A 44831-nucleotide genomic window follows, 5' to 3' on the forward strand; every position below is an offset into this window, starting at 1 on the left:
ATAAATAGGCAACGGATCACGATCGAGGTTGTCAGCCAGCTCCCTCAGATTGGCATACCTGGCAAACGTAGCGGCGTCCATTAGTTGGTAAGCATTGGTGTTGACGGCCGCGTACGTGTAGCTGCTTGAAAAGCTCACATCAGGTGCAACCGTTTTTCCTCGTTTTGTAGTAACCAAGATGACACCGTTAGCTCCTTCTGAGCCATAAATCGCCGTTGCAGCGGGCCCTTTCAGCACTTCCATCGATTCGATATCCGAGGGATTCAAATCGCCGAGGTTTCCCCGTTGCAGTCCGTCCACCACAACCAATGCTTCGTTACTGCCCAGCAACGACGTGGCGCCCCTGATCCGGATAATCGGATTGCCCCCCGGCGTCCCTTCGTTGTTCTGTACACTGAGTCCACCCACCTGTCCCTCCAGCATGTTACCCGCATTTGCCGTAGAAGAAGACCGCAATTCCCCGCCATCAACGGTACTGCTGGCCGTCGTTTGATCCTGCCGGCGCTGCGTCCCGTATCCGACTACCACCACTTCCGCCAGGTCACTGACCGCTTCGGTTAACACGGTATTAATTACCGATGCCGAACCAAGCGGGATTTCCCTGGACTCGTATCCAACAATGGTAAATACGAGCGATGCTCCGTCCTGCGGACGCGTTATGCGGTAATTCCCCATTTTGTCAGTTGTCGTCGCAGCCGCGGCCCCTTTTACGGATACCGTCACTCCTTCCAACGGGTTTCCCCGCTCATCTTTCACATTTCCGGTAATATCCCGTTGGATCTCAATATCGGCTCCCCTTATGGGATTTGACAGCCGCTCCTGCCTGATCAGGATGTTATTATTGATAATCCGATAGGAAAAGGGAAGTCCAGCCAGGCAATCCGCCAATACCTCCTCCACAGTACCGTGTGTAACGGCAAGATCAATTTTCACATCCTTAAGGCTTTCGCTGTTATAGACAAACACATAGCCGGTCTGTGCCTTGATTTCCTGAAATATTTTTTCCATCGGCGCGTTCCGCATCCGGATGGTTATATACTGTGCAACGCTGGTTGCACTCACCTGGACAAAAGCGACCGACAGAATGCCGACAATTAAGTAGAACCGCATAATAACCTTCCGTTTATCAACAAGTAAATCGGTTAGTTTTTTCCATTTTACATACGACAGAAATCGCAACGCCAGCACATTGAGTATAGCGCCTGTTGCACACCAATTAAATTTCATTACCTTTGTGATGTTTGAGTTAATAATGAATTCACTTACAAGAATTTATCCTTTCGGAATAGACTTAAACATTTTACGTCTTCTGATGGCCGTCAGGAGACGTTTTTAATTAGCTATCTTCCGATCAGTTCCGGCTTAGGGAATTTTTCCGCTTTTCATTCTTTGTCTTCTCATTGGTTAATAATTAGTTGGTTTACATTACGTGTAGATAATAATTTTCCGCTTGCCGCTATTGTTCGTTTCTATCCGGTATTTTAAATCAAAATAGGCCAGCATATCCAACACCTGTGAGGCGCTGGCATTCCGGTATGCCTCACCCCAAAGTTTAATATCCGGCTTGCTGCCTTCGAATTCCACTTCCACATCGTACCACCTGGCGAACTGCCGCATGATGGCTTCAATGTCTGAGTTTTCAAAGCGGAATAGCCCATTTTTCCAGGCCACGGCATCGTTAATATCAATCTGTCGTACGGATAACTGGCTTTCCTTGTTGAGCGATGCCTGCTGGCCCGGACGCAACATCACCGCCTCGTCAGTCGCATGTCCCACAATCTTCACCGATCCCTCAAGCAGCGTAGTTTTCACAGCCGGTTCATCCGGATAACTGTTCACGTTAAAATGTGTTCCCATTACTTCAACGGTCTGCCGTGGCGTAATCACGCGAAATGGCCTTCCGTTGGACTTTGCAACTTCAAAATAAGCTTCCCCTTTCAACTGCACAACCCGTTCTCCGCTGTTGTCAATGGCTGCGTAGGTCAACGACGAAGCTGCATTTATCCACACTTGGGTACCATCAGGCAATGTAACACGGTACTGCCCGCCGCGCGGTGTGGTAATTGTATTCAGCGGAATAGCCCGTTTATTTCCGGTTTGTGTTCCTTCGGAAAGATAGGTCAGCTGGCCGGCTTCATTTTTAAATACGATGCTGTCCCGCTGTGTCCCTGCATTTCCGGCCGAAATATCATCCAGCACGATGTGCCGGCCATCGGCCAGCGTAAGCGTGGCTTTATTACCACCTGGCATAATATCGGCTGCTGTTATTGGATGGTGGGTGCTGTCGGATAATCCGTTCCGCTGAACCATCAGCAAATAAGCGACCAGCGTGGCAGCTATCAGTGTGGCTGCCGCCACATACCGGGTCTTAAAAAACCATCGTTGTCTTCGGGCGGCGGGCAGTTGTTCACCGACAGTAAGCAGGTCCTGCTCAATTTCATCATATGGTATGTCAGCTGGATCGGTAGCCCGGTGTATTTGATACCACTGTTCAACCAAAGCACGTTCGGACTCATTGCATTTACCTGCGAGGTATCGTTGCAAAAGGGATTTTATTTTTTGCTCTCCGTTCATGTTATTTTTCCTTTTCCGTCCGCTTACTGGTATAGTCAAACAACTCCGGTGCTGGGCGTAGAAAAAAAATAAACTAATCAAATTGAATCCGTAACTGGACGGTCAGCTCCGAACGCTGATTCCCTGTACTAGCATTTAATCCGGTTCCTACCTCATCCACTCCCCGGTAGATAAATGTGGCGTAACGTAACCAAAGGTCTATCTTCCGTTGCAACCGACACCTTACATTGACATAGGCGCGTATACCACGGTTATGGTATACGGGGAACGAATACGCGTACAGTACATTGTTTTCAAAAGCATAGATTCTGGACTGATAGCTTGGCGTACCGAACATGGCCACCCGTACATTGCCACTGAATCTCGAGCTCATCGGTTTATAAATCACATCGTGGTACCACAGCCAGCCAATTTCCGTTGGGGTTCCCTCCTTCCGGTAATGTGAAAATTCCACCCGGCTGCGCATACGCCAGCGGTCGTCGAGTGTATATTGCCCGTCGATCCGCAACTGTTGCCGGTTGACGTCCACCACCCGGTTTTCAGGCAGGTCCAACGCAGCATTTTCAGCCTTGCGGCGATACCGATAACGAATGCTTGCCTTTGCCCGCTTGTACCATTCGTAGGTAAACTGCGTCAGCATGTCCATCCCGCCTGACGGCGCATTTACCCGGTAACGAAGCCAGGGAAAACGAAATACATCCACATAGCCCACCCATTGCACGCGCCTGCCAAGCTGATAAGCTAAACCCGAATAAAACCCCCGTTCATTAACTGCCGCGCTCCCTGCGGCAAATGCCTGGTTATAAAAAGAATGATACTCCCGGTGAAAATCCCGATGGAGCAAGACCAGTGAAAGGCGGTGATGCAGGTTCAGCATCGCGCCATTAAGGAAAGCGAAGCCACGGCCGATGCGATGAGCCGCCTCACCGAAAAAATACACGTTGCGAACCGTGCCGCTGTAATACAAACTGGCATTCCATAGCGAACGGCCCCGGAATGCATACCGTGTATACAGCCGCGGACGTGGCTTGATCGAAGCATCGAATTCCGTGCGGAACGCCGTTGCACCAAGCGTAAACCGGCGGCGTGCATACTGGATATTGAGCCCGTATACCCATTGTTGGAGCGCATTCCGGTTTGCGGCTTCCGAGGGCGTTCGGTGCAGGCCGGTCTGACCGAGGGAACCAACGAGCTGTGTACTGTCAGCAGCGTGCTCCATGGAGCCATCCAGTTTACGCCACGACACAAAAGGGGTAACCGACAGGTTGGGCTTCAGGGCGATGGTTGCTGCGGCCCCACGCAAAAACAGCACCTCGTTGGATGATGTATACGGGCGAAGCCCGGTGCCCTGCTTGGCTACCTGCTGCAGCGTAGCCCCTTTCCCGAATCCGAGTCCCGACCACATGGCCAGTCCCTGGCCGAACTGCAGCGCATAATCGCCAATAACCAGGTCCCGGACATGCCCCTGGTTACGCATATATACACTTCCGGAATAAAAGTCAAACCCCTGGCGCTGTGCGCCGGAAAAAAAACGTTCCCCGGCGTCCTTTTTCATATTTACCGCTACCCGCAGGTCCCGGTTAAAATGATAGCGGTACCGGACAAACATGCGATCCGGCGAACCCAGGTAGCGCGAGCGCGCGGTATCGCGGATGGCATAACCCCGCTGCCTTTGCAGCATACGTCCATACCTGACCATCAGGTCATGCGCACCTTCCGATAGCAGCTCCCGGGCACGAACTTCGGATAGCGAACCGGGGGTATTTACTTCCACAAAGGGAATAAGCATCCGCAGCAGCTCCAGGTCCATCCCTTCAATCGCCTGTAACTCGTACACGGAAACCAGTCTGCCCGATGCATGCCGGTGGGCCAGCAGGTTACCGATGAACAACTCAGGTACAAACAATAGCTCGCGAAGTTCCGATCCGTCGGTCCGGTTCAGGTCGATCGGATGCTGCCGGTAAAATTCCAGCCGTTCGGCTAATTCCGTAAAATCAAAGTTTTCATCCCTGTCTTCGGCATAAAATTCACCCAGGTGTTCGATGAGCGCCGCATTGTCCGTTTGCCCGTATAACGAACAAGTCAGCAGCAGGCTGCCCAGCACCGTGCAGCTATAACTCCTAAAACGCATAACTGATACCCATTTGTGGAGAAATCCCTAAGCGGGGATGAAACGTAGTGGCAACATCTACGACCATGTGATCCCAGGCAAGGCCAAATCCCGCATATTGTTGCAGGGGGTATAATGAAAACCCTCCCCTGAGCCATAATGCCGCTGTCAGCGCATACTCCAGGCCCGCGCGGCCATCCAGGGTCCGCGTCAGATCATACACAGCGTCCGAAGTGAGTATCACTTTACCCAGCTGATAACCCACCCCGATACGCAGTGTTGATGGAACGACACCGTATACCCGTTCGTAGCCCATGTTACCTATGTTCTGATAGTGTATCCCTACGACCAGGTCTTCACGTATATGGTATTGCAGACCGGCGTCAGCCGAAAAGGATCGGTCAACGCGATACGCGGGAATACGTAACTGATGGAAATTAACGGATATCGCCAACGCTAATTTCGGACCAAGTGGCTTGGCATAAACAACACCTCCATGCAGCGCCTCATAGGCATCCTGTAAGCCATACCGGTGGATCCTAACCCCCATGTTGCCCAACCGGGTCGGGATACCCAAAAGCGCCGTCTGACCTGTAATTTCAGTAGAAAGAAAATGCTGCCGGTATGCGACATGCACGACGACCTGATCCAACCGGGTCAATCCGGCCGGATTTGCCGTAAGGCTGTATATCTCCTGAAGGGCAGTGCCCGTGCCTCCCATTGCTTGATGACGTGTTCCGGTGTAGGTTTGGGTATAGGCTTTGGTGGAGATCAGCAGGAGTATGAGCCACCTTCCAATCATGAAGGTGAAGGTACTAAGAAAAAATTATTTTTTCATAAAAAGATTCAACAGCTAAACTGCATTATAGCCACAGCTAAAGCCGGATGCGTGTATGTGCAATGCGTAACTTGTGATTATGCAGCATTTTTTCGGAATTTTCTATTTAGCAAATTTCCTGGTGCCTGCCACACATAGAATGACCCCAAGCGTTACGGCAATCATACCTATACTTACTTTTTCATGAAGCAATAAACCGGCTAATGCAAGACCAAAAAACGGTTGCAATAACTGTAATTGTCCAACGGTTGCAATGCCCCCCTGTGCCAACCCCCTGTACCAAAAAATGAAACCGATGAACATACTGAACAGCGATACATAAGCCAGACCCGCCCAGGCCTCCGTACTAATGTCTCCAAACGACACAGGCATATAGCAACACATAAGCGGCAGCATTACGGGCAAAGAAAGCACCAACGCCCAGGAAATAACCTGCCAGCCACCCAGCGCGTGGGTGAGTTTTGCTCCCTCCGCATAACCCAGTCCACAAAGCACAATAGCGCCAAGCATGAGCAGATCACCCTTCGGTGAAGCCGTAAGCCCCTGTGCTACCGCATAGCCCGTCACCAACAGGCTGCCAATGACAGAAAAAATCCAAAACACAGGTTTGGGGCGTTCACCGCCACGGATAATACCGAATACAGCCGTTGCCATGGGCAGTATGCCCAGAAAAACAATCGAATGAGCCGACGTAATATATTGCAGCGCCAGCGCACTTAATAATGGAAAACCGGCCACCACACCAAGAGCTACAATAACCAATGGAAAAATCTGTTTTCGTTCCGGGCGTTTTTGCTTAAATACCAACAGGGCGATAAGCGCAAGTATTCCGGCGATGGAAGCCCTGGCAACGGTTAGAAACACGGGGTTAAATTCCAATACGGCCACCCTGGTGGCTGGCAATGACCCGCTGAACAATACCACACCGACAAAGCCATTTAACCACCCTTGTGAGGTGTTTTCTTTTATTTTTACCGTATTCAACGCTGACATCGCATCTATTTTGATGCAAAAATCAACAAAGGAAACAAATAAAAACAGTCACAATTTTTACTATTTCAACGTATACAGTTTATTTCGCATGATCATGTGTTGCAGGGTGGATCTTTAGCTGCGCGGTAAGGCGGCCACCACGCCATGGTAAAAGCCCACAGATTCCGCTAATCCGGGCAGGGGATCTTTCATGTCCTTTTCAAACTCGAGGCTGCACTGTCCTGTATACTTTATTTTGCGGAGCATGGCCACAAACGCGGGAATATCAATGACACCACGGCCCAATTCGCAGGTTTTACCGTCCCGTGTTGCCGCCGTTACGTTCTTGAAATGAATATCAAAAATCCGGCTGTGATAACGTTCCAGATCGGTCACCGGATCCTGTCCATCGCGCGTGTCGTGTCCCATGTCAAAACACAGTCCCATCCGGTTATCCAGGTTGCGGATGAGGTCATAAACGCTTTTTGCATTTGGGTACAGCTTGTCTTCCGGACCGTGGTTATGTATGGCATAGCGGATATCATATGCTTTTGTTTTCTCCGAAATATATTCCAGGTCCTCTTTATTCGGCACGCCGATAATCAGCTTCACGCCTACCCGTCTGGCGTATTCGAAACCAGCATCAATTTCAGTACGCGACTTGGTCATGTAAATCGGTCCCACGGCATAGCCCGTCACGTCAAACGCTTTCAGTTTCTGATGAAAAGCAGTAATGGCTTCCGGTGTGCTGTCCAGCGGCAGATGAAAATCTTTAATACTCAGGTAATGCACATCCATCCGCTTCATCATGGCCAGTGAAGCATCCAGATCGAAATGCAAAAAGCTGTACCCTGCAATTCCCAGGTTGAAGCTTTCGCCTGGGCGGGCTTCCGGATGCATGTCGACCGGTTCGGTCCATCCTGAAGATAACCCCGGAAGGGTAGCCACTGAGATACCCAGCACACTTTTTTGTATGAATTGCCTTCTTGTATTCATAAGGAAGTATTTATAATGGCGTATACGAAGATTTAAAGATAAAGGAAAACCCCGGAATACCGACAACTTATTGCTTTTCTTATGCCGGATATGCCGGCGGATAGTCCCGGATCACTATTCTTTCCCAAAATGGCGATACAGTTCTTCTTGTGTGAAAGGCGCTGTCCGGTTATGAAACCTCGACCGCATCATGCTGAGCTCTTCCGGTAGTACAGCAACCGTAGCCTGGTTTCCCCAAGCCACGCGTATATAAGAAAGCAGCTCGGCCAGTGCAGCATCCTCCATGGTGGGATGATGGGCAATCCCGGGCATTTCGCCGCTTACTTCAGGTGTCGCGTAGGTATGGCCGGCAACGTCCACCGGCCCGGTAAGTCCGTACAATACCAATGCCATCAGCCGGTCTTTATTACCCGTCACCCAGGCAGAACCCGCCAATGGAGGTGCAATGGCTGGAACCCCCTGGCCATCCGCACCATGACAGGGCTGGCAGGTCGTCTTAAATAAGGCGCTGCCTGTCGGAAAATGTTCCGCCAATCTGGCCTGATTAGCTTCCGTTGCCCGTTTGCCCCGTTCCTCCACCACGGTTGCGAGATGCCGGTAAAGCACCGTAGCTGTATCGCGCATCGACCGCATAACGAAGGGTTCGCGACCGGCCATGCCGCTGATCAGGGCATCGGACACTTCGGGATTCGTTTCGAAGGCGGTTGCCCGCTGCATTATTTTTCCCACGCTTCCGGCCGGAAGGGCGGGTATCAGGGCGGCGGCGGCAAGTGCAGCATACGGGGCAATCAAGGTATCCCTACGCCCCAGTGTTTCATCGAGTATAGCGATCAGACGCGTCGGGGCAACCGACGGTGCCAGCGATGGCATCGCAGCCAGTGCCTGTGCCCGTACCTGCCATAGGGGGTGTTCCAGTAATACCTGCACATCATCCAGTGTCAACTGGTTTAACCCTTCGAGTGTCCACAATGCGTGAACCCGGTGAATCGGCATGTATTGATCGCTGCGCAATACGGTACGCAACGCGGAAGCCGCGTCAACGGCCTGCCGGTCTACCAGCAGCTGTTGGGCTTTATCCCGTACCCACCCGTTTTTGTCTCCCAATGCAGAAACCAGTCCCGCCGTATGCTGCGGCATTTTTACCGGCTGTGGGCTGGCCGTTTTCGGAAATACCCGGTAAATACGGCCCATACCCAGCGGCAATTCCAGGCCCCGGGTGGCAATCTCCTTTTTCAAATATGGCGTAAGGTAGGTGCTGTGCTGGATAATCCCGCGGTACATATCCAAAATGTAAATCGATCCGTCAGGGCCATTATACAGGTTGACCGGCCGGAAGCGCTCGTCGCGACTGGCCAAAAACTCCTTATCCGCATAAACCTGCTCTCCTGTTGTCCGGTAACCTGCTGTATCCAGGATATTCCACTTGATCAGGTTAGCAGCCGGTTCGGCCACAAATACATTCATCCCGGTCATCAGTCCGCCGCGGTAGAACAATGGACCGCAGGCAGCGGTAAAATTTGTCAGGTGCCCCGCGCTGTCCAATATGCCGTCCATGTAGCCCCGGTTTACCCCCGGGGTCGGGTGTATGGGGTAGACCCGTTTATCGCGGACAATAGCTTCGCCATATCCCGCAACCCGACGCTGGTCCGGATTGCCGGCACCCTGTCCCGGTGGAAAATAGTCGCCCGAAACATTGCTCGAGTTATCGTTGTAATATAACCTCCCCCAGTCGTCCTGACTGATGCCCCATTGTCCGCGAAAATGTGTTTTGTCCTGCTGCCAGGTGCCATCCGGAAGCCGGCGATACCGCCTGTCGGATTTGGCGCTGTATACCCAGTTATCCAACGCACGGAACAGTCCGTTCGGCTGGTGTTCCACATTTCCACCTTCGGCATAAGCCGAGTCTACCAGTGTCCTGGCCCCCGGACGGTCATTTTCAATTTCATAAAACCACAGGTTCGGCGGTTCGGCCACCAGCAGCCCGCCGCCGATCAGGCAGAGTGCACGGGGCATGACCAGCGAATCGAGGAAAACAGTCCGCTTGTCGGCCTGCCCGTCTCCGTCCGTATCGGTAAGCTGCACAATGCGCCCCACCGGCTGATCTTCACCGGTACCCAGCGTATCCGGCATGAAACCATCCATTTCCGTCACCCACATTCGCCCGTATTCATCAAATATCATGACGACCGGTGCCATGACCAGCGGTTCCGCGGCAACAAGTTCGATGTCAAAATCCGGATCAAGCACCATCGCATTAAGTGCAGCCTTCGGATCAAGCGCGTCGCCAGCTGCATGCCTACTGCACCCGACGAAAAAAAAGGAAAGGCCCAACAGAAGGAATAACCCGGTATAGCCGCGCACCGGCATCATAAATGCCCGCGGGTAACCTGCCATCATACTGTAGTTCGTTTTCACGCCGGAATATTTTGGGAAGCCAGGAAAAATCAGGGAATATGAATGCTATAAAGCGAGGAACGCGCTGTAATAAATAGTGTCTTATTATCCTTCCCGCCAAAAATCAGCGTAGCCGGCCGTTCGGGCACATCGATAGTCCGTATCCGTTTGCCGGCCGGATTATACACGTGGATCTGCCCGTCAGCCACATACACATTACCCGCGTCGTCTGTCACCGTACTGAATTCTCCCCGGTTAATCACATAAGAAACATCGCTAAAGGTTCCATCTGCCCCAACAGCTACCCTGGCCACTTTTTTATAGTACTCATCCGTGGAGTAATAAGCTTTTCCGGGAAATGCTTCCACCACACCCGTTGCCCGGGCCAGATCATAAAACTCGGGAATATAGGTTACACCATCCGGCGCGGCAAACGCATATTCGGGTGTAAAAACAGATACCTCTTCAAAGTTCATCCGCCAACGGTTTGCCGGCAGCAATAATTTGTGTATATTTTTCATGGCCCCATACCGGACTTTCGGCAATAGCCGGATGCTTTCATCCGGGTTGTCCGGGTCAATGGAATATACCCAGCTTGCGAATCCGGAATTCCCCCAGCCACTGAACGATGTGCCCGCAGCGTCCGGCAGTGCCGGTACGGCTTCCTGTTCGCCATTTACCAGGTACCCGGGCTGGGGATCATACCGAAAGACAACAAGCAGGTTGTCTTTGGTGTCCATGCCCAGTGAAAGCGGTTTCCACGGAAAATCAGCCACCAGCGACACCGATTCGGTAGCCACCGACCATTTATAAATCCGTCGAAGCCGGTGATCGCTGAAATAGACATTTCCCCTGCTGTCCCGGGTGATGCCCTCAGCAAATTCAAACCCCGTAGCTACCTGCCGGATACCTTCCGGTGCAGGGCCGGTGGGTTGCTGATGCCTGTTGCCTTTGATATGCAACATGGAAAATTCCCAGGGACGCACGTCCATACCCGTATTTACATCGTATATCGGCACGTTGGTTGTATACTTAATCTGGGAGTAATTATGCACGTTATAAAATGTCAGGTTCTCGCAATTCCAGGTCCGCGCCGAATACGGTGCCGGTTTCACCATCCGGATAACCCGGAAAAAATAAAGGTGGGCAAACATCAGGTCGCGGCAATTGACCAGTTCCAGGGGAAGCACGTCATGCCCCTCCCGGCTCTCTTCCTCAAATTGGAAAGCATACATTTTCCAGTTCGCAACGTTATTGAAGCGGGCTTCGTTGCGTACATGGTGCTCCAGCGACATGGCATAGATCTTACCCGGAGTTTCCGTGTTGCTTACGTATAAACCGCTGGCATTATAGGTGGATGCCGTCCAGATATCTTTAAATATCCCGCCACCCCCGTTGGTCACCCAAAGGCTCCAGTATTGATTATCCCACGCCGCGTCCATGCCGGGTAATACTACCGGTTGTGCGGGTGAGCTGATCCGCGCGCCTCCGTTGGCATATGCCTGCTGGGGTGCGTTGCCTTTGGGCATGGTGCCGTGGCCACCGACGAATTTAACATCGTTTACGTATGAATCCGCACCGGCCATCCATTTCAGGCCCACGGCCCGATAATTATATGCGCCGGTATTCAGGCCGATCCCATTGAGCATATTCTGGCCGCCGGACGCCGATTCCAGCAGCGCCACCGGGCCGCCAAAACCGCTGAATGCCGACGTGCTTTCCTTCAGCATCAGCTGCGTTGCAAAAGGGTGCAGGCCGATTAACTTCGTTGACTCGTCCATTTTCAAGGGCTCACTAATGACATACCATCCCTGGGGCACGTAAATGGTCCGGTGCGTGGCCAGTGCCTTTTTGAACACCTCGGTATCGTCGGTCACGCCATCACCGACGGCGCCAAGCGCCTTGATATTAACCCATTCAGACATGGGGGGCAGGTCCGGGATTTCCTTAACAAGCCGTTCCGGGAACCGAATCAGTGATTCCGTTTCAAAAACGGTCTGATACTGTGCATCGGCACCCAGGTCGGCTATGTGCAAACCGTAAACGAACCGATTTACCTGGTACATATCGCCCGAACGTGTAATCGTGCTGTCGATGCCTTTTACCGTGGCAAACACCGGTACATTGCGACAGGCGACCTGAAGGGCACTGATCTGATTTTTCGCATTGTATTCATTAAAGACCAATGCCGATCTGCTGATGTTTTCAAACCGGCAGTTTTCGAGAAAAATCTTGTCGGGAAATGCATGGGTGGCCTCAATGACTACCGGTGTGTTTTTGGCTTCCATGTTGACGATGGTAAGTCCCACGTCACCGATTGCCATGGTTGCAATGGCTGCTTTCCGCTGCCCTTCAAAATACGTATCCACCATCATCATTGGCCATCCCGGTGACGTCTTGGTCGTATAAATTCCATAATCACCACCGTAGAAACGTACATTTTCCATTTCATTTCCTACATCATACAACCCGGCCTTTCCCGTACCGACATGGATATCAACATGGCTGATAAAGCTATGCTGCGCGAAATGCGTGCGCAGGGCTACCGCTGCCGGATTACCATCCGCGATGCGTAGGTTCACATTGGAAAGGGCGCTGTAAAAAGTTCCCGCCCCGGCATCCCGGATATCCTCATCATCCCCCTCGTACCGGTCGACAAACCAGAACAGGTAATTTGCCGCTCCCTTATCACCTGCGCGGGGTTGCTGAAAACCAGGGGAATTGGCGGCCAGGATGAATTCCGGACGGGTACGACCGTATCCAATGAGCCGGATGGCTTTGGGAACATAGATCGTTTTCGTGAGCTTGTAGGTTCCTTCCGGTATAAAGAGAATACCGAAATTCCGCGTATTCTTTAAATCGATGATGGCCTTTTGCAGGATATCGGAAACATCCATGCTACCGTCGTTACGGATACCGAATTGTTCCCCGGTAAAAAAAACAGCTTCGTTATCATCCGGCTTTTCAGTGTATACCGAAACACCCTGTGCCTGTAACGTATACGATAACAATAAGAAGAAGGAGATTGCCCAAATTGTTTTAAGGTTCATCATTGCTACTTTGTTGTGAATATGTTAATTGGTTAGTTGCGAATCGGCAAAACGTTCCAGTTAATGGCGTTCCAGCACCGGTCGCAACGGATCAAATATAACGCATCGCAAAGACTTTGCACGACGTTAGGCGGATTTCATCGCCATATCACGAATAAATTACTTAGCCTTCATCCCATATACACCATCGCCCCCTGGTCTATTTTACGACCGGACTGCTTCGGGGTGAGTCCACCATAAGTCCACGGTGAGTCCACGTTAAGTCCACCTTTTTACGGGTTGGCCGTAGACCTACCGCGGTGCCATCCTGCTGTTACCGTAGGTTCATTCCGATGCCTTCCGGTAGTAGGGATTAACCTCCTCCCTACCAGCCGGAAAACATGATTATTTAATCTTTACACGGAATAACTTGGACCGGGTAGTGATAAACAGGGTATTCCCGTCTTTTCCACCAAACTGAATGGTAGATGGGCGTTCCGGCACTTCGATCATCCGCACTTCTTTGCCCGTTTTGTCAAACACATAAATCTGTCCGTCGGCAACATAGAGGTTCCCCTCATCATCCACCGCCGAGCCGAATTCGCCCCATTCCACAAAATAATTTAAGTTAGCGAGTGTGCCATCTGGTGCTACATCCATGCGGACCATCCGCCGGTCATACTCGTCCGATGCATAAAACGGTTTACCGGGATAAGCTTCCAGCACGGATGAACTACGGGCCAGGTCATACTGATCCGGAATGATGGTCTTGCCGTCCGGAGCCAGAAAACAGAACTCGGGTTTAAACATAACCACCGTATTGAAATCGTGGAAATCGCGCCAGCGGTTCGATGGGTAGAGCGCTTTGTGAACGGGATTGACGGAGCCCATGGGTACTTTTGGTAATGCGGTTATGGTTTCCTCCGGATTGTCCGGATCGATGGAATACACCCGCGTCTCAAACGATGCGTTGCCATAACCGGCAAACGACGTTCCCTTTGTATCCGGGTACTGCACCGGCCGTTCCTGCTCGCCGTTAACCAAGTGCCCCGGTTGTGGTTTATATCGAAAGACTACCAGTAAATTATCCGCTGAATCAAAGGCCAGGGACATGGGTTCCCAGGGAAAATCGGCCACCAGCGATAATGTGTTGGTTTCAACGGACCATTTGTAAATACGGCGGAACCGCTGCTCACTGAAATAGATGTTTCCTTTGCTGTCGCGGGTAATTCCTTCGGCAAATTCAAAGCCTGATGCCAGCTGTTCCACTTTACCGGCCGCGTGGGTCAACGGTTGCCGGCGCGGCTCACGTCCGGTAATCGTCAGCTGCTGGAATTCCCACGGACGAACTTCGATATCCTTGTTAATGTCGTATACGGGAATGTCCGTGGTGTATTTAATCTGTGAATAATTATGCACGTTATATAACGTAATATTTTCACTGTTCCATACCCGGATGGAGTTGTGATACGGTTCATTGATGCGAATGACCCGGAACATGTAGAGATTGGCAAAAGTAAGGTCCCTGCAATTATCGATCTCGATGGGCTGGGCTTCCGTACCTTCCCGGCTTTCTTCTTCCAGCTGGAACGCATATATTTTCCAGTTGGCCACGTTTTTGAACCGCGCCTCATTACGTACATGGTGCTCCAGCGACATGGCATAAATTCGTCCGGGTGTACGGGTGTTGTTTACGTAAAGGCCGCTGGTCGCATAAGTAGACGCCGTCCACACATCCTTGATCGTGCCGCCGCCGCCGTTGGTCACCCAAAAACTCCAATACTGATTATCCCACGCCAAATCCATTCCGGGAGCAGACACCGGATTTTCAGGCGAACTGATCCGGGGTTCACTCGGCCACCACTCCCGGCCACCGCCGGGTTTACCTGTCAGTGCAGGCTTGGACAATCCGCCATGACCACCAACGAATTTGACATCGTTGACATACGAGTCGGCACCGGCCATCCACTTCAGTCCCACCGCCCGGTAATTGTATGCCCCGGTGTTCATGCCGATTCCATTCAATACATTGGCTCCGCCCGCTGAAGATTCCAGCAGCGCCTTGGGGCTACCAAAACCGCTAAATGCAGGCGTACTTTCGGCAAGCTGGAACTGTGTACCGAAGGGATGCAGGCCGATCAGACGGGTACTGGGCTTCATCTTGATTGTTTCGGATACCAGGTACCAGCCCTGCGGCACGTAAATGTTGTCGTATTGGTTAATCGCATCCTGGATGGCTCTCGTATCGTCCGTTATACCATCGCCCTTGACTCCCAGGTCGAGGAGATTGACCCACGTTTCCATGGCCGGCAATGCGGGAATGTCTCGTTTTACGGCTTCCGGCAACCGCTGTAACGGTACAATATCAGTAACCGTCCGGTAAGCCGGCTTGGCTACCATATCAGCGAGCTGCAGGCCATGACTGAAATCCTGAATGCGGTATGTGGCATACTTCACTGGAATGATTTCTCCGCTCATCCGGAACTTGGCCAATACAGGTGCATTGCTGCAAACGACGTTGCGAAAAGTGATTTGGTTGTTGCTGTTGTTTTGATTGCTGATCAGCACGATCGGACCGCTGACGTTTTCAAATCGGCTGTTCTCTACATACAGGCGATCTGCATAGTTTGAATCGATGTCAAACACCATCGGTACATCTTTCACCTGGAGATTAACCATAGACAGACCGGATTCCTGAACACGGAGTGCCGCCTTGCGCTGTCCCTCGAAATAGGCGTCGACCATCATTACCTGCCATCCCGGTGAAGCTTTGGTTGTATAGATACCATATTCGCCGCCGTAAAAAGCTACGTTCTCCAACTCATTGCCAATATCGAATAACCCTGCCTTCCCGCCACCAATGTACACATTGACATGGCTGATGAAACTGTGCTGTGCAAAATGGGTACGCAACGCCACTGCATGTGGGTTGCCGTCTTCGATACGCAGGTTAATGTTGGACATCGCGCTGTAAAACGTGCTGGCCCCGGCATCACGTGGTGCCTGGCCGGGCTCAACCAACCCGCTTGTAAACCAGAACATATACCGGGCCCTGCCTTTATCGTTCGGTATCTCTTCCTGAAATCCGGGCGCATTTTTCGCCAGGATGAATTCAGGTCGATTCTTTCCGTAACCGATCAATCGAATGGCCGTTGGGATATAGATGGTTTTGCTGATCAGGTATTTTCCTTCCGGGATGAACAGGATTCCAAAATTCTTCTCACGTTTCACCTGGTCTATTGCCGACTGCAGGGCATCCGAAACGTCCGTCTTCCCATCGCTTTTGATCGGGTAGTTCTCCGGCGTAAAATAAAAGGCTTCCGGATCATCCGGACGTTGGGTGTAAATGGATTTCGTATCAGTGGCATACAGCTGCACACCAAACAGGCAACATAACAATCCCAGTAAAATTTTCTTAAAATTATCCATCATTTTCCGGTTCAAAAAAACAGTAATCGTATAACTTTAGGTGTTACGAATCGAGGTCAGTAATATACGTGGAAGCACAACGGACACCGTAAATTCGCGCACAAGTCTAAGCATATTTACTTCAACTTTGTCTTATATAATAGGCTTATTACAATCCGCAGGTTACTATTGGACCACCCGGCGCACGGTTATATGGATTCTTGTGTTCTCAGCGCCGGCCAGCGCAAGCGGTTATCGCACCGGAGCAAAAAGGCTCCGGGTGTAACAGGACAGCCGGATCATCTGCTCACTGCTGATCATCGACCGGCACAAAAAGCATGGCATTGGCTGCAACTGCCCCCTCAGCACCCGCTGTACTGATTTCCACAAAAGCAGGCGCTTCACCCCCGGTAACGGAATAACGCCCGAGCGGCACCCACGTACTGGAAGTTTGTCCCTTTATTTCAACGCCTGACAGGTCCAGCTGCTTTTTGACCGTGGCTTTTCCATTGTAAACGGTGTAGGCGAACCGAGGGGCGCTTTCCGCCGTCCGCGGAAAATAGGTATAGATATCGTAATTCCCCGCAGGTAACGATGCTGCGACAAATTTAGCGGTACTTACGCCTGTTTTGCTGTTCGCCTCCAGGTAGGAATGACCATATCCCCCATTATTCTCCTTTTCCCAGTTGCCGGTAAGTTGTACCGCATGGCTATCCGTGGTACTGATCAGTACGTCTGGCTGCCGATGGTCAGCCTTTGGGTTTTCTCCCAGTATTTCCTGAAGTTCGGAAACCGCGACCTCCTGTACATCAATATCCTGATCGATGGCCAGGCAAGCGGCAATGGCGGCAGACTGTCCCAGCACCATAAATACAGGTTCCATCCGGATGGAACCGAAAGCGATGTGACTGGCTGAAAGGCAAACAGGGACCAATAGGTTGGTCACTTCATTTCGCTTCGGTACAATGGCCCGGTAAGAAATCGGAAACGGCGGGAAGCCCCCGACCTCGACATTGCCTTCGTTTTTTACCATTCCGTTTACCACCAATCGGTCGCAGTTATGCGAGTCCATCGTGTAGGCGGCATAACCCACGGCATCCGTCACCACTTCGCGGCCCTGACAATGGTGCTGGGTCATCACCAGCTCACCGACCATGCGCCGGGCTTCGCGGATGTACAGTTGGGGACTCCAGTGATTATGGTTTACATATTCATCCTTTGGGTAACCCCATTGCCGCATTTCATCGCGGATAACCTGGGGTACCGAAGGATCATTTCCCACGAAATAAAGCAGTCCTTTCGTGTAATCCTCATGCGCTTTGATGATCTCCTGCCGACGCGTATAATCCGCCTCCGGGTACTCCCAGTTCATGCCGATCATATCCGTGGAGAATCCGTTTCGGTTGTTGATATCGGTTTTGCCGTTGGGCATGTGGCTCCAGATGAACACATCGCGTAGTGCCTTCCAGGGTTGCCGCTCCTTCTGTCGCCTAAGCAGTTCATAACGGTCAGGATCGTAATGATCCGGTTTGGCTATAGCGATCCTGTTTTCCGGCACGTTCGTAAGTGTTATCCGGTAATTATAGGCCTGTATTTTTTTATCGCCTGTACCCTTCGGCAGCAACTCGCTTTCCTGTATTCCCCACAGCAGCCCGCTGGCCGGATCGCCCCGTACCACATACGGGTCAATGGAATCGGGAAGCTGATGGCCTTCCAGGAGCTGCACACCATTCAGCGTTTCCCCATATACGTTATTGTCTTCCCGGCCGACGTGATACGATACACCTGCTTTCGCCATCAGGTCCCCTTCGTAGGAACAGTCCATAAAGACGCTCGCACGGATGGTCATCGAAGGTTCACCGAGTTTTTCTGTCGACTGCAGCTGAATTTCCCGTATCGCCGTCCCGGCCTTCGACACATTCAGCAGTACCTGGCCGTAGTAGACATCGGCATCACATTGTTCCATGTACTGGTTAAAAATGGCCGCTGCCACCTTAGGCTCGAATATCCACTGCTCAAATGTCCCATAGTGTTTTCCGATCTTCCGGTAAAAATCCAGCGCAAGGCCACGCACCACATATTTATTGCCGATGTCGGTCTGTCCCAGACCACCAGAACTCATTCCGCCAAGCAATTGACCCGGTTCGATGAGTACCACTGATTTCCCGGCTTTCGCCGCGGTATAAGCGGCGGCCACCCCCGCCGACGTTCCACCGTAGATACAAATGTCGTACACTTGTTCTTTTTCATCCGCCAGACAGGGTACCTGAATCAGGATCATTAAAAGCGCGTATAGTCCGATTTTTTTCATCATATGCTGGTTAAAACAGGTGTTATTCCGGTACGGCTTCGAATCCGGTAAACGTGAGCCCATACGTGTGGGCCGCTTCGGGATTGTATACCCGTTTACGCGTTTTCACAAGATCAACCTTCAGATCCGCTGCAGATCCGCTTTTCAGGTAGGTGGCGGCCTGCGCACCGCTTTGGTATCCCCATTGGTAAATGTCGGCACCATATGCGGCAACGGCACCCCGGGCCACCAGCCCCGCTTCGCTGGTGAACACCGGCACCCCCTTATCGCTGCAGTTTTTGAGGATTACCTCAAATGCCGCGAATACGGTATTATCCGGGTTGGCAAAAAAAGCGTCGATGTTATTGGACAGCAGCGAGCGGATCACCAGCTGGGCCTCAGCCGAGGAATTAAGGGGTAATGCCACCAGCCGGACGCCCAGTTGACCGGCCAGTTTGCCGAGGCGTTCATAGGCATCCACGGACTGCGGTTCGGATTGATTGTAGATCATTCCGACCGTCAGCTGATTTCCCGCCGGCTTTATGGTTTCGGTAATAACGGCAAAAGACGTATCAATGTAGTTCAGGTTCTCACCTGTGCCGAACAGGTTAGCGGGCGGTAGGCCATCCGTTCCCTGCAGTCCCAAAATATCGGGCATGGCAGTCACCGTCTGAAATACAGGGACATCATGAATCCGCTGTATGGCGGCTACGGTTGCCAATGTGGTACTTGTGCCGACCAGGTCCAATGCCTGGCTATTAAAATAACTGATGATCTGGTTTAAGGTCGACGCATCGCCCTGGGCATTGCGGTGGATCAGCTCCAGTGTGCCGGCATCCTCGCTGTAGCCGCTATCGCGCAGTGCAGCAACAAAACCCCGGTAAGCCTGGGAAATGGTGGCATCTTCAAATGCCTCGACAAATCCCACCGTTGGTGTTTCCGGTCTTTTTCCGGATTGGCAGGTGAAAAATAACAGGCTTACAGATAAGGTAATCAGGGAGTAGTACATTTTCATCATATAACAAAACTACACGTTTCTATCGAACAAGCCAACGCCGGCGTAGAAAAGCCTGCATCAATTACAAATCTCACAACGATACCTGCCCGGCGTTATAAAAAACGCAAGCAGCGTCAATTATTTTTTTCTTTTTTCTTGATAATTAAAAAATGTTGGCGTACATTTGGCACATCAAAAGAGAAGATGATACCACGTAATAATGCATATTGGTTTTTTGGTTTCTTTTACTTTAGCAGTAAGAGCCGGGATTGATATGCATTGATAGCGTTAAAGATATAAATGTAGAAAGTCCCGGCGAGAAAGGCCGGGACTTTTTTTATTGCCTATTTAGTTGATATATGAGTTTAAAAGTAGCCATACAAGGTATAAAGGGATGCTTCCATGAAGAAGCCGCTTACAAATATTTCGGAGAGGATATCGAGACGGTGGAGTGTGAGTCATTCAAAAAGACTTGCGAGCTGCTGAAGCAGGGCAAGGTAGACAACGTGGTAATGGCCATCGAGAATTCGATTGCCGGCGGCTTGCTGCCCAACCACAGCCTGCTTCGTGATTACCGTTTCCCCATCATCGGCGAGGTATACCTGCACATCAAACTGCATCTGATGGCGTTGCCGGGAGTGGCTATCCAGGACATCCGGTTTGTCGAGTCGCACCCCATCGCGTTACAGCAGTGCAGCGATTACCTGGAGGAAAACCCGCAGTTCAAAGTAACCGAAGGAGAAGATACCGCGGGCAGCGCCAAAAAAGTGAGTGAGCTTCAGCTAAAGGATACGGCTGCCGTTGCCAACCAGCTTTCGGCAAAGTTATATGGGCTGGATATCCTGGAACGGCGGATCGAGACCAACAAGAAGAATTATACCCGGTTTCTCATTCTTGCCAACAAGGCGGATGAAAAGGTGAATGTCAATAAGGCTACCCTATCGTTCCAGACCGGCAATGGTGTCGGTGCACTTTCCAAGGTTTTACTCTGCTTCGCGGAGCAACACATTAACCTCACCCGGATACAGTCTATGCCGGTATTGGGTAAACGCAACGAGTATGACTTTTATGTGGATGTAGAGTGGACCAATCAGTCGGATTATGAGGCCGCCATCCGGCGTATCCTGAAACATACGAATAATTTCAGCATCATGGGCGAATACATGAAGAACGACAAGGTGTAATGCTGAGATAAAAGCAACGTAATTGAAAACGAAAATTAAAAAGAACCGAAAATAAAAAACAATGAAACAGACATTAGACATCGTACCCTTAAAATCATGGTTTGATACCGGGGACGCGCCATTGATCATCGCTGGTCCATGCAGCGCGGAAACAGAAGAGCAAGTGCTTGCTACCGCACATCTTTTGGCTAATACTGGCAAAATCAATGTACTGCGTGCAGGTATCTGGAAACCCCGTACCCGTCCAGGCGAGTTCGAAGGCATCGGCAGCGTCGGACTGCAGTGGCTGCGGAAAGCCAAAGAAGAAACCGGTCTTCCCATTACCACTGAAGTGGCTACCGCCAAGCACGTGGAAGAGGCGCTGGCGGCCGGCGTGGATATTCTCTGGGTGGGCGCGCGCTCTACGGCGAACCCGTTTACGGTACAGGAAATTGCCGACGCACTGCAGGGTGTTGATGTGCCGGTACTGGTTAAAAACCCGGTCAATCCCGACCTTTCGCTCTGGCTCGGTGCCTTGGAGCGCATAAACCGTGCGGGCATAAAAAAACTGGCGGCCATTCACCGGGGATTCTCTTCTTACGAAAAAACGGCTTTCCGGAACGAGCCCATGTGGGATCTCGCCATCCAGCTGAAAACCCTGGTACCTGAACTTCCGGTAATCAACGACCCGAGTCACATTTGCGGAAACCGGGAACTGATCCCTTATATTGCGCAAAAGGCTTTTGATATGGACATGCAGGGACTCATCGTGGAGTCACATATCGATCCTTCGGTAGCATGGACCGACGCCAAACAACAAGTGACCCCCCAGGCCCTGTCCGACATACTCGGTAATCTTGTGTTCCGGCAGGCGAAATCGGACGACCCTGTTTTTGAAGATAAGCTGGCGGAGCTTCGGAAAGACATTGATAAACTGGATGATCAAATCATCAAGATCCTGAGTGACCGGATGAAAATTGTGGAAAAAATCGGCGAATATAAACGCGATAACAACGTGACGATTCTCCAGGTAAACCGTTGGGACGAGATCATCCATAAGCGCAGCAACGTGGCCCAGGCGCTGAAACTGGATAAAGATTTTGTAGTGAAAATGCTTGAACTGATCCATAACGAGTCGATCCGGAAGCAGAATGAGATCATGAACGAAAAACCGATTGCCGAAGCGTAATGGATAAAGAAGCCATCAACGTCGCACATCCTACGAAAACGCTGACCGGCACAGTAGCGCTAACGGGTTCAAAAAGTGAAAGCAACCGCGCACTGATTATTCAGGCACTGAGCGGGGGAAGCGTCGAGATCAACAACTTGTCTTCCGCGGCCGACACGGTGACACTGCAGCAGGCATTGGCTGCCGCTGCGGTGGCCGGAAAAAAGAGCGGCAACGGCGAAACCGAGATTGATGTGGGCCCCGCCGGAACGGCCATGCGGTTCCTGACAGCCTACCTGACCAGGGTTAACGGTAATTTTTTACTGACGGGCAGCGCCCGGATGAAACAGCGACCCATAGGCATCCTGGTGGACGCCCTGAACACGCTGGGTGCAACGATCCGGTATGCCGGCGAAACGGGTTTTCCGCCGCTGTCCATTACCGGTGGGTCAGCCCAGCAAACGGCGGAAGTTGCCGTACAGGGTGATGTCAGCAGCCAATACCTATCGGCACTGTTGCTGATTGCCTCCGCAATGCCGAACGGATTGAAGCTCCGGATCGCAGGCGAGCTTACCTCACGCCCCTACCTGACAATGACATTGCAGATGCTGGCCGAAGTGGGTATTCAGCACCATTGGGAAGACAATATGATCTCCATTGCCCCGCAGCAGGCCAAAAGCGCAACGTTGACCATTGAACCCGACTGGAGTGCGGCTTCTTACTGGTATGCGATGGTGGCACTGGCCGGTGAAGCCAACCTGTTTCTGCCCAACCTGAAAAGCAATAGCCTTCAGGGCGACAGTGCAATCGTGGAAATTATGTCGCATTTTGGTGTAGCTTCGTCCTTTGAGAACGGCGGTTTACGCATCCAAAAAACAAGCAGCCATTCGAGCAAGTCGTTATTTGACTTCAAAGAATGCCCCGATCTTGCCCAGACCGTAATCGTCTGTGCGGCGGCACTGCAACACGACCTTTCTTTTACCGGCCTGCATACGCTTCGGATCAAGGAAACCGATCGTATTGCCGCATTGCAGCGGGAACTGGGGAAATTCGGAGTGGAGCTTATTGAAGATGGCACCGTATATCACCTGAAAACCGGGGGATTAAACCGAAACGCTAATCCGGTTATCGACACCTATGAGGATCACCGGATGGCCATGGCCTTTGCCCCGCTGGGACTTGTATTTAACCAGATGCGGATCAACGAGCCGGAAGTCGTGGAAAAATCCTATCCGGATTTCTGGAAACATTTGAAACAACAGGGATTTGTCCTATCTTAGCCCGCAATAAATCAGCAGCAGCAACTATAATGGCAGGAAATTCATTCGGAGATGCATTTCGTATCACAACGTTCGGTGAATCACATGGAGAAGCAGTGGGTGTCATCATCGATGGATGTCCTCCGAATATCGCAGTCGATGAATTGTTTATCCAATCTGAATTGGACAAACGCCGCCCGGGGCAGTCAAAAATTACCACCCAGCGGAAAGAAAGCGATACGGTAAAAATCCTTTCGGGTGTCTTTGAGGGCCGTACTACCGGTACGCCGTTGACCCTGGTTATTCCCAATGAAGATCAGCGTTCCAAGGACTATTCGCATATCCAGGATAAATACCGTCCGTCGCACGCCGATTATACTTATCAAATGAAGTACGGCATCCGCGATTACCGCGGAGGCGGACGCTCATCCGCACGCGAAACGGCTGCGCGCGTTGCTGCCGGCGCGATTGCCAAAAGCTATTTAGCGCAGTATGGCATCCGGATTTTCGCGCACGTTTCGGGCGTGGGGAAAATCGAGGCGCCAAACCTGGATACGCAGGATATCGATGTACTGACCACCCTGCGGGAAAGTAATATTGTACGTTGTGCCGATCCGGCAACCGCCAATGAAATGATCACGTTTATTGACGCCATACGCAAGGCCGGTGATACGGTCGGCGGGCGGATAAGCACGATCATACAGCATGTTCCCGTTGGCCTTGGCGAACCCGTGTTTGACAAGCTGCACGCTGATCTTGCCAAGGCAATGATGAGCATCAACGCCGTACACGGTTTTGAATATGGCTCCGGGTTTGCCGGCTCGGAAATGCAAGGATCCGAACATAACGATCAATTTACCAATCCGGATAACGATCCCCGGAAGCTGAAAACCCACACCAATTTCTCGGGAGGCATCCAGGGCGGGATTTCCAACGGCATGGAAATTACGTTCCGAACGGCATTTAAGCCCGTGGCCACGCTGATGCGGCCTCAGCAAACCATCAATCAGGCCGGTCAGGAAACGGAGATTACCGGCCGGGGGCGACATGATCCGTGCGTGGTGCCCCGTGCAGTAATTATTGTTGAAGCGATGGCCGCATTGGTCATAGCCGACCATTTGCTTAAACACCAAACCTATGCAACAAAATAATCGTTACGTCGTTGCCTCCGACATTGGCGGAACACACATTACCGCCGCGTTGGTGGACACCAGCCGCTGGCAGGTGATCAGTGAATCAATATACAGGCATCATGTTGACTCACATGCTGATGCTAAATCGATTTTATCAGCGTGGTCGTCTCCTTTCCGGGAAGTTATGGACAACCATGCCGACATCGCTCCACAGGTCATTGGCATTGCCATGCCCGGACCGTTTGATTATGAAAACGGGATTTCCCGGATGCGGAACCAGGATAAGTATGACAGTCTTTATGGCATGAATATCCGTGAGGCGCTGGCCGAACGGACTGCGGTGGCGGGTCATCATATTCGTTTCATTAACGATGCCGCCGCATTTCTCCAGGGCGAAGTTTTTGCCGGGCAACAGCATACGGATACGAAGGTTTTAGGTATTACCCTGGGCACCGGCCTGGGTAGTGCCATATGGGAAAAAGGAAAAAATGCCCTGGATGCCGATCTTTGGAAAACCCCCTACCTCGATAGCAATATGGAGGAACACCTGGTGACCCGCTGGTTTGTTCGCCGTGCGGCAGCCCACGGCGTGAAAGTAACCGGGCTCCGCGAATTGCTCCAGCTGCGGGAACAGCATCGCTTTGTGGATGATATACTGGCTGAATACAGCCATCACCTCCTTCATTTTATCCGCTTTTTCAGTGAGCGGGAAGAAACGGAAAAATTCATTATCGGTGGCAATATCGCCAAAGCGTGGGCGGTTTTCCATCATTTCCATGCCGATGCATTCGACCGGTTCGATATCCGCATCAGCAAGCTTGGCGAACATGCAGCGCTTATCGGTGCCGCCACGTTGTTTACCTGATCCGGTAACGGGCACGCCACGCCGTTGGATACTCTCCTACGTATGCAGGGCCAGTACAATGGTTAACACCCCGATGGCTAAACACAATGGTGTGTATAATTTGGTATCATTTTTACCAAATTCAGTATGTTTTACTTTTTTAAAAAGTCCCACATACTTGAATTCGCCGATAGCCCGGATAATAAAAATGCCTGCGATCGCCCAAAGGCCGTATTGACTGACCCACGCGGGTAACCCAATGGTGATCCATCCGGATTTCGCCAGCACAAAGAGCCCAAACCCCAATAAACTGAATGCTACGGCAAATGTTGGCAACGGCCCCGGCATGGTTGGCCGGATATTATTGTCTTTTGTCGGCATAACCGCATCACCGGCCCATTTCCCACCGAATCCCCAATACCCATGCAGGACGGAAAGAAGCAAAAAAATCAGTAAAAGAATAATGGAGATTGCCGACAGCATAACAATATCAGGCTAAAAAAGCGCCGGATATTTTCCAGGGTTCGCCTCGTGCATAATCGCATATACGGCTTCGATTACGTCATCTGCCGAAGGCTTTGAAAAATAATCGCCATCAGATCCGTAAGGCGGCCGGTGTGGCTTGGCCGTCAGCGTGCGGGGCTGGCCGTCCAGGTGGTAATAGCCGTTTTGCGTTTCAAGGATTTGCTGGAGGATAAATGCAGAAGCCCCTCCCGGAACATCCTCATCGACCACAAGCAGTTTATTTGTTTTGCTGACCGATTGGGCACATACATGTTCCTCATCGAACGGCTGCAGTGTCTGTGGGTCTACAATTTCAATGGATATTCCCATTTTTTCAAGCTCAGCGGAAGCTTCCTGGACAACACGGAGTGTGGAACCATAGGAAACAACCGTTATATCCCGCCCGGTGCGCACCACCTCTGCCCTGCCCAGCGGTACGGTAAATTCGCCCACATTGGTCGGCATACGCTCTTTAATCCGGTACCCGTTAAGGCATTCGACCACCAATGCAGGTTCATCCGAACGAAGCAGGGTATTGTACATCCCCGCTGCCTGGGTCATGTTACGCGGTACGCATACATGAATGCCGCGCATTGAGCCAAGGATCATACTCATGGGCGACCCCGAATGCCAGATGCCCTCGAGCCGGTGGCCCCGTGTCCGGATAATCAGCGGGGCCTTCTGGCCGGCTTTGGTCCGGTAGCTCAGGCTCGCCAGGTCATCCGTCAGCACTGTAAGTCCGTATACCAGGTAATCCACATACTGGATTTCGGCAATGGGCTTCAGCCCACGCATAGCCAGTCCCATACCCTGGCCAATAATAGCCGACTCCCGGATCCCGGTATCGAAAATGCGGTGTTCGCCATGTTTGGCCTGTAATCCGGCAAACCCCTGGTTTACGTCGCCGATTTTCCCGACGTCTTCTCCAAAAGCAACCAGGCGCGGGTCACGGGCAAAATTCGCATCAAAACACGCATTCAGTACTTCTCTTCCATCCACGGTCCTACTGTCTTCGGTATATTCCGCCGCAACGGCCCGGACATGACGGGGTGACTCAACCGTATCCGTAAACAGGTAGGAATTGTACCGTTCCTGGTTCAGCTGTTGTTTTTCGCTGTACCAGGTAAGTAAAGCAGCCTTTTCGGGATGCTGGATTCCACGGAGCTGGCGGATTACCCTTCTTACGATGCTGTATACTTCTTTCAGCGAGGGTTCGGAGAGTACCCGTAACTCGTTATACAGACTGCGCACCGTATCTTCTTCGATGGCACCCAGCAGGACTAAGGCCTCGTCCACTTCCCTCCGGAGCATTTTGTTGTAGTCGGACCAAGCCCTGCGCTGCTCCGATCGTACGTATTCTTTTGCTTTCCGTTCGATTTCGTCCAGCTGTGCCTCCTCGGCAATGCCCGACTGCGTGATCCACGACCGCATCTGGGTAATGCAATCGAATTCTTTCTCCCAGGCCAGGCGTTCTTTTGATTTATACCGTTCGTGGGATCCGGAAGAAGAATGGCCCAGCGGCTGGGTCATTTCGGTCACATGGATCAATACCGGGATATGCTGTTCCCGGCTGAGTTTGGCTGCCCGCTCATACGTTTCGCAAAGGCCGGCATAATCCCATCCATGCACTTTGAATATTTCAAACCCTTCTCCCTTTTCGTCCCGCTGGAATCCCTTAAGCACTTCGGATATATCCGCCTTCGTCGTCTGCACCTCATTGGGCACTGAGATACCGTAACCGTCATCCCAAATCGAAATTACAGCCGGGATCTGCCGGACACCTGCCGCGTTCACGGCCTCGAAAAACACGCCTTCGGAGGTGGACGCATTGCCCACCGTGCCAAAAGCCACTTCATTTCCCAGATTGGAAAACATCGTCATTTCAGCCAGTTCCGGATTATTGCGAAACATTTTTGACGCTAACGCAAACCCCAGGAGACGCGGCATCTGTCCGCCTGTCGTGGAAATATCCGATGCAGAGTTTTTAAGCAGTGTCTGGTCGACCCATTTCCCATCCGGGGTGAGCATCCGCGTAGCAAAATGGCTGTTCATTTGCCGGCCCGCCGATGAAGGATCTGCCTCCAGATCCGGATGGGCATACAGCTGTGAAAAAAACTGGTATACTGAAACGATACCGGTAGCAAACATAAAGGTCTGGTCGCGGTAATAGCCTGAGCGCCAATCACCCAGCTGGAATACTTTCGCCAGTGCAATTTGGGCGAGTTCCTTTCCGTCGCCGAAAACGCCGAATTTTGCCTTGCCGGTAAGTACTTCCTTACGGCCAAGCATGCTCACATACCGGCTTTCAACGATCAGCTTGTAGTCCGCCATGACCAGCGTCCTGAAGTCGTCAAAACTTAACTTAGTATGTGTTTGCCCAGCCTGTTTAATGGAAGTATCAGACATAATTTAATTGCGTTTGCTCCAAAAATAGAAAAAAAATATTCGTTTGAAAGCGTTCGATACGTTTAAATTCAGGTGCACTTTCCGGTTTTAGCAAAATTGGTAATTTGCAAAAGACTGCGCAAGTGAACATGTAATTTATGTACCTTTGCCGCTGCTTTATGATATAGTAACGCACGGTAACGGTAAAAGATTGTATGCAATATCCATTAATTCATCACAACTTCCGCAACCCCGGCGGATTGGTCCATTTCCTTTTGATAACTTTTCGCAATACCGAAAGTTTTCGGCATTTTAGCTAAACTTTTTATAGTCTATTCCGTTATAGCTTTGGTAAACGTTTAACACAAATACCGGTTCCCTTGAATAAATTCGGCAGGATAACAGTCAAGACACTTCTTTGGATTATCGGAAGTATCATTGGATTGATTTTATTGCTATTTGTATTAATCCGCATTCCCGCCGTTCAAAATTTTGTTGTCCAGAAAATAACCTCTTATCTGGAAAACAAGATCCACACCCCTGTCCGTATTGATTATGTAAGCCTGGATCTTCCGAAAATGCTGGTTCTGGAGGGCATTTATTTCGAAGACCAATCGCAGGATACGCTGCTTTCCGGAGAGCAGCTGCGCGTGGACATCAGCATGCTGAAACTGCTAAGGAATACAGTGGAAATCAGCCGGATCGACTTACAGGGTATCACCGCCAAAATTAACCGCACATTACCCGATAGCGCATTCAATTTTGATTACATTATCCATGCGTTTGCAACGGAACAGGATGAACCGGCAGCACCGGACAGCAGTGCACCGATGAAATTCAATGTAGACCGGGTCAATCTTGACCGCATCCGTTTCGTATACCGCGATGAAGTCATCGGTACGGCAGCGGAAGTCAACCTCGGCCACCTGGACACCCGGATTAAAACCTTTGACCTAGCAGGTAATATGCGTTTTGGAATTCCCAAAATCACGGTTAAAGGGCTACGGGGTGTAGTCCGCCAGTGGGCCGTTGCCAGTCCGGCTAAAGCACCGGATGCCGTGGATTTCGGCATCCCCGACACGACCGAAAGCAGCCTCCTACCCGACCTGGAGCTGGAAACATTTGATCTCAAGGATATTGATTTTGCCTATGTGGACGAGGCCGGTGCCATGGATACCCGCTTCCGGGTGGACCGTTTACTGGCCAGCCTTAACGCGCTTGACTTAAACAAGGAAATTGTCGGGATCGATGAAATCGATCTCGACGGTTCAACTTCCCGGGTATTCTTCGGTAAAACGGAGCCAAAGGCCGCTTCGTCAGATACAAGCAGCGGGGAAAGTTCCATGAACTGGCGGGTAACCGCGAACGAAATACGGATAGCTAATACTAATTTTACCTATGAGGACGCCAGCCAGTCGCGTATAGCCACTGGCTTTGATTATGGCCATATGGATATCACCGGTGTACAGGGTGAGCTAACCGATTTCCATTATTCGGCGGATTCCATCGGCGGCAGCCTGCGCACATTGACGGCCACGGACCACAGCGGTTTCGTGTTAAATGAAGCGCGTGCCAATTTCACTTATACCAGCAACGGTGCGACACTCAGTGAGCTGTACCTGGAAACACCGCATACGTTGATCCGGGATTATATCCGGGTTGAATATCCCTCGTTGGAGCAGATTGCCGACGACTTGGGAAGTGTCCAGTTAGCCGCCGATATCAAGGAAAGTCATTTGGGCATGATGGACGTACTTTTCTTTGTTCCGGACCTTGATACCATGGCCGTGATGGAGCCGCTTTGGCCCCATACCTTTTTTGTAAACGGGGAAATCAATGGCCGGTTGGACGACCTGGAAATAAGGAACCTGGAATTCCTGGCGCTTGACCGTACACGACTGGCAGCGAATGCCCACATTAAAGGGTTGCCGGATATTGACCGGTTGAACGTCGACCTCGAATTGGAAGAACTCGTTACGGGCAAAGCTGACCTGGACCGTCTGATTGCACCGGTCCTTCTGCCCGACAGTATTGAATTCCCCGCTGACCTCCGGCTAACGGGAACGTTCAATGGCGGTTTATCCCAGTTCCGGACAGACATGCAGTTGCAGACAAGCATGGGAAATGCATCGGTTGACGCTGACTTCCGGACAAATACACCGACACGGGACACGGTTTATAATGCGCAGATCAACATCGATGGCATCGATATAGGCCAGTTCATGAAAATGGACTCCACCCTTGGAAAACTGTCCTTTACTGCCCGGGCCAAGGGTACGGGACTGGATCCGGCGACCGCAACCGCAGCTATCGAGGGAACACTGGTCAGCCTGGAGGCAATGGGATATACGTATACCGATATCGCAATCGATGCCAAGGCAAATAACGGCGACATCACGGCATCAGTGGCCAGCGGTGATCCCAATATTGATTTTGACCTCGACGCCCATGCGGATATGCGCGGCAATTACCCAAAAGCAAAGGTTGATCTGATGGTCGACAGCATCAATCTTCGGAATTTAGGATTGATGAATGACGATTTCCGGTATCACGGCCGTTTGCTGGCCGATTTCGAAACAGCCGATATCGATCACCTGAATGGTACCGTGTCTATTGTCAATTCTTCTGTCGCTTACAATGAGGAGCGTTACACGCTGGATACGGTACGTCTCAATGCCGTCTCCCGGGACAGTTCTGCCCTCCTGCAATTGCAGTCCGAATTTCTGAATGCGCACATGATCGGAAATTTCAAACTGAGTGAACTGAGCAATGCGATACAGGACATCGTGGCCGTGTATTACCAGCCGGACTCCATCGCCCCGATAGTTGAATATACCCCGCAGCAATTCGACTTCAGTGCGCAGTTTACGCGTTCCAGGTTTATCCGTGGCTTATTCCCCGATCTTACCGAGATGGATGACATTACACTGGACGGTTCATTTAACAGTGCGGATAAAATGTTATTGGCAAAAGCTACGGCGCCGCATCTCGTGTATGCAGGAACTACTGTGGACGCGGTGGGGTTTGACCTCAACACCGTTGACAGTACGCTCTACTATTCTTTCCTCATCAATCGGATGGCCGTGGGTAATATCGAATTGATAAACACCTTGCTCAGCGGAACCGTGCAGCAGAATCAGCTGGATTTCGGGCTATGGATCAAGGACAATGCTGACAAGGAACGCTACCACCTGGGCATGGGCTTACAGGTCGATGCAGGGGATTTCCGGTTTCATTTGCTGGAAGACGGGTTGATGCTGAATTATGAAAAGTGGAACGTAGACCCTAAAAATGCCATAACATTTGGCAGCAACGGATTGTCTACTCATCAGTTTATTCTCAATAACAACGGACAGGAAATGTCGATCCAGTCGCAGGATTCTACGTTGAATGCACCTATAGACCTGGTATTTAAAAATTTCCGGATCGAAACCTTCAGCCAGATGCTGGAAAGCGAGTTGCTTAATATGGGAGGTGGCATCAATGGAACCGCCACGGTATCCCGGCTGGAATCTTCCCCGGTATTTGTTGCCGACCTTACGGTCGACCGCTTTTCATTTGGAAATGACACGGTGGGCGACATCAAACTCAACGTAAATAACATCCGTGAAAACACATATGCTGCTGACATCAGCATTACCGGCAACGGCAATGACGTAAACCTGTCAGGCGATTTTATCAGTCCACCCGAAGGGGATGCACAACTGGATTTTGTATTAAACCTTAACCCGTTATCCATGCATTCATTGGATGCTTTCAGCTTGGGGTATCTTCGGAATTCCACCGGTGCGGTTAACGGAAAACTTCAAATTACAGGCACCCCGGATGCACCCAGGATTAACGGAGCCCTGCGTTTCGATCAGGCGAGCCTCAATGTAGCTATGCTTAATGCCACATTTAACATTGACGGACAAAGCATCAACTTCAACGACAAAGGCCTGCGTTTTAATCGCTTTTCACTGAAAGACAGTAAGGGAAATACAGCGGTGCTTAACGGCACGGTAACGACCACGACTTATACTGATTTCGGATTCAATCTTACCCTGGCGGCCGACGATTTTCATGTACTGAATTCGACACAGCAGGATAACGATATGTATTACGGCCAATTGTTTATTTCGAGTGACCTAAGAATACAGGGCGACATGGCCAGCCCGGATGTGAGCGGCACATTGCGGGTGAATAAAAATACCGACGTGACTTTTGTACTGCCCAACGACGATCCCGGCATGGTCGACCGGCAGGGCATCGTCCGGTTTGTCGACCGAAGCGATACGTCAGCTGTCAATGTGTTTGCGCGCGTGGACTCACTTACCCAGACCGAGCTTCAGGGTCTCAACCTTTCCGTAAACGTTGAAACTGATGAGGAAGCAGCGTTTACAATCGTCATCGACCCGGGCAGCAAGGATGCATTACACATCCGCGGCGAGGCCGAATTGAATGCCGGCATTAACCCCAGCGGCGCAATCACCATGAGCGGTACTTACACCGTTAACGAGGGCAGTTATTCCTTTTCTTTTGGGCCGGTAAAACGGTTATTCCGGTTTCGTGAAGGCAGTACCATCACCTGGGCCGGCGACCCGATGGATGCGCGGCTGGGTATTACTGCTGTTTATAACCTGAAGGCGCCGACGCTGGAACTGGTGCAGAATCAGATTGGCGCCGAACGTCCCAACCTGTATAAGCAACGGGTGCCTTTTGACGTCAATCTGCATATTACCGGACAAATGTTTCAACCGCAGCTTGACTTTGATATCGACCTCGATGAAGATAATGCACTGATTTCCCAGGACGTTGCCGGTAAGGTAAACACCGGTCTGGCACAATTGCGGGAAAACCCCTCGGAGATGAACAAACAGGTTTTTGCGCTGATCGTGCTCGGTCGGTTCATGGCCGCCAATCCTTTTGAAAGCTTATCCGGGGGCGGGGGCGCCGAAGCTATTGCCCGGAACAGTGTCAGCTCGTTGCTGAGCGCCCAGCTCAACCGACTGGCTGGCAACCTCATTCAGGGCGTTGAACTGGATTTCGATCTGCAATCAACAGCGGATTACACCACCGGGCTGGGACAAAACCGCACAGACCTGAACATCGGTGTTTCCAAAATGCTATTTAATGACCGGCTGAAAGTTACCGTAGGCTCCAATTTCGAGCTGGAGGGTAACACGCGGCCCGGCGAACAGCCCAGCAACATTGCGGGCGACATTTCCATGGATTACCAACTGTCAAAGGACGGGCGGTATTTCCTTCGTGTTTACCGCAAAAACCAATATCAGGTGACATTGCAGGGACAATTTGTAGAAACCGGCATCGGATTTATCATTAACATGGATTATAACCGGTTCAGGGAAATATTCATGAGTGCCGATGAGCTCGCTAATCAGTTCAATACCCAAAGTCGGAGTTTCCGACGCCGGTGGGACGTCGAACGGATGGAAACAGACACGGCCTACCGCGATAGCGTAAGACGGGTCATTATCGACAGCTTAGAACGCAACGACCCCGAATTCCGGGAACGGATGCGCCAGCGCCGTGAAGAGCGGAATGATGAGCAAAATGACAGCACGCCAGCACCGGCAGAAACTGGCCAAAAAAACACCGCTATGCGCAACGAACAAGAGGAGAATGCCCCTGTGGAAGAAAGGAGTAGCCAATAATGGATAGCAAAAGGCTGATTCACTACATTTACGGTATTGCAGCAGTATGGTGCCTTGCCGCCTGTAGCAATGTCAAATACCTTCCCGAAGGGGAAAGCCTGTATATCAAAGGCGAGGTGGACATTGATACGGACACCATTCCCGCCGAGTATATTGAGCCCCTGGAAACGCACCTGGAAGAGATGCTTCGCCCTAAACCCAACAAAACCATTTTGGGTATGCGGCCGCAGCTGTATATCTATAATATTGCCGGTGAACCGAAGGGCGACCGCGGTTTACGGGCGTGGATGAAAAATAAAGTGGGTGAACCCCCGGTGCTGCTATCCGATGTAAACCGGGAGTATAACGAAAACCTGTTACGCAACAGGCTGGAAAATTTAGGCTTTTTCAATGCCGAAGTAGTTTCGGACACCTCGATTATCAAGCAAAAGGCTACAGTTACTTATACGGCCTCCCCCCATATCATCTACCGGATCAATTCTGTGACATTTGAAGTAGACAGCAGCGCCTTGGGCAAGTCCATTAAAGCGACGGAAGGAGAATCGCTTCTACAGGCCGGCAGGCCCTATAACCTGGACCAGATTATTGCTGAGCGTGAACGGATAGACAACTACCTCAAAAACAAAGGATATTATTTTTTCAGTCCGGATTACCTGTTAGTTGATGTAGACAGCACCTCCGGCAACCATCATGTGGATCTCTACGTTACCGTTAAAAGGGAAACGCCGTCCAAAGCCAAGCACCCTTATACGATCAACGATATCTATATTTATCCGGATTACACCCTTAGCCAGTCCGGATACCGCAGGCGGCCGCCCCGTAATGCGGAGCTGTATGACAGCACGTACTATTTTGTGGATCCCGATCATACCTATCGCCGGTTTGCACTGGCACGTACCATGTTTTTCAAGAAAGGGGGCCTATATAACCGCACCAGCCATAACAACACCATCAGCCAGTTGGTGGGTATGGGGACTTTTAAATTTGTACGGAATGAATTCGTAGAAGTGGATTCGGGAAGGACCAATCAGCTTGATGTTTATTATTACCTTACCCCGATGCCCAAAAGGGGGCTGCGCATCGAGCTGCTGGGCAAAACGGCCTCTGTATATAACGGATCGGAGCTTAATGTCAATTGGCAGCACCGCAATGCCTTCCGCAGCGGGGAGCTGCTTACCTTTACCGTATACGGCGGATTCGAAACCCAAACCGGGGGGAATGTAAACCTTAATTCCAGCTTTTACCGCTACGGTATTGAGGCCAACCTTTCGTTTCCGAGGATGATTGCCCCTTTCGACTGGCAGCCCACCCGCCGGTTTGTTCCCCGCACGCATTTTACGGCAGGTTATGAATTTCTGAACCGGCGGACGGCATACAGTTTAAACTCGATGCGATTTGCCTATGGATACTCCTGGAAAGAAAATATCCAAAAAGAACACGAGCTGGATGTACTGGAAATCGCTTATGTGCAACCCTGGAATATTACCGACTCCTACCAGCGGCAGCTGGATACCGTGCCGCCGCTGCGACATGCCATAGAACCCCAGCTGACCTTTGGTCCAAATTACAATTTTACCTATACCAACACCATGGATGCATTACGTACACATACGTTTTATTTCAAGGGTGGTGTGGATTTATCGGCTAATCTATATGGGCTGATCCGGGGGGCAAATGCCGATGCAGGCAGAACATATCAGGTATTTGGAACGAATTTTTCCCAATATGTTAAACTTGAAGGCGATTTCCGACATTACCTGCGACTGGGCGAAAACAGCCAGCTTGTTTCGAGGGCAATGGCGGGATTTGGATATTCTTATGGCAACTCACGGACGCTTCCTTACGTTAAGCAGTTTTTTTCCGGTGGTCCAAACGGACTTCGCGCTTTCCGGGCCCGCGCACTTGGCCCCGGATCCTACGAGCCTGAGTTCTTTGGCGAAGACAATTTCTTTGCCGATCAGACGGGTGACATTAAGATTGAATTAAACACCGAATTCCGGGCCAAGCTCGCCAGTGTGATTCATTGGGCAGCGTTTATCGACGCGGGTAACATTTGGCTCCAGCATTCGGACCCCAACAAGCCGGGGGCAAAATTCAGCCGTGAATTCCTGAGGGAGATGGCCGTTGGTGCCGGACTGGGACTTCGTTTTGATTTCACTTACCTGGTTATCCGGACAGACCTGGCGATGCCCCTGCGCATCCCCTATCTTGCCCGGGGCAACCGCTGGGTAATCAACCAGATTAACTTCCGCGACCCGGATTGGCGGCGTAACAACCTGGTGTTTAACCTCGCTATTGGCTATCCGTTTTAATTCGGAGCTATCGGCATTGTTACGCCTGTTTTATTCTTTGCCTTTTTATTCTTTGCTCCTTTTATCTTTAATCATTACCTTAGCTACGAGTGCAATAAATCATAATAATAACCGTAAACAAAACAGTAAATTATGAAGATAACCGTCGTAGGTGCCGGAGCAGTAGGTGCCACTACCGCAGACAACATTGTCCGGAAAGAACTTGCCGAAGAAATCATCTTGTTAGACATTAAAGAGGGCTTTGCTGAAGGTAAAGCGCAGGACATGTCACAAACCGCAGCATTACTGGGGTTTGATTCCAAGATTACCGGTGTTACCAACGACTATAGTCGAACGGCCGGCTCGGCGGTTGCTGTAATTACCTCTGGCCTGCCCCGTAAACCGGGAATGACCCGCGAGGAGCTGATCGGCACCAATGCGAATATTGTACGGACCGTTGCGGAAAATTTATTAAAGCACTCACCCGAGGTCATTATTGTGGTTGTTTCCAATCCGATGGATACGATGACTTACCTTGCGCTGAAAGCAACCGGACTACCTAAAAACCGCATCATCGGAATGGGGGGAGCATTGGACTCTTCACGCTTCAGGTACCAGCTTAGCCAGCGGCTTGGCGCGTCACCGGCAGACCTTAATGCGATCGTTGTTGGTGGTCACGGCGATACGACCATGATCCCCCTTATTAAGCATGCGACGTGGAATAGCCTGCCGGTAACCCAGTTTTTATCCGACGCGGAACAACAGCAGATTATTTCGGATACCATGGTCGGCGGAGCTACACTGACCAAGCTGATCGGCACTTCAGCGTGGTATGCGCCCGGTGCTGCCAGCGCTGCAATTGTGGAAAGCATCATACGTGATCAAAAGAAACTCTTTACTGCTTCTGTTTACCTGGATGGCGAATACGGCCAGCAGGATATTACGATGGGCGTACCGGTGATCCTGGGCAAGAACGGATGGGAACGTATCCTGGAACTTCCCCTGGATGAAGAGGAAAAGGCGGCATTTTCAAAAAGCGCGGATGCCGTGCGCACCATGAACAATGTGTTACATGAAATCGGCGCGCTGTAATTAATGACCATAATTCCACTGACATTATTAAATCTGCAGGACGATGGCTTCCACTTATTACTGGAAGTCATTGTTTTTGGTAAACGGTTTAAAGCCGTACTGGACACTGGTGCTTCTAAAACGGTTTTCGATAAGACAACCGTAGAAGAGCACCTCCATTCCGATATGATGTTGCAGCATACGGATATGGTTTCAACCGGTTTGGGCACCACGACCATGCAGAGTTTTATGCTGACCGTGCCGGACCTACAGATCGGCGGACTACACCTCCGTCGTTACGAAGTTGCCATCCTCGACCTTTCCACAATCAATTTCACCTATCAGCAACTCGATATTGAACCGGTAATCGGTGTGATCGGTGGAGATATTCTCGTGAAATACGGTGGGGTCATCGATTACAGGAAAAACCTCCTCCGCCTGCGGACGCGCCGTGCAAGGAAAGCAGTGCATTAATCGAAACAAAAAACCCTAACAGGCCGGCAGGCCCGTTAGGGTTCAAATCAACACAACAGACTAACTAATTAATTTTCGATCACAACGAATTCCACCCGCCTGTTCCACTGGTGTTCCTCCTCCGTACATTCTACCCCTTTAGCACATTGGTTGACCAGTCGGGTAAATCCATAACCTTTCGCAACCAAGCGGTCTTTGCTAATCCCTTTGGATACGAGGTATTCAACGGCTGAATCCGCTCTACGTTGTGACAACTTCATGTTGTAATCAGAACTACCCCGTGAGTCTGTATGGGCGCTCAGTTCGATCTTCACATTAGGATCACTGTTTAGGAACGCCAATATTTTATCCAGTTCCAACGCGGCATCCGGCCGGATATCGGATTTATCGAAGTCAAAATAAATATTCCGAAGCACCACCACCTCCTTCACTTCCACCGGCTGCAGCATAATGTCTTTCGTAAGGGTTGTTGTACTGTCGATCCCTTTTGTAGTGAAATTCAGCGGCTGTGCCTCCCGGAATCCGGTTTGCGTTGCCATAAGCTGATAATCGGTTTCTTCAGCCAGGTTAAACTTGAACTTACCTTCCTGGTCGGCATTCAGTGTCACCGCATTGCTTTCCTCACCTACCGGGGTGAGCGTTACCTGGGCCCCAGCTACCGGCAAGTTGGTTTTAATGTTATACACACCGCCGGCCAGGTCAATCTGAATCTTTTTATTCAGGTTAAACCAGTAAATATCGTCAGCTCCCATCCCCGCACTTCGGTTGGAGGCGAAATACCCTTCCATTTCCTTATCAAAGCGAATAGCGAAATCGTCATATGGTGAGTTAAACGGATAGCCTAGGTTAATTATCTGCCGGCTGCCTTTGTCCAGTCGATATACGTCCAGTCCACCCATCCCCACATGTCCCTCTGACGAAAAATAAAAATCGCCCTTATTGTCTATCCCCGGAAAGCGTTCATTGGCGATGGTGTTCACCTTTTCACCCAGATTCACTGCATCACCCCATGAGCCCCCGCCTTGCCGCGTTACGTAATAAATATCCGTACCTCCATACCCGCCGGGCATGTCTGATGTGAAGTATAACGTATCGCCGGTCGGACTAAGAAACGGGTCGCCCACTGACCATTGCGTAATGTTATTATATCGAAACGGCGTGGCGTTTTCACCCCAGTTTTCGGCATCCAGTGAATTTGAGAAAATCTCGATATTGACAGTAATGTCTTTATTTGCCTGACGTTTTTCTTCGCGTGTTGGGGTCCTGGTAACTGCAAAATACACTTCATTCTGCTTTGTTGAAAACGTAGCTGGTCCAAAGTGGTTGGCGCCATCGCCCCATTGGGCCGCTATTTTCTGCACGCTGTTATTTTCAAACTTATACATCGCCAGGTATGGATTCCCTGTCCATCCGTAGATCACGTCAGGTTTAGCTGCCCCCTCAAACCGGTCGGAAGCGAATATCAATCCATCCGGTCCTTTTACGGCACCGAATTCCGCCTGTTCGCTGTTGAGCCGCTTCTCATTACGCACCTCTACCGCCTTGATGGGATTCTCCAGCCACACCACCGCCGAATCACACGAAGCGTACAATACGGCAAGATCTCCAGCCGACAGCACATTATCGGATTTCGCCGCTACCCGCTGGTATTGTGCCTTCGCTTCCCGGAATTTGGAATTATTGCGCAATACATGACCATACTTCAGAATATGATCCGTGACGGCTTCGTCCTGATTAGCCAGCATTGCGTACCATCTTTCCGCTTCGCGGTAGTTGCGCATATTCAGATAAGATTCGGCAAGCCGTTCAGCTGTTTTCATGCTGGGCTTGGCGTCATATGCCTGTTGATATAATTTGATGGCCGTACTGAAATTGAAAGCGCTGAACTCCCGGTCGGCAGATTTCAATAACGAATACTGGGCATGTACCGGCCAGGCCAGTAATAAACACAGTCCGGCGATCAGCGTGATTTTATGGTTGAAAAATTTCATAAATTAGATTTTTGTGACGTCTTGCAGATTCATTCAGTTAACAGGGAAGCCAATTAAAAGTACCGCGGTGTACGGACACGTTGTGTTCCGCGATTTAATGTGTATCCCAACGATATCTCGTGCGTTCCTCCGGTTTGGCTATACACTTTATTAAGTGCGTAGTCAAATGAATATCCAATACGGAACTGTCCCGCAGCAACGAACTCGGCCAATGCGATAATGGAGTTCGGCCGTCTGAGGCCATCCGAAAGCTTGCTTCCGCTGGAAAGTGCCGTCCGGTAAGAAAGCCCTACCGTAAACTGTTCTGCGAAGATCACTGCGGCATTCAGGTCGGTGGTCCATGCCCTCGTCGATGAGTTACTTGCATTTTTAAGCAAGAATGAAGGTTTGAACAGGATATCCGACGTCATCGGCACGATACCTCCAGCTGTAATGTAGTATTGGGTTACCGGCGGAAGCCGGGTACTGCTGTTATCCTCATTGAACAGCAGCTGGGAAATCAGGTTATCCACGCCAACACCTGCAAAAAAGATGTTGTTGGAGTAATGGATACCAAAGCGTGCATCCGGAAGAAAGGAATTTTCAATGTTTACTGCTTCCGGGTCTCCCGTATGGATACCGGCATTATCAAACCCCGAGTGAATCACCCCCAACCCGATACCGAAAGACAGTCGGTCTTCCGGATCCGCGCCAACGCGCAGGCGATATGCATAATTTGCATAGGCATACACCCGTTTTTCCAACCCTACCCGATCACTCATAATATTCAGCCCCAGCCCGACATTGTCACTGGCGGTGCGCATATCACCAGCAAAGGCAATGGTACGCGGACCGTCGGGCATACCCGTCCACTGCGACCGAAAATACGTATGCAGGTTCAGCGGACCCCGGTACCCGGCATACGCCGGATTGATATAAATTCCATTAAACATGTATTGGCTGTACTGGGCCACCTGTTGGGCAAATACGGGAGCAGTTAAGGCCATTATCAGGATTAGAAACAAATACTTCTTCATGTTATTATCTTTTTGATATGATCTGTCAGCTTATAAATTGGATGGCCTGCCGGGCAGCTGCCCGGCAGGTATCCGATGTTAACGATTCGTTACTCTAATCAGTGCAATTGCACCCTTGAATGTCTGCCATTCCCCATTTCCGCTCCGCACGCGCAGGATGTAATAGTACGTGCCTTCGGCAAGCGTACCGCCGTCCCAATCGTTGTTATAATTTGTGGATTTGTATACCTGATTACCCCACCTGTTCAGCACCAGTAATTCCCGGTTGCTGTACTGTGTCAGGTTCTTGATCGCAAAGCGGTCATTCAGTCCATCGCCATTCGGTGTAAAGAGGTTCGGGATATCCAACGTGGCATCAATGGGAATCGGGTTAGTATCGTCCTCATCATCCGGATCTTCCGCATCAGGATCTTTATCCGGACCCCAGACCGAGATACCATTCGTGATGGTACCGGTAGCCGTTTCGGCCACATCTGCAGTAATCCGTACCACAATAGTAGTACTCACGCCCACTACTCCATTCGTGGTGATCGAGGCTGTATTTCCATTACCCACGATGGTAGCGGCGCCGGATACCACTTCGTATCCCGTAATGGTGACGTCGGCTCCCGGACGTTCTTCCAGGGCAATGTCTTTGCCAGCTTCGATAGCCAACGGTCCGTTATTCGTAATCGTTACCGTAAATGAAGTGGATGTGCCCGCCTGTACGATTGCCTGGTCGCCCACCTTCTCGATACTTAACGTATAAGGTGCCACTACCGGAATCTCAGGTGTTTCGGTTTCGTCATCCTCTTCATCTGTACCCGGGTTCTTATCCGGGCCCCAAACAGCCACGCCATTGGAGATGGTTTCCCCTACCGATGCGGTCACGTTGGCGGTCACTTTCACCGTAATGGTACCGTCCACCGCAATAGCTGCTGTAGTCGTCAGAGCCGCCGAATTGCCGGTTCCACTCACGGTGGCATTACCCGAGGTCACTTCGTATCCGGTAATGGTGATACCCGCATCCGGACGTTCACCGAGGCTGATTACCTCACCGGACTGAATACGCGACGGACCATTATTGATTACTGTTACCGTGAAGGTGGTGGCCGTGCCAGCAATCACGGTTTCCTGATCGGCAACTTTCGTGATGCTCAGCGCACGGTTCGGATCAACCGGTATTTCCGGTGTATCATCTTCATCATCCGGATCATCCGTACCCGGATCTTTACCCGGGCTCCATACCGCAATACCGTTGGTAATGGTTCCCTCGGCATCCCCCGCGATATCGGCCGTTATCTTCAGGATAATTGTACCTCCTGCAGGAATAGCTGCCGTTGTATTTACGGTCGCCGCATTGCCTGTACCATCGGCAGTCGCATTGCCTGAAGTTACCTCGTATCCGGTGATGGTAACACCTTCACCCGGACGCTCAACCACCCGGATGGCCGATCCGCTGGCCACCGGTGACGGACCGTTGTTGTTGATCGTCACCGTAAAGCTGGTACTGGTACCCGCTTTCACCCGTGCCTGGTCTGCTTCCTTGGTAATACTCAGTGTATAGTTCGGGTCCACCGGTATTTCAGGTGTATCGTCATCGTCATCCGGATCATCCGCACCGGGATCCTTATCCGGACCCCACACATCAATACCGTTGGTAATGGTAGCTGGCGCATCTGCAGCCACGCTGGCCGTTATGCGTACCACAATGGTTCCGGCAACCGCGATATCTCCGGTTGTGGTCAATGTGGCTTCATTACCTGTGCTGGCAATGGTTGCAGCCCCCGAAACAATTTCGTAACCGGTAATGGTAATGCCTGTACTCGGGCGCTCACCCAACTGTATAATTTCACCTGTTTCAATCACCGACGGACCGTTATTGGTTACCGTTACGGTAAAGGTGGTGTTTGTTCCTGCTTTCACGCGTGCCTGGTCGGCAACCTTCGTGATGCTCAGACTTGAAGTACGGTCTACTGGAATATCCGGCGTATCGTCACCGTCATCCGGTGTGTCGGTACCCGGATCTTTATCCGGTCCCCAAACGTCGATACCGTTGCTCACCGTAGCCGGTGCGTCGGCACCCACGTCAGCCGTCACGTTCAGGATAATTGTACCGCCAACAGGAATTACCGCGCTGGTAGTTACCGTGGCACTGTTACCTGTTCCAGCTGCTGTGCCGTTACCGCTCGTTACGGTATAGCCGGTAATTGTCAATCCGGTACTCGGACGCTCACCCAGGCTGATCGCCTCGCCGCTGGCAATGGCCGACGGACCATCATTAGTTACCGTTACCGTAAAGCTGGTGCTCTCGCCAGCGGTTACCCGTGCGTCATTCGCCACTTTGGTAATGCTCAGGTTTGAGGTACGGTCTACTGGAATATCCGGCGTATCGTCGCCATCGTCCGGTGTATCGGTACCCGGATCTTTATCCGGTCCCCAAACGTCGATACCGTTGCTCACCGTAGCCGGTGCGTCGGCACCCACGTCAGCTGTAACGTTCAGGATAATTGTACCGCCAACAGGAATTACCGCGCTGGTAGTTACCGTGGCACTGTTGCCCGTTCCTGCTGCTGTGCCGTTACCGCTCGTTACGGTATAGCCGGTAATTGTCAATCCGGTACTCGGACGCTCACCCAGGCTGATCGCCTCGCCGCTGGCAATGGCCGACGGACCATCATTAGTTACCGTTACCGTAAAGCTGGTGCTCTCGCCAGCGGTTACCCGCGCGTCATTCGCCACCTTGGTAATGCTCAGGTTTGAAGTACGGTCTACTGGAATATCCGGTGTATCGTCGCCATCGTCCGGCGTATCGGTACCCGGATCTTTATCCGGTCCCCAAACATCGATACCGTTGCTCACCGTAGCCGGTGCGTCGGCACCCACGTCAGCTGTAACGCTTAGCGTGATCGTGCCGCCAACCGGAATTACCGCACTGGTAGTTACCGTGGCACTGTTACCTGTTCCAGCTGCTGTGCCATTGCCGCTCGTTACGGTATAGCCGGTGATCGTCAATCCAGCACTCGGGCGTTCACCCAGGCTGATTACCTCGCCGCTGGCAATAGCGGACGGACCATTATTAGTTACCGTTACCGTAAAGCTGGTACTCTCGCCAGCGGTTACCCGCGCGTCAACAGGAACCTTACTGATCGTCAGGTTTGACTCGCGGTCTACCGGAATATCAGGTGTGGTAGCCGAACCTTCCGGGGTGGTATAGTCACCCGCTGGATCCGTGCTCCAGATGTTAATGGTGTTATTGATGATGTTAGCCGTGATTGCAGCATCCACATCAACCGTGACCGTCAGGCTGAACGTACCGCCAACCGCAATAGCTGCCGTAGGCGTAAACGTGAACTCGCCATCAGCACCAGGTGTCGTGACAGCACCCGTAGCCGAAGTGATACCCGTAATGGTCTGACCTGCTGAAGCTACATCCTGCAAGTAAATCGCAGTGCCACCCACGATGGTCGATGGACCCTGGTTCTCAACGGTAACCGTGTAGGTATAAGAAGTACCGGCTGTAGCCCTAGGTGCATCACCAACTTTAGCGATTGCATCGTCGTCGAAACCGTAATCACGATCAACAGGGATATCAGGTGTGGTCGCCGAGCCTTCCGGGGTGGTATAGTCACCCGCTGGATCCGTGCTCCAGATATGAATCGTGTTATTGATGATGTTAGCCGTGATTGCAGCATCCACATCAACCGTGACCGTCAGGCTGAACGTACCGCCCGCTACGATATCTGCCGTAGGCGTAAAGGTGAACTCGCCCTCCGTACCAATGGCACCAACAGTACCGGTAGTAGATGTAATACCCGTTACAGTCTGACCTGCCGAAGCTACATCCTGAAGGTAAAGTGCAGTGCCACCCACGATGGTCGATGGACCCTGGTTCTCAACGGTAACCGTGTAGGTATAAGAAGTACCGGCTGTAGCCCTAGGTGCATCACCAACTTTAGCGATTGCATCGTCGTCGAAACCGTAATCGCGATCAACAGGGATATCCGGCGTGGTAGCCGTACCTTCCGGGGTGGTATAGTCACCCGCCGGATCCGTGCTCCAGATATGAATGGTGTTATTGATGATGTTAGCCGTGATTGCAGCATCCACATCAACCGTGACCGTCAGGCTGAACGTACCGCCAACCGCAATAGCTGCCGTAGGCGTAAACGTGAACTCGCCATCAGCACCAGGTGTCGTGACAGCACCCGTAGCCGAAGTGATACCCGTGATGGTCTGACCTGCTGAAGCAACATCCTGAAGGTAAATCGCAGTGCCACCCACGATGGTC

General features: G+C 51.2%; 25 protein-coding genes (1 of these 25 running past the window's edge). 9 read left to right on the forward strand and 16 right to left on the reverse strand.

The window, feature by feature from the left end; genetic code table 11:
* From NEV57_RS04040 to NEV57_RS04090, 11 genes are all read right to left on the reverse strand, one after another.
* A protein-coding gene (locus NEV57_RS04040) for a SusC/RagA family TonB-linked outer membrane protein (protein WP_257656990.1) crosses the window boundary here: on the reverse strand, positions 1-1227 show its beginning. It extends 2244 nt beyond the left edge of the window; the window shows 1227 of its 3471 coding nt (coding positions 1-1227); the start codon lies at positions 1225-1227; its stop codon lies beyond the left edge, outside the window.
* A 198-nt stretch (positions 1228-1425) separates the two neighbouring features.
* Positions 1426-2544 (reverse strand): FecR family protein, encoded by a 1119-nt coding sequence (locus NEV57_RS04045; RefSeq protein ID WP_257656991.1) that lies wholly within the window; start codon positions 2542-2544, stop codon positions 1426-1428.
* 103 nt (positions 2545-2647) lie between these two features.
* Positions 2648-4705, reverse strand: coding sequence for a helix-hairpin-helix domain-containing protein (locus tag NEV57_RS04050; RefSeq protein WP_257656992.1), 2058 nt, complete (start codon positions 4703-4705; stop codon positions 2648-2650).
* Complete coding sequence (locus tag NEV57_RS04055; RefSeq protein WP_257656993.1) at positions 4695-5486, reverse strand: hypothetical protein; 792 nt, start codon at positions 5484-5486, stop codon at positions 4695-4697. The genes NEV57_RS04050 and NEV57_RS04055 overlap by 11 nt, the downstream gene beginning before the upstream one ends.
* Positions 5487-5624: 138 nt before the next feature.
* The gene (locus tag NEV57_RS04060; RefSeq protein ID WP_257656994.1) at positions 5625-6515 is read right to left on the reverse strand and encodes a DMT family transporter; all 891 of its coding nucleotides are present in this window, start codon (positions 6513-6515) and stop codon (positions 5625-5627) included.
* Between the two features lie 114 nt (positions 6516-6629).
* Positions 6630-7490, reverse strand: coding sequence for a sugar phosphate isomerase/epimerase family protein (locus tag NEV57_RS04065; protein WP_257656995.1), 861 nt, complete (start codon positions 7488-7490; stop codon positions 6630-6632).
* Between the two features lie 114 nt (positions 7491-7604).
* On the reverse strand, positions 7605-9905 hold the full coding sequence (locus NEV57_RS04070) for a PVC-type heme-binding CxxCH protein (RefSeq protein WP_257656996.1): 2301 nt from the start codon (positions 9903-9905) through the stop codon (positions 7605-7607).
* 29 nt (positions 9906-9934) lie between these two features.
* The gene (locus tag NEV57_RS04075; protein ID WP_257656997.1) at positions 9935-12937 is read right to left on the reverse strand and encodes a glycosyl hydrolase family 28-related protein; all 3003 of its coding nucleotides are present in this window, start codon (positions 12935-12937) and stop codon (positions 9935-9937) included.
* Between the two features lie 381 nt (positions 12938-13318).
* Positions 13319-16345 carry a glycosyl hydrolase family 28-related protein gene (locus NEV57_RS04080; RefSeq protein ID WP_257656998.1) on the reverse strand — a complete coding sequence of 1009 codons (3027 nt, stop codon included), beginning with the start codon at positions 16343-16345 and terminating at the stop codon, positions 13319-13321.
* A gap of 283 nt (positions 16346-16628) precedes the next feature.
* A complete protein-coding gene (locus NEV57_RS04085) occupies positions 16629-18635 on the reverse strand; it encodes an FAD-dependent oxidoreductase (RefSeq protein WP_257656999.1) in 2007 nt (668 codons plus the stop codon).
* Between the two features lie 19 nt (positions 18636-18654).
* Complete coding sequence (locus tag NEV57_RS04090; RefSeq protein WP_257657000.1) at positions 18655-19629, reverse strand: ABC transporter substrate-binding protein; 975 nt, start codon at positions 19627-19629, stop codon at positions 18655-18657.
* Positions 19630-19967: 338 nt separating this feature from the next.
* On the opposite strand from NEV57_RS04090, the gene NEV57_RS04095 reads away from it, so the two are divergent.
* The 5 genes from NEV57_RS04095 to NEV57_RS04115 all read left to right on the forward strand — a co-directional run bounded on the left by NEV57_RS04095 (position 19968) and on the right by NEV57_RS04115 (position 25196).
* On the forward strand, positions 19968-20792 hold the full coding sequence (locus NEV57_RS04095) for a prephenate dehydratase (protein ID WP_257657001.1): 825 nt from the start codon (positions 19968-19970) through the stop codon (positions 20790-20792).
* A gap of 61 nt (positions 20793-20853) precedes the next feature.
* Complete coding sequence (locus NEV57_RS04100; protein ID WP_257657002.1) at positions 20854-21960, forward strand: chorismate mutase; 1107 nt, start codon at positions 20854-20856, stop codon at positions 21958-21960.
* Positions 21960-23219 carry a 3-phosphoshikimate 1-carboxyvinyltransferase gene (gene aroA, locus NEV57_RS04105; protein ID WP_257657003.1) on the forward strand — a complete coding sequence of 420 codons (1260 nt, stop codon included), beginning with the start codon at positions 21960-21962 and terminating at the stop codon, positions 23217-23219. Before NEV57_RS04100 ends, aroA begins: the two co-directional genes overlap by 1 nt.
* A gap of 29 nt (positions 23220-23248) precedes the next feature.
* A complete protein-coding gene (aroC, locus tag NEV57_RS04110; RefSeq protein WP_257657004.1) occupies positions 23249-24349 on the forward strand; it encodes a chorismate synthase in 1101 nt (366 codons plus the stop codon).
* Complete coding sequence (locus tag NEV57_RS04115) at positions 24336-25196, forward strand: ROK family protein (protein WP_257657005.1); 861 nt, start codon at positions 24336-24338, stop codon at positions 25194-25196. The genes aroC and NEV57_RS04115 overlap by 14 nt, the downstream gene beginning before the upstream one ends.
* Positions 25197-25232: 36 nt before the next feature.
* Here NEV57_RS04115 and NEV57_RS04120 read toward each other — a convergent pair whose 3' ends face one another.
* On the reverse strand, positions 25233-25658 hold the full coding sequence (locus tag NEV57_RS04120) for a DUF3995 domain-containing protein (protein WP_257657006.1): 426 nt from the start codon (positions 25656-25658) through the stop codon (positions 25233-25235).
* A gap of 12 nt (positions 25659-25670) precedes the next feature.
* Complete coding sequence (locus NEV57_RS04125; protein WP_257657007.1) at positions 25671-28085, reverse strand: alpha-ketoacid dehydrogenase subunit alpha/beta; 2415 nt, start codon at positions 28083-28085, stop codon at positions 25671-25673.
* A 359-nt stretch (positions 28086-28444) separates the two neighbouring features.
* On the opposite strand from NEV57_RS04125, the gene NEV57_RS04130 reads away from it, so the two are divergent.
* From NEV57_RS04130 to NEV57_RS04145, 4 genes are all read left to right on the forward strand, one after another.
* Positions 28445-33718, forward strand: coding sequence for a translocation/assembly module TamB domain-containing protein (locus NEV57_RS04130; protein WP_257657008.1), 5274 nt, complete (start codon positions 28445-28447; stop codon positions 33716-33718).
* Entirely contained in the window at positions 33718-36030 is a 2313-nt protein-coding gene (tamL, locus tag NEV57_RS04135; RefSeq protein ID WP_257657009.1) for a translocation and assembly module lipoprotein TamL, read from the forward strand. The genes NEV57_RS04130 and tamL overlap by 1 nt, the downstream gene beginning before the upstream one ends.
* 132 nt (positions 36031-36162) lie before the next feature.
* Positions 36163-37101: a malate dehydrogenase gene (mdh, locus tag NEV57_RS04140; RefSeq protein WP_257657010.1), complete on the forward strand. Its 939-nt coding sequence runs from the start codon at positions 36163-36165 to the stop codon at positions 37099-37101.
* Between the two features lie 3 nt (positions 37102-37104).
* Entirely contained in the window at positions 37105-37554 is a 450-nt protein-coding gene (locus tag NEV57_RS04145; RefSeq protein ID WP_257657011.1) for a retropepsin-like aspartic protease, read from the forward strand.
* Positions 37555-37622: 68 nt separating this feature from the next.
* Here NEV57_RS04145 and NEV57_RS04150 read toward each other — a convergent pair whose 3' ends face one another.
* The 3 genes from NEV57_RS04150 to NEV57_RS04160 form a co-directional block, all read right to left on the reverse strand.
* Entirely contained in the window at positions 37623-39545 is a 1923-nt protein-coding gene (locus tag NEV57_RS04150) for an OmpA family protein (RefSeq protein ID WP_257657012.1), read from the reverse strand.
* A gap of 53 nt (positions 39546-39598) precedes the next feature.
* Positions 39599-40561 carry a PorP/SprF family type IX secretion system membrane protein gene (locus NEV57_RS04155; protein WP_257657013.1) on the reverse strand — a complete coding sequence of 321 codons (963 nt, stop codon included), beginning with the start codon at positions 40559-40561 and terminating at the stop codon, positions 39599-39601.
* Positions 40562-40639: 78 nt separating this feature from the next.
* The coding region (locus tag NEV57_RS04160; protein ID WP_257657014.1) for a T9SS type B sorting domain-containing protein at positions 40640-44831 on the reverse strand (4192 nt) is incomplete at its 5' end.

The sequence above is a fragment of the Parapedobacter lycopersici genome, assembly GCF_024643285.1.
Lineage (GTDB): Bacteria > Bacteroidota > Bacteroidia > Sphingobacteriales > Sphingobacteriaceae > Parapedobacter > Parapedobacter lycopersici.

Bases quoted from the DNA above. Each gene is read 5' to 3' on its own strand.
- NEV57_RS04050 (WP_257656992.1), bottom strand. From the start codon at position 4,705: ATGCGTTTTAGGAGTTATAGCTGCACGGTGCTGGGCAGCCTGCTGCTG.
- NEV57_RS04055 (WP_257656993.1), bottom strand. From the start codon at position 5,486: ATGATTGGAAGGTGGCTCATACTCCTGCTGATCTCCACCAAAGCCTAT.
- NEV57_RS04060 (WP_257656994.1), bottom strand. From the start codon at position 6,515: ATGTCAGCGTTGAATACGGTAAAAATAAAAGAAAACACCTCACAAGGG.
- NEV57_RS04065 (WP_257656995.1), bottom strand. From the start codon at position 7,490: ATGAATACAAGAAGGCAATTCATACAAAAAAGTGTGCTGGGTATCTCA.
- NEV57_RS04075 (WP_257656997.1), bottom strand. From the start codon at position 12,937: ATGATGAACCTTAAAACAATTTGGGCAATCTCCTTCTTCTTATTGTTA.
- NEV57_RS04080 (WP_257656998.1), bottom strand. From the start codon at position 16,345: ATGATGGATAATTTTAAGAAAATTTTACTGGGATTGTTATGTTGCCTG.
- NEV57_RS04085 (WP_257656999.1), bottom strand. From the start codon at position 18,635: ATGATGAAAAAAATCGGACTATACGCGCTTTTAATGATCCTGATTCAG.
- NEV57_RS04090 (WP_257657000.1), bottom strand. From the start codon at position 19,629: ATGATGAAAATGTACTACTCCCTGATTACCTTATCTGTAAGCCTGTTA.
- NEV57_RS04095 (WP_257657001.1), top strand. From the start codon at position 19,968: ATGAGTTTAAAAGTAGCCATACAAGGTATAAAGGGATGCTTCCATGAA.
- NEV57_RS04100 (WP_257657002.1), top strand. From the start codon at position 20,854: ATGAAACAGACATTAGACATCGTACCCTTAAAATCATGGTTTGATACC.
- aroA (WP_257657003.1), top strand. From the start codon at position 21,960: ATGGATAAAGAAGCCATCAACGTCGCACATCCTACGAAAACGCTGACC.
- aroC (WP_257657004.1), top strand. From the start codon at position 23,249: ATGGCAGGAAATTCATTCGGAGATGCATTTCGTATCACAACGTTCGGT.
- NEV57_RS04115 (WP_257657005.1), top strand. From the start codon at position 24,336: ATGCAACAAAATAATCGTTACGTCGTTGCCTCCGACATTGGCGGAACA.
- NEV57_RS04120 (WP_257657006.1), bottom strand. From the start codon at position 25,658: ATGCTGTCGGCAATCTCCATTATTCTTTTACTGATTTTTTTGCTTCTT.
- NEV57_RS04125 (WP_257657007.1), bottom strand. From the start codon at position 28,085: ATGTCTGATACTTCCATTAAACAGGCTGGGCAAACACATACTAAGTTA.
- tamL (WP_257657009.1), top strand. From the start codon at position 33,718: ATGGATAGCAAAAGGCTGATTCACTACATTTACGGTATTGCAGCAGTA.
- mdh (WP_257657010.1), top strand. From the start codon at position 36,163: ATGAAGATAACCGTCGTAGGTGCCGGAGCAGTAGGTGCCACTACCGCA.
- NEV57_RS04145 (WP_257657011.1), top strand. From the start codon at position 37,105: ATGACCATAATTCCACTGACATTATTAAATCTGCAGGACGATGGCTTC.
- NEV57_RS04150 (WP_257657012.1), bottom strand. From the start codon at position 39,545: ATGAAATTTTTCAACCATAAAATCACGCTGATCGCCGGACTGTGTTTA.
- NEV57_RS04155 (WP_257657013.1), bottom strand. From the start codon at position 40,561: ATGAAGAAGTATTTGTTTCTAATCCTGATAATGGCCTTAACTGCTCCC.